The organism is Actinospica robiniae DSM 44927 (assembly GCF_000504285.1).
GTDB lineage: Bacteria > Actinomycetota > Actinomycetes > Streptomycetales > Catenulisporaceae > Actinospica > Actinospica robiniae.
This window is the reverse complement of the sequence record NZ_KI632511.1, coordinates 9,760,376-9,816,665: the sequence shown is the minus strand read 5'-3', so window position 1 is coordinate 9,816,665 and position 56,290 is coordinate 9,760,376. Positions and strand designations below refer to the sequence as shown.

General features: G+C 70.4%; 53 protein-coding genes and 1 pseudogene (2 of these 54 cut by a window edge). 18 read left to right on the top strand and 36 right to left on the bottom strand.

Going from position 1 to position 56,290, the window contains the following annotated elements:
• Positions 1–791, top strand: partial view of a hypothetical protein gene (locus ACTRO_RS42040; protein ID WP_034272141.1) — the 3' portion only. The gene continues 46 nt to the left of window position 1, outside the view; 791 of the gene's 837 nt are visible here — the last part of the coding sequence; the start codon falls outside the window, past its left edge; it ends in the stop codon at positions 789–791.
• Between the two features lie 9 nt (positions 792–800).
• On the opposite strand, the gene ACTRO_RS44680 is transcribed toward ACTRO_RS42040, so the two are convergent.
• Positions 801–1,118: a hypothetical protein gene (locus ACTRO_RS44680; RefSeq protein WP_051452223.1), complete on the bottom strand. Its 318-nt coding sequence runs from the start codon at positions 1,116–1,118 to the stop codon at positions 801–803.
• Positions 1,119–1,274: 156 nt separating this feature from the next.
• Here ACTRO_RS44680 and ACTRO_RS42030 point away from each other — a divergent pair, with 156 nt between their 5' ends.
• The 3 genes from ACTRO_RS42030 to ACTRO_RS42020 all read left to right on the top strand — a co-directional run bounded on the left by ACTRO_RS42030 (position 1,275) and on the right by ACTRO_RS42020 (position 3,959).
• On the top strand, positions 1,275–2,102 hold the full coding sequence (locus ACTRO_RS42030) for a metalloregulator ArsR/SmtB family transcription factor (protein ID WP_034279078.1): 828 nt from the start codon (positions 1,275–1,277) through the stop codon (positions 2,100–2,102).
• A 26-nt stretch (positions 2,103–2,128) separates the two neighbouring features.
• Positions 2,129–2,644, top strand: coding sequence for a hypothetical protein (locus ACTRO_RS42025; protein WP_034272138.1), 516 nt, complete (start codon positions 2,129–2,131; stop codon positions 2,642–2,644).
• Between the two features lie 79 nt (positions 2,645–2,723).
• Positions 2,724–3,959 carry a hypothetical protein gene (locus tag ACTRO_RS42020; RefSeq protein ID WP_051452222.1) on the top strand — a complete coding sequence of 412 codons (1,236 nt, stop codon included), beginning with the start codon at positions 2,724–2,726 and terminating at the stop codon, positions 3,957–3,959.
• Between the two features lie 1,436 nt (positions 3,960–5,395).
• Here the strand turns inward: ACTRO_RS42020 and ACTRO_RS42015 are convergent.
• A pseudogene (locus ACTRO_RS42015) lies at positions 5,396–6,532 on the bottom strand (IS110 family RNA-guided transposase); the annotation flags it as partial.
• Between the two features lie 99 nt (positions 6,533–6,631).
• Here ACTRO_RS42015 and ACTRO_RS42010 point away from each other — a divergent pair.
• Positions 6,632–7,960 carry an IS256 family transposase gene (locus ACTRO_RS42010; protein ID WP_051450066.1) on the top strand — a complete coding sequence of 443 codons (1,329 nt, stop codon included), beginning with the start codon at positions 6,632–6,634 and terminating at the stop codon, positions 7,958–7,960.
• A 495-nt stretch (positions 7,961–8,455) separates the two neighbouring features.
• Here ACTRO_RS42010 and ACTRO_RS42005 read toward each other — a convergent pair whose 3' ends face one another.
• From ACTRO_RS42005 to ACTRO_RS41990, 4 genes are all read right to left on the bottom strand, one after another.
• Entirely contained in the window at positions 8,456–8,983 is a 528-nt protein-coding gene (locus ACTRO_RS42005; protein ID WP_051452221.1) for a GNAT family N-acetyltransferase, read from the bottom strand.
• Complete coding sequence (gene rfbB / locus ACTRO_RS42000; RefSeq protein WP_034272136.1) at positions 8,980–9,978, bottom strand: dTDP-glucose 4,6-dehydratase; 999 nt, start codon at positions 9,976–9,978, stop codon at positions 8,980–8,982. Before rfbB ends, ACTRO_RS42005 begins: the two co-directional genes overlap by 4 nt.
• A 76-nt stretch (positions 9,979–10,054) precedes the next feature.
• Entirely contained in the window at positions 10,055–11,296 is a 1,242-nt protein-coding gene (locus tag ACTRO_RS41995) for an epoxide hydrolase family protein (RefSeq protein ID WP_157436747.1), read from the bottom strand.
• The gene (locus ACTRO_RS41990; RefSeq protein WP_034272133.1) at positions 11,293–11,736 is read right to left on the bottom strand and encodes a MarR family winged helix-turn-helix transcriptional regulator; all 444 of its coding nucleotides are present in this window, start codon (positions 11,734–11,736) and stop codon (positions 11,293–11,295) included. The genes ACTRO_RS41995 and ACTRO_RS41990 overlap by 4 nt, the downstream gene beginning before the upstream one ends.
• Before the next feature lie 158 nt (positions 11,737–11,894).
• Between ACTRO_RS41990 and ACTRO_RS41985 the strand changes: the two genes are divergently transcribed.
• A complete protein-coding gene (locus tag ACTRO_RS41985) occupies positions 11,895–12,980 on the top strand; it encodes a hypothetical protein (RefSeq protein WP_051452220.1) in 1,086 nt (361 codons plus the stop codon).
• Positions 12,981–13,054: 74 nt separating this feature from the next.
• Here the strand turns inward: ACTRO_RS41985 and ACTRO_RS41980 are convergent, their stop codons facing one another.
• The gene (locus tag ACTRO_RS41980; protein WP_034272130.1) at positions 13,055–13,633 is read right to left on the bottom strand and encodes a dihydrofolate reductase family protein; all 579 of its coding nucleotides are present in this window, start codon (positions 13,631–13,633) and stop codon (positions 13,055–13,057) included.
• Positions 13,634–13,796: 163 nt separating this feature from the next.
• On the opposite strand from ACTRO_RS41980, the gene ACTRO_RS41975 reads away from it, so the two are divergent.
• The gene (locus ACTRO_RS41975) at positions 13,797–14,816 is read left to right on the top strand and encodes an RNA polymerase subunit sigma-70 (RefSeq protein WP_034272129.1); all 1,020 of its coding nucleotides are present in this window, start codon (positions 13,797–13,799) and stop codon (positions 14,814–14,816) included.
• Here ACTRO_RS41975 and ACTRO_RS41970 read toward each other — a convergent pair.
• The gene (locus tag ACTRO_RS41970; RefSeq protein ID WP_245594643.1) at positions 14,790–15,527 is read right to left on the bottom strand and encodes an ABC transporter permease; all 738 of its coding nucleotides are present in this window, start codon (positions 15,525–15,527) and stop codon (positions 14,790–14,792) included. The genes ACTRO_RS41975 and ACTRO_RS41970 overlap by 27 nt on opposite strands.
• A 55-nt stretch (positions 15,528–15,582) precedes the next feature.
• Entirely contained in the window at positions 15,583–16,497 is a 915-nt protein-coding gene (locus tag ACTRO_RS41965; protein ID WP_034272122.1) for an ABC transporter ATP-binding protein, read from the bottom strand.
• A gap of 76 nt (positions 16,498–16,573) precedes the next feature.
• On the opposite strand from ACTRO_RS41965, the gene ACTRO_RS41960 reads away from it, so the two are divergent.
• Positions 16,574–17,131 carry a TetR/AcrR family transcriptional regulator gene (locus tag ACTRO_RS41960; RefSeq protein WP_034272120.1) on the top strand — a complete coding sequence of 186 codons (558 nt, stop codon included), beginning with the start codon at positions 16,574–16,576 and terminating at the stop codon, positions 17,129–17,131.
• Positions 17,132–17,155: 24 nt separating this feature from the next.
• Here the strand turns inward: ACTRO_RS41960 and ACTRO_RS41955 are convergent, their stop codons facing one another.
• The 4 genes from ACTRO_RS41955 to ACTRO_RS41940 form a co-directional block, all read right to left on the bottom strand.
• A complete protein-coding gene (locus ACTRO_RS41955; protein WP_034272118.1) occupies positions 17,156–17,857 on the bottom strand; it encodes a class I SAM-dependent methyltransferase in 702 nt (233 codons plus the stop codon).
• Positions 17,858–17,935: 78 nt separating this feature from the next.
• Entirely contained in the window at positions 17,936–18,967 is a 1,032-nt protein-coding gene (locus ACTRO_RS41950; protein WP_034272115.1) for an LLM class flavin-dependent oxidoreductase, read from the bottom strand.
• Positions 18,967–19,920, bottom strand: coding sequence for an ATP-grasp domain-containing protein (locus ACTRO_RS41945; protein ID WP_034272112.1), 954 nt, complete (start codon positions 19,918–19,920; stop codon positions 18,967–18,969). Before ACTRO_RS41945 ends, ACTRO_RS41950 begins: the two co-directional genes overlap by 1 nt.
• Positions 19,917–21,335, bottom strand: a complete 1,419-nt coding sequence (locus ACTRO_RS41940; protein ID WP_211244614.1) for a PLP-dependent cysteine synthase family protein — start codon at positions 21,333–21,335, stop codon at positions 19,917–19,919. Before ACTRO_RS41940 ends, ACTRO_RS41945 begins: the two co-directional genes overlap by 4 nt.
• A gap of 240 nt (positions 21,336–21,575) precedes the next feature.
• On the opposite strand from ACTRO_RS41940, the gene ACTRO_RS41935 reads away from it, so the two are divergent.
• Positions 21,576–22,304: a phytanoyl-CoA dioxygenase family protein gene (locus ACTRO_RS41935; protein ID WP_034279065.1), complete on the top strand. Its 729-nt coding sequence runs from the start codon at positions 21,576–21,578 to the stop codon at positions 22,302–22,304.
• Here the strand turns inward: ACTRO_RS41935 and ACTRO_RS41930 are convergent.
• Positions 22,277–23,890: an MFS transporter gene (locus ACTRO_RS41930; RefSeq protein WP_084316948.1), complete on the bottom strand. Its 1,614-nt coding sequence runs from the start codon at positions 23,888–23,890 to the stop codon at positions 22,277–22,279. The two genes, ACTRO_RS41935 and ACTRO_RS41930, sit on opposite strands and share 28 nt — an antisense overlap.
• 748 nt (positions 23,891–24,638) lie before the next feature.
• On the opposite strand from ACTRO_RS41930, the gene ACTRO_RS48465 reads away from it, so the two are divergent.
• Complete coding sequence (locus ACTRO_RS48465) at positions 24,639–25,370, top strand: hypothetical protein (protein WP_051452216.1); 732 nt, start codon at positions 24,639–24,641, stop codon at positions 25,368–25,370.
• A 79-nt stretch (positions 25,371–25,449) separates the two neighbouring features.
• On the opposite strand, the gene ACTRO_RS41920 is transcribed toward ACTRO_RS48465, so the two are convergent.
• The 4 genes from ACTRO_RS41920 to ACTRO_RS47860 form a co-directional block, all read right to left on the bottom strand.
• On the bottom strand, positions 25,450–27,000 hold the full coding sequence (locus ACTRO_RS41920; RefSeq protein ID WP_034272110.1) for a carboxylesterase/lipase family protein: 1,551 nt from the start codon (positions 26,998–27,000) through the stop codon (positions 25,450–25,452).
• Positions 27,001–27,122: 122 nt separating this feature from the next.
• Positions 27,123–27,446, bottom strand: coding sequence for a YciI family protein (locus ACTRO_RS41915; RefSeq protein ID WP_034272108.1), 324 nt, complete (start codon positions 27,444–27,446; stop codon positions 27,123–27,125).
• Positions 27,447–27,507: 61 nt separating this feature from the next.
• Positions 27,508–28,119: a dihydrofolate reductase family protein gene (locus ACTRO_RS41910; protein WP_034272106.1), complete on the bottom strand. Its 612-nt coding sequence runs from the start codon at positions 28,117–28,119 to the stop codon at positions 27,508–27,510.
• Positions 28,120–28,216: 97 nt separating this feature from the next.
• Positions 28,217–28,993 carry a helix-turn-helix domain-containing protein gene (locus tag ACTRO_RS47860; RefSeq protein WP_051452215.1) on the bottom strand — a complete coding sequence of 259 codons (777 nt, stop codon included), beginning with the start codon at positions 28,991–28,993 and terminating at the stop codon, positions 28,217–28,219.
• Between the two features lie 55 nt (positions 28,994–29,048).
• Here ACTRO_RS47860 and ACTRO_RS41900 point away from each other — a divergent pair, with 55 nt between their 5' ends.
• The gene (locus ACTRO_RS41900) at positions 29,049–29,867 is read left to right on the top strand and encodes an alpha/beta fold hydrolase (protein WP_084316947.1); all 819 of its coding nucleotides are present in this window, start codon (positions 29,049–29,051) and stop codon (positions 29,865–29,867) included.
• On the opposite strand, the gene ACTRO_RS41895 is transcribed toward ACTRO_RS41900, so the two are convergent.
• The 7 genes from ACTRO_RS41895 to ACTRO_RS41865 all read right to left on the bottom strand — a co-directional run bounded on the left by ACTRO_RS41895 (position 29,842) and on the right by ACTRO_RS41865 (position 40,265).
• Positions 29,842–31,875: a beta-galactosidase gene (locus ACTRO_RS41895; RefSeq protein ID WP_034272103.1), complete on the bottom strand. Its 2,034-nt coding sequence runs from the start codon at positions 31,873–31,875 to the stop codon at positions 29,842–29,844. The genes ACTRO_RS41900 and ACTRO_RS41895 overlap by 26 nt on opposite strands.
• Positions 31,872–32,564, bottom strand: coding sequence for a hypothetical protein (locus ACTRO_RS41890; RefSeq protein WP_034272100.1), 693 nt, complete (start codon positions 32,562–32,564; stop codon positions 31,872–31,874). Before ACTRO_RS41890 ends, ACTRO_RS41895 begins: the two co-directional genes overlap by 4 nt.
• Entirely contained in the window at positions 32,561–34,108 is a 1,548-nt protein-coding gene (locus ACTRO_RS41885; RefSeq protein ID WP_084316946.1) for a GH39 family glycosyl hydrolase, read from the bottom strand. Before ACTRO_RS41885 ends, ACTRO_RS41890 begins: the two co-directional genes overlap by 4 nt.
• Positions 34,109–34,226: 118 nt before the next feature.
• On the bottom strand, positions 34,227–35,897 hold the full coding sequence (locus ACTRO_RS41880) for an ABC transporter substrate-binding protein (protein ID WP_034272098.1): 1,671 nt from the start codon (positions 35,895–35,897) through the stop codon (positions 34,227–34,229).
• 71 nt (positions 35,898–35,968) lie between these two features.
• A complete protein-coding gene (locus ACTRO_RS41875; RefSeq protein ID WP_425394901.1) occupies positions 35,969–36,853 on the bottom strand; it encodes a carbohydrate ABC transporter permease in 885 nt (294 codons plus the stop codon).
• A gap of 38 nt (positions 36,854–36,891) precedes the next feature.
• On the bottom strand, positions 36,892–37,854 hold the full coding sequence (locus ACTRO_RS41870) for an ABC transporter permease (protein WP_425394900.1): 963 nt from the start codon (positions 37,852–37,854) through the stop codon (positions 36,892–36,894).
• A 2-nt stretch (positions 37,855–37,856) separates the two neighbouring features.
• The gene (locus ACTRO_RS41865; protein WP_051452214.1) at positions 37,857–40,265 is read right to left on the bottom strand and encodes a beta-xylosidase/alpha-l-arabinosidase; all 2,409 of its coding nucleotides are present in this window, start codon (positions 40,263–40,265) and stop codon (positions 37,857–37,859) included.
• Between the two features lie 309 nt (positions 40,266–40,574).
• Between ACTRO_RS41865 and ACTRO_RS41860 the strand changes: the two genes are divergently transcribed.
• Together ACTRO_RS41860 and ACTRO_RS41855 are read left to right on the top strand one after the other, a co-directional pair.
• Positions 40,575–41,609 carry a LacI family DNA-binding transcriptional regulator gene (locus ACTRO_RS41860; protein WP_034272096.1) on the top strand — a complete coding sequence of 345 codons (1,035 nt, stop codon included), beginning with the start codon at positions 40,575–40,577 and terminating at the stop codon, positions 41,607–41,609.
• Between the two features lie 57 nt (positions 41,610–41,666).
• On the top strand, positions 41,667–42,719 hold the full coding sequence (locus ACTRO_RS41855; RefSeq protein ID WP_034272095.1) for an acetylxylan esterase: 1,053 nt from the start codon (positions 41,667–41,669) through the stop codon (positions 42,717–42,719).
• Here ACTRO_RS41855 and ACTRO_RS41850 read toward each other — a convergent pair.
• Both ACTRO_RS41850 and ACTRO_RS41845 read right to left on the bottom strand, forming a co-directional pair.
• Positions 42,671–42,955 carry a hypothetical protein gene (locus ACTRO_RS41850; protein WP_051452213.1) on the bottom strand — a complete coding sequence of 95 codons (285 nt, stop codon included), beginning with the start codon at positions 42,953–42,955 and terminating at the stop codon, positions 42,671–42,673. The genes ACTRO_RS41855 and ACTRO_RS41850 overlap by 49 nt on opposite strands.
• Before the next feature lie 63 nt (positions 42,956–43,018).
• Positions 43,019–44,485: an arabinofuranosidase catalytic domain-containing protein gene (locus ACTRO_RS41845; RefSeq protein ID WP_034272093.1), complete on the bottom strand. Its 1,467-nt coding sequence runs from the start codon at positions 44,483–44,485 to the stop codon at positions 43,019–43,021.
• Between the two features lie 234 nt (positions 44,486–44,719).
• On the opposite strand from ACTRO_RS41845, the gene pnuC reads away from it, so the two are divergent.
• Positions 44,720–45,373: a nicotinamide riboside transporter PnuC gene (gene pnuC / locus ACTRO_RS41840; protein WP_034272092.1), complete on the top strand. Its 654-nt coding sequence runs from the start codon at positions 44,720–44,722 to the stop codon at positions 45,371–45,373.
• On the top strand, positions 45,370–46,482 hold the full coding sequence (locus tag ACTRO_RS41835) for an AAA family ATPase (RefSeq protein ID WP_034272089.1): 1,113 nt from the start codon (positions 45,370–45,372) through the stop codon (positions 46,480–46,482). Before pnuC ends, ACTRO_RS41835 begins: the two co-directional genes overlap by 4 nt.
• Here the strand turns inward: ACTRO_RS41835 and ACTRO_RS41830 are convergent, their stop codons facing one another.
• The 5 genes from ACTRO_RS41830 to ACTRO_RS41810 are packed head-to-tail and all read right to left on the bottom strand — an operon-like array spanning position 46,483 to position 51,622.
• The gene (locus ACTRO_RS41830; RefSeq protein ID WP_034272086.1) at positions 46,483–47,352 is read right to left on the bottom strand and encodes an NAD-dependent epimerase/dehydratase family protein; all 870 of its coding nucleotides are present in this window, start codon (positions 47,350–47,352) and stop codon (positions 46,483–46,485) included. It lies immediately after the preceding gene.
• A gap of 2 nt (positions 47,353–47,354) precedes the next feature.
• Positions 47,355–48,401: a cytochrome P450 family protein gene (locus tag ACTRO_RS41825; protein WP_034272084.1), complete on the bottom strand. Its 1,047-nt coding sequence runs from the start codon at positions 48,399–48,401 to the stop codon at positions 47,355–47,357.
• The gene (locus ACTRO_RS41820; RefSeq protein ID WP_034272082.1) at positions 48,398–49,864 is read right to left on the bottom strand and encodes a class I adenylate-forming enzyme family protein; all 1,467 of its coding nucleotides are present in this window, start codon (positions 49,862–49,864) and stop codon (positions 48,398–48,400) included. The genes ACTRO_RS41825 and ACTRO_RS41820 overlap by 4 nt, the downstream gene beginning before the upstream one ends.
• 7 nt (positions 49,865–49,871) lie before the next feature.
• Positions 49,872–50,615 (bottom strand): glycosyltransferase family A protein, encoded by a 744-nt coding sequence (locus ACTRO_RS41815; RefSeq protein ID WP_211244610.1) that lies wholly within the window; start codon positions 50,613–50,615, stop codon positions 49,872–49,874.
• On the bottom strand, positions 50,612–51,622 hold the full coding sequence (locus tag ACTRO_RS41810) for a 3-oxoacyl-ACP synthase III family protein (RefSeq protein ID WP_034272080.1): 1,011 nt from the start codon (positions 51,620–51,622) through the stop codon (positions 50,612–50,614). Before ACTRO_RS41810 ends, ACTRO_RS41815 begins: the two co-directional genes overlap by 4 nt.
• A 120-nt stretch (positions 51,623–51,742) precedes the next feature.
• Here ACTRO_RS41810 and ACTRO_RS41805 point away from each other — a divergent pair, with 120 nt between their 5' ends.
• Complete coding sequence (locus ACTRO_RS41805; protein WP_084316944.1) at positions 51,743–52,537, top strand: helical backbone metal receptor; 795 nt, start codon at positions 51,743–51,745, stop codon at positions 52,535–52,537.
• Positions 52,538–52,633: 96 nt separating this feature from the next.
• Complete coding sequence (locus ACTRO_RS41800; protein WP_034272078.1) at positions 52,634–53,227, top strand: hypothetical protein; 594 nt, start codon at positions 52,634–52,636, stop codon at positions 53,225–53,227.
• A gap of 27 nt (positions 53,228–53,254) precedes the next feature.
• On the opposite strand, the gene ACTRO_RS41795 is transcribed toward ACTRO_RS41800, so the two are convergent.
• Positions 53,255–54,061: an alpha/beta fold hydrolase gene (locus tag ACTRO_RS41795; RefSeq protein WP_157436746.1), complete on the bottom strand. Its 807-nt coding sequence runs from the start codon at positions 54,059–54,061 to the stop codon at positions 53,255–53,257.
• Between the two features lie 17 nt (positions 54,062–54,078).
• Positions 54,079–54,726 (bottom strand): dihydrofolate reductase family protein, encoded by a 648-nt coding sequence (locus ACTRO_RS41790; protein ID WP_034272076.1) that lies wholly within the window; start codon positions 54,724–54,726, stop codon positions 54,079–54,081.
• A 251-nt stretch (positions 54,727–54,977) separates the two neighbouring features.
• On the opposite strand from ACTRO_RS41790, the gene ACTRO_RS41785 reads away from it, so the two are divergent.
• Positions 54,978–55,697, top strand: coding sequence for a hypothetical protein (locus ACTRO_RS41785; RefSeq protein WP_034272074.1), 720 nt, complete (start codon positions 54,978–54,980; stop codon positions 55,695–55,697).
• Between the two features lie 39 nt (positions 55,698–55,736).
• On the opposite strand, the gene ACTRO_RS44675 is transcribed toward ACTRO_RS41785, so the two are convergent.
• Together ACTRO_RS44675 and ACTRO_RS41775 are read right to left on the bottom strand one after the other, a co-directional pair.
• Positions 55,737–56,189, bottom strand: coding sequence for an ATP-binding protein (locus ACTRO_RS44675; protein WP_051452212.1), 453 nt, complete (start codon positions 56,187–56,189; stop codon positions 55,737–55,739).
• A gap of 39 nt (positions 56,190–56,228) precedes the next feature.
• Positions 56,229–56,290, bottom strand: the 3' end of a protein-coding gene (locus ACTRO_RS41775) for a DMT family transporter (protein ID WP_034272071.1). Its footprint extends 802 nt past the window's final position; 62 of the gene's 864 nt are visible here — the last part of the coding sequence; its start codon lies beyond the right edge, outside the window; the stop codon is at positions 56,229–56,231.

Sequence of the window (56,290 nt, the reverse complement as noted above, 5' to 3'; positions counted from 1 at the left end):
CCGACGTGATCGCGGGGTACGGCTCGACGCAGGCGGACCACGGCTCGGCGCTGGCCGCGGGCACGAGCACGCCGCTCAGCAGCTCGGGGACCGGGATCGGCGGGGCCATCTCGATGATCGCCCAGGGCACGGTGCAGAAGATCGTGACCGACGTGACCTCGACGACGCAGGGCTTCGCCGACGACACCGCGCAGGGGCTGCGCACCCAGGCCGCGGGCGCGGACCAGCTGGAGTCGGAGATCGCCGGCCACGCCAACACCCTGCTCAGCGGCGGCGAGCTGTCGCTGCCGGGGGGCGGCGTTGCGGGCGGCTTCTCCCTCGGCGCCGGCGGCCTGCTGCCCGCGGGCGGTACCGGCGGCGGCCTGGCCACGTCCTTCGGCGCTCCCCTGACGTCGGGCACGGCGCTGGGCCAGGGTTCGGTCGAGACGGGCGAGGTGGATGAGCTGGGCTTGAGCCGATCCGGCTCGACCGGGACGGGAATCGGGGCGGCGGACGCTGCGGCGGCCGAGCAGGCGGAGTCGGGCCAGTCGGCGACCCAGTCCTTCGGGCAGATGCGCGGCGGCGCCCGGCCGGGCAGCGCCGGCGCGGCGGAGGAACGGGGGCGGCGGCCCGACTATCTCAAGTCCAAGACCGAGGCGGCTCAGGGTCAGGACAAGCGCATGAAAGAGGCGACCGAGAAGCACCTGAAGGAGTGCGGGATGGCGCCGATCCCGTTCGGCTCGAACCGGTTGGTCTGCGCGAAGTGCGGCACCGTCGTCGAGCTCGGCGACGCCGACTCGCTCTCGGCCTGAGCGGCTCTTCTACTCGTAGCTCTCGTAGTACGCGCGGATCTGGTCGGCCGTCAGCTCCGCGCCCGGCGGCAGCGGGTCGGCCGTGGTGCCCGAGTAGTAGTCGCGCACTCCGGGCCGCACCAACACCGCGTTCGGGGCCGCCGCCTGCGCCGTCGTCAGCTGCCGCTGCCGGCGCAGCGCGGTGATCTGCAGGATCAGGCCGGCCAGGCCGACCAGCATCAGCACCATGCCGACGGCGGAGATGTTCACGCCGTCCAGGTGGAAGCGGGTGGCGAAAGTCAGGACCGCCCCGGCCGTGATCACCGAGGTGTTGGCGCCGATGGACATCGCAGGATCTCCTTCCTCGCCGCGGCTCGGCGATTCGATAGCACTGCGGATGCCCGGACGCGCCGGAGAGATGCGCCTCGCCGGCGTGATCGTTGCACTTGACATTATGCAGGCAGATACCTGCATAATGGAGTCGTGAGCGGTCACGACGAGGAACTGGACCTGGTCTTCAAGGCCCTGGCCGACCCGACCCGGCGGCTGATGCTCGACCGTCTGCGGGAGCGCGACGGGCAGACCCTCACCGAGCTGTGCGCGGCGCTGACGATGGCCCGGCAGTCACTCACCCAGCACCTCGACCTGCTCGTGCGGGCCCGGCTGGTCACCGTCGTGCGGCGCGGCCGGGAGCGGCTGCACTACCTCAACCCGGTGCCCATCCACGAGATCGAAGAGCGCTGGATCTCAGGCTTCGACAAGCCGCGCCTGCTCGCCCTCAGCGCCGTCAAGACCCAGGCAGAGGAGTACGCCATGGCCGCCAAAGCCGCCGACCCCACCACCGCCGAAGCCACCGGGACCCGTCCCGACAGCCCGGTTCCGGACTACGTGTACGTCACCTACATCCGCGCCACGGCCGAGCAGGTCTGGCGGGCGCTGACGGACGCCGACCTGACGGCCCGCTTCTGGGGGCACGCCAACGTCTCGGACTGGAAGCCGGGATCGAGGTGGGAGCATCGGCGCGCCGACGGATCGGGCGCAGTCGACGTCGTCGGCCGGGTCCTCGCCGCCGAGCCGCCGCACCGGCTGGTGATCACGTTCGAGGACTCCCCGGACAGCGACCGGGAGGCCTCCGTGGTGACCTTCGAGGTGGAGCCGCACCAGGACATCGTCCGGCTGACCGTGACGCACGAGAAGCTGCCGAACCTGGAGATGCTCGGCGGCATCTCGCGGGGCTGGCCGGCCGTGCTGGCGAACCTCAAGTCGCTGCTGGAGACCGGCGACGTGCTGCCGCAGGCGCCGTGGGAGATGAGCCCGAGCGAGCACGCCTGAGCGGCGTACCGGAACCGGAGGAAAACATGAACAGCGACACGGCGAGCGCCCTGGGCGCCGCTTACCGGGCGTTTCTCGACGCGGCGGAGACGGTGGCCGCTGCGTCCGACGACGAACGGGTGGCCCCCGCGGCCGGCGAATGGGACGCCGCGCAGATCCTGGCGCATGTCAGCATCCTGAGCGCGGACACCGTGCGCACCGTCTGCGCGGTCATCGGCGGGGCGAACGTCACCTACGACAACCGGCTCGCGCAGGACACCTGGACGCTGGACCGCCTCGTCGAGACCGCGGGCGGCGCCACCGGATTGCGCGAGCGCATCCGCCTCCAATGCCAGGCATTGTGCGCGCTCGCCGATGGCGCGGCGCTGAGCGAAGCCGAGCTCGCGGCGCAGGTGCCCACGCTGCTGGTGTCGCAGGGCAAGCTGATGGTCGATCAGGCCATGCCCCTCGGCGGCATCCTCGCCGGCTTCGCCGAGATGGAGCTGCCTGGCCACACCCGCCAACTGCTGGCGCTGACGCGGACGTCCGTGGGTACCGAGTGAATCGCGTGTACAGCGGCGGCAATCCACGGTTCTCGGAGATACCGCCGGACGAGAGCTGATAGGGCGCTACCATCGGCGGGTGCTTCCTCCACGGCGCTCTAAAGCCGCACTCGCGCTCCTGGCCGGTCTGACCCTGGCCGCGGCCTCGCTCTCGGGCTGCGGCTCGAACGCCGCGCAGGCCGGCCCGGCCGCGGACACGAAGCCCGCGGGCCTCGTGACCACGGCCCCGGCGACACCCGCCGCGTCCTCGGCGTCCGCGTCGCCGTCGCCCTCGGCCTCGCCCTCATCCGCCTCGCCGAGCGCCGCGCCGTCGACCGCCGCCGTACTGCCGAGCCCCGGCAATCCCCAGGGCCACGCGACGATCCCGTCGGCCGCCGAGCCGGTGGACACCTCGCACCCGACCCGGGTCGTCGGCGACGGCACCGCGGCGAGCTGTACGTCCGCAGCCGTCGTCAGCGCCGTCGCGAAGGGCGGCCTGATCACCTTCTCCTGCGGGCCGGCCCCGGTCGTGATTACCATGACGGCCACCGCGAAGGTCGTGAACTCCGCCCAGACCGTGGTGCTCGACGGCGGCGGCAAGGTCACCCTCAGCGGCGGCGGCGTGCGCCGGATCCTGTACATGAACACGTGCGACAAGGCGCAGACCTGGACCACCTCGCACTGCCAGAATCAGCAGTACCCGCAGCTGACGCTGCAGAATCTGACCTTCACCGACGGTAACTCGACCGGCCAGGCGGCCTACGGCGGCGGCGGCGGTGCCGTGTTCGCCAGCGGCGGCAGGCTGAAGATCGTCAACGACCGGTTCACCCGCAACCGCTGCGACTCCACCGGCCCCGACCTCGGCGGCGCCGCCGTGCGCGCGCTGGAGCAGTGGAACAACCTGCCGGTCTACGTCGTCAAGAGCACCTTCGGCGGCGCCGCCGGCCTCGGCGGCGTCTGCTCGAACGGCGGCGCGCTGAGCAGCATCGGCGTGTCCTGGGACGTGATCGACTGCGTGATGACGTACAACGAGGCGATCGGCGTGGGCGCCAACCCGGCCCGCAGCGGCACCCCCGGCGGCGGCAGCGGCGGGGCGATCTACAACGACGGCAACACCTACACCCTGACGATCACTGACTCGGTGATCGAGCACAACCAGGCCAACGAGGGCGGCGGCGCGGTGTTCTACGTCAGCAACGACCGCTCTGGCACGATGACAGTCAACGGCTCTACGCTGCACAGCAACGTCAGCAAGGGTTTCTACACGGCCGGATATCCTGGCGTATTCTTCCTCGGCCAGGGCAAGCCGGTCGTCAGCGGATCCAGCCTGGAGTAAGGGTCCGATCGGGATGTATTACTGCGAATTGATGATCGGCTGAGTGCCCGTGGGGCGTGGTGGCTTGTCGGGTCGGGGTGGTCGTCGTGGCTCGGGGCGGTCGCTTCGCGTCGCCTGTTCGTCTGACCACGCGCCCACCCGTTGCGTTGGCGGGGTGGGCTGGGGTTTCAATATCTCGCCTCCGGCGCGGGCCCTTCCCTCGGAGAGAGTGCCGGGGCTGTGTGGGTGCTGGCGTTGGCGGGCGGGCTGGGGTTCGTGATGGTCAGGTGCCGGGGGTGTGCTCTCTCCTCGGTCGGTCCCCGGAGGCAATCAGGAACCTGCCGGGAGGTCAAGCGGCGGTGACTTGGGCTAATGCTCGATTCTGCATGGCGCCGCTTGACCTCCCGGCAGAACCCTGATCGGGCTTCGCCTGCCCGACCGAGGAGAGAACACACCCCCTGAGGGTCCGGTGCGAGCTGCGCTCGAGCCGAGTCCCACCCCGCGGCCCGGCCGCGCCCGATCCGGAAGAATCCTGCACCGCCGTTCTGGGCTGCTCTTGCCTTCTCTACTCCTTCAACGCCGGGGAACGCGCCCGAGTGCCCGGAAATCTCCAGCATCTTCGCTTATCAGGTGAAGGCCGGATTCATGGCTTTTGTCAGTGGTGGCATCTAGCATGGAAGAGTACGAGGGTCGAGGCTTGTGACGGGAGGGTGGTGGACGGGGTGGCTGGGCAGATGGCGTCGGGGGTATGGCCGAAAGCGGTGCAGGATTTCCCCTCGGCGCGCGACCGGGCCCCCCGATCCTGCGCAGTACGTGGGCACCGGGTGGATCGGACCAGGGCGATGCAGAATCCTTCCGCATCGAACGCGGCTGGCGCTGCGGGATTCTCCCGCGAGGTCTGGGATCGAGGCGGAGCGCACCAGGGCGATGTGAGATTTCACATCACGCGCGACCGGAGCACCGACCCTTGGCGCGGATCGGGAATCGGGACGGTCGAATCACGGTGATGCAGAATCCTTCCGCACCGAGCACGGCCAAGCCACCCGGCTCGGCCCGAGCGCAGCTCGCACCACTCCCCCAGGGGGTGGGCTCTCTCCTCGGTCGGGCAGGCGAAGCCCGATCAGGGTTCTGCCGGGAGGTCAAGCGGCGCGATGCAAGATCCAGCATCAACCCAAGTCACCGCCGCTTGACCTCCCGGCAGGTCCCTGATTGCCTCCGGGGACCAACCGAGGAGAGAACACACCCCCGGCACCTGACCATCACGAACCCCAGCCCGTCCCCCACGCCAGCACCCACGCAAACCCGGCACTCTCTCCGAGGGAAGGGCCTGCCAGCGGCGACTTTCGATCTTGAAACCGCAGCTCGCCCCGCCAACGCAACGGGTGGGCGTGCCCCTATGTCTTCCGTCAAGTCTGGGCTGCTCGCTGTAACGGGCATGTGGGTGGGTGTTGCTCGGGTTATGTGGTGGCGGTGTGGGGCGTGTAGAGCGTGGCGTTGCGGAGCATGGCGTGGAGGACGTTGATGCGTCTGCGGGCGAGGCGGATGATTGCTTGGGTGTGGGTTTTGCCTGCGGCGCGGTGTTTGTCGTAGTAGGCGCGGGAGTCGGGGTCGGCCAGGGCGGCGAAGGCGGAGAGGAACATGGCGCGTTTGAGCTGCCGGTTTCCGCGTCTGGGTGCGTGTTCGCCGCGGATGGAGCTGCCGGAGGACTTGGTGACCGGGGCAAGTCCTGCGTAGGAGGCGAGGTGGTCGGCGGTGGGGAAGGTGGCGGCGTCGCCGACGGTGGTCAGGATGGTCGCGGCGGTCCTGATCCCGATGCCGGGCATCGAGGTCAGGAGCGGGGAAAGAGGGTGGGCCTCCAGCAGGGCACTGAGCTGTCCCTCGAGCGTGCGGCGTTGGGCGAGGATCTCGGTCAGCTGGCGGGCGAGGGAGGGGATGACGAGGGCTGCGGCCCGGGTGCCGGGCACCACGACCGTCTGTTCTGCGAGGGCCTCGGCGATCTCCTCGGCCAGGCGCTCGGCCAGGCGCGGGGCCAGGGGTTTCAGGAGTTTGACGATGCGTCGGGTGCCGGCCTCGGCGAGCAGTTCAGGGGAGCCGTACCGGGCGAGTAGCGCGAGGACGGCCTGGTGCTGGATGCGTGGGCCCAGGACGCGTTCGAGGGAGGGGTGGATCTGGGTGAGCAGGCCGCGCAGCCGATTGGAGGTGCGGGTCGACTCGCCCGCGAGGTCCTGGTCGAACCCGACGAGCATGGCCAGTTCCGCCTCGGTCTCATCGAGCACGGTCAGGGTGCGCAGCGCCCTGGGTGCGGTGCGGGCGACGTCGGCGATCACGGCGGCGTCGCGGGCGTCGGTCTTGGCCTCGCCCTCGTAGAGGTCCGCGGCGCGGCGCATGGCCAGGCCGGGCAGGTAGGCGACCTGGCAGCCGACGTCGCGGGCGACGCTCAGCGGCAGCGCGCCGATGTTCGCGGGCTGATCGACGATCACCAGGACGGTGGCGAACTTCGCGATCAGCTTCTCGAACAGGGCGCGCAGTTTCGGTTCGGTGTTCGGCAGGCGCTTGTCGTAGACGGTCTTGCCGGCCGGGGTCAGCCCGTGGGCGGAGCGTGTCTAATGGAGTGTGTAAGCGGGTGACCTGTTGAGCAGCAGGTGGTAGTGCCTGGCTGCTAGAAATGGTGACACGCTGTGAGTGGCAAGAAGATGGACCAGGTGCTGTCGGTGGAGGCCGAGGAGCATCTGGTGGAGGAGCTCGAGCAGGTCGAGGGTGCCCGTCGGGTCGCTGCGATCCTGGCTCCGGAGGCGATCGACTCTCTGCTGGCCGAGGCCGAGAAGGCCGGGGGCGGGGCGCAGGAGCTGCTGGCTGCGATCACCAAGGCGGTGCTCGAGCGGGCGCTGCAGGTGGAGATGGCGGATCACCTCGGCTACGAGAAGGGGGATCCGGCCGGGGTCGGCTCGCCCAACTCGCGCAACGGCTCCTACCCCAAGACCGTGGTCACCGCGTCCGGGCCGGTGCGCCTGCAGGTCCCGCGTGATCGGGCCGGCTCGTTCGAGCCGCGGATCGTGCCCAAGCGCACCAAGAGGCTCGGGCAGGTCGACGAGATGATCCTCTCGCTCTACGCCCGGGGGATGTCCACCCGCGACATCCGCGACCACCTCGCCGAGGTCTACGGCGCCGAGATCTCCCCCGCGCTGGTCTCCAACGTGACCGAGGTGGTGCGCGAGGAGATCGCCGAATGGCAGAACCGCGCGCTCGACGCGGTGTATCCGATCCTTTACATCGACGCGATCGTGGTGAAGGTCCGCGAGTCCGGCAGCGTCGTGAACAAGGCCGCGCACCTGGTGATCGGCGTGGACACCGACGGGTACAAGCAGGTGCTCGGCATCTGGATCGAGCAGAAGGAGGGCTCCCGGTTCTGGCTCAACGTCCTGACCTCCCTGCGCAACAGGGGCCTGAAAGACGCCCTCGTCGTGTGCTGCGACGGGCTGAGCGGGCTGCCCGAGGCGATCGGGCACGTATGGCCCGAGGCGATCGTGCAGACCTGCGTGGTCCACTTGATCCGCACCTCGATGCGGTATGTCGCCTACGCCGACCGCAAGAAGATCGCCGCCGCGCTGCGCCCGATCTACACCGCCGCGAACGCCTCGGCCGCCGAGGCCGCGCTCGAAGCGCTGCGCGGCACGTTCGCCCGCAGCGCACCCGGGGTGATCTCCGCATGGGAGCGGTCCTGGGAGACGTTCATACCGTTTCTCGACTTCCCCCTCGAGCTGCGACGGGTCATCTACACGACCAACGCCATCGAGTCGATGAACTTCCAGCTCCGCAAAATCAGCAAGACCCGCGGGCACTTTCCCGACGACGACGCCGCGATCAAACTGCTCTACCTCGGCATCCGCCGCATCGAGGGCCGCCACATCGACGGCGAGGGCCGCCACGTGCCGGCCGGACAGCTACGCGGCACCGGAACCTACGGCTGGAAGCGGGCCCTGAACGACTTCGCGATCCGCTTCCCCGGCAAACTCCCGGTCTGACCAGCAAAACCGTCACCGACGGCAACCGCCGACGGAGACCCGAAGAAGGAAGAACCGTCCCCAAACTTACACACTCCAATTGACAAGCCCCGTGGGCGTGGTGCTCGCCCTTGCCCACGTCCAGGCCGAGGAAGACCCCGATACCGCTGGTGTCGTACACGCTCGCCGCCTTCTACTTCGCATGGCCCTGGCCTCGACCATCGCACCGCAGCCGGCAACCACGTTACACAGGCCGCCCCGAGAAAACGCCCGGCGTTGCGCCGGGCACGGGATGCGGACCAGGCCCCTTATCAGCGGTCAGGCAGTGCTCCAAAACCCGGCGGCAACACGCCCAAGGCCATAGACACGGCAGGGTGGCAGAGCCATACCGGGCCCGGAGGCCAGGCGCCCCCATTGCGGGGACACGTAAAAGGTAACGGGTGGTCAGACAAACAGGGCGACGCGAAGCGGCCGCCCACACCACGACCCGACAAGCCAGCCGATCAACAACTCCCGTTAGCAGTCCCGGACGTGCAGGTGCTCGTCGTGGACGAGACCGTCGCCGAATTGCTTGTGCGCGGGGAGCAGGTGGTCGAGGCAGAAGCCGCTCTTCTCGGCGACGCGGCAGGACGCGACGTTCTCGACGGCGTGGGTCAGCAGGATGCGCCGCACCGACCGGTGCGTCGAGGCCCAGGCCGCCACAGCGTTGACGGCCTGGGTGGCGACGCCTTGGCCACGGGTCCAACGCGCCACCCGGTAGCCGATGTGGGCTTGGCCGGTGTTTGGTTCGAGGCCGTGCAGCGCGATGTTGCCGGCGTATCGGCCGCTGTCGCGGTGGATGATCGAGAACGTTGCGTGGCTGCCGTCGGACCAGTCTGCGCCCTCGACGCAGTCGCGGATCGCGCTCGCTTCGTCGGTGATCCGGCAGCGCGGGTTCCACAGCCTGACGTCGGGGTCGAGGCCGAGTTCGAGCACTTCACGGTGCTCGGCCACGTCCGGCGGTCGCAGCAGGAAGTCACCGGCCGCCAGGATCCCTCCCGTCACCGGCCGATCTGCGCGTACGCCTCTTCCGCCGCGTGCTTCGCCGTCGTCCACCACTCGCGGTGGTCGCTGTACCAGGCCACGGTCGCCTCGAGGCCCGCTTCGAGGTCGTGGTACCGCGGGCGCCAGCCCAGCTCGCTGCCGATCTTGCCGGGGTCGATCGCGTAGCGCACGTCGTGGCCGGGACGGTCCGAGACGAAGTCGAACCAGTCCTCCGGCTTGCCCATGACCCGCAGCAGCGTGCGCACGATGGTGAGGTTGTCGACCTCGCACTCCGCGCCGATCAGGTACGTGTCGCCGATGGTGCCCTTCTCGATGATCGCCTGCACCGCGCTGTTGTGATCGTCGACGTGGATCCAGTCGCGCACGTTGGTGCCCGCGCCATAGAGCTTCGGCCGGACGCCCTCGAGGATGTTCGTGATCTGCCGCGGAATGAACTTCTCCACGTGCTGGCGCGGACCGTAGTTGTTCGAGCAGTTCGAGATCGTCGCGCGGATCCCGAACGAGCGCGCCCAGGCCCGGACGAGGTGGTCGGCGCTCGCCTTCGTGGCCGAGTAGGGGCTCGACGGCCGGTAGCGGGTCTGCTCGGTGAACCGGGCCGGGTCGCCGAGCGCGAGGTCCCCGAACACCTCGTCGGTGGAGATGTGGTGCAGGCGCACGTCGTACCGGCGCACGGCCTCGAGCACGTTCCAGGTCCCGATCACGTTCGACTGGAGGAACGGCGTCGGGTCGTTCAGGGAGTTGTCGTTGTGGCTCTCCGCGGCGAAGTTGACCACGACGTCGGCCTCGGCGACGAGGCGCTCGGTCACCTCCCGGTCGGCGGTCGAGCCCTCGACGAACTCGATCCGGTCGGCGACGGGGTCGAGGCTGGCGCGGTTGGCCGCGTAGCTCAGCGAGTCCAGGACGGTGACGCTCGTCCCCTCGGGCTGCTCGGCGAGCAGCTGCAGCACGTAGTTGGAGCCGATGAACCCGGCTCCACCGGTGACCAGGACCCGCATAGCTGTACTCCCTCGAGCCTCAAGGTGATCGTGGCGGGACGATTCTCGCACGTCCGCGCGTCCCGTTCCGCCTCTGTCAGCTTCTTCCGCGGAAGGTGCGGCGCAGGTCCTCGACCCACTCCCCCGGGATCTCCCAGGGGATGAAGTGCCCGCCGTGCTCGTGGACGGTGAGGTTGACGTGGTTGTACCAGCCGCCGCGCTCGCTGTCCGCGAAGTGCCGCACCCGTTGGTCGGTGGCTACGCCCGGCGGATTCTCGTAGGCGACGAAGGTGATGCCGGTCGGGGCTTCGATCACGGGGTTCCGGTCGTGCGACGGCGTCCACGGGTAGCGGTTGTTGTTGGCGTAGGTGCGGATCGAGGTCGCGATCGAGTCGGTGGCCCAGTAGATGGTGGCGTGGGTCAACAGCTCGTCTTTGGTGAAGACGGTCTCGATGTCGCCGTGGTTGTCGCTCCAGTTGATCCAGCGCTCGAGCAGCCAGGCGAGCATGCCGACGGGCGAGTCGGCCAGGCCGAAGGCGAGCGTGTCCGGGGCCAGGACGTGCGCGGCCAGGTGGACGGCGAAGCGCCGGTCCAGCTCGAGCACCCGGGCGTGGACGTCCGCCGGCAGGCCCTCGGGGATCGGGTGGCCGCCGCTCAGGTCCCAGCCGCGGTCGCCGGTGAACATGTCCAGCTTCTGGCCGGAGCCGATGTGGATGCCGTAGAGCTCGTCGGCGTACTTGTGGCCGAGCTGCCCGGTGACGAGGGCGCCCACATCGCAGCCGGCGGCGGCGTACCTGGGGTGGCCGAGCACGTCGGTCATCAGTGCGTGCCAGAGGTCCGCGATCTTCCAGAAGTTCAGGTCGGGCCGTTCGGCGAGCGGGGTGGAGAAGCCGAAGCCCGGCAGGCTGGGGACGATCACGTCGAAGGCGTCCGCCGGGTCGCCGCCGTGCGCTCCGGGGTCCGCCAAGGGCTCGGCGACCTTCGCCCAGTGCCAGAACGTCCACGGCCAGCCGTGGCTGAGGATCAGCGGCTTCGGCGCGGGCCCGACGCCGGGCCGGCGCATGTAGTGCACCGGCACGCCGTCGATCTGCACGTGGTAGTGCTCGAATACGTTGATCGCGGCCTCGGCTGCGCGCCAGTCGAACGCGTCGCGCCAGTACTCTGCCAGCTCCCGCAGATACGCGCCGCGCAGTCCGTAGCGGCCGTCACTGTTCTCTGATACCTGCGGCCAGCGCGTGAGGGCAAGGCGCTGACGCAGATCCTCGAGGGTCGCGTCGGGGACGTGGATGCGGGTCCGGGTCGGGGTCGGGGTCGGGGATGGAGTTCGCAGGCCGGTCATGGTCGTCCTTCGCTGAGTCGCGCGAGCGCGGCGAGGTGTTCGAGGACGGGCAGCGCGGCCGCGAGCGCGGCCCGCTCGGCCGGGTCGAGCCGGTCGAGCAGCGGGGTGAGCCGGCCGACCCGGTCCTCGCGCCGCGCCGTCACGATCGCGCGGCCCGCAGGGGTCAGCCGCACCAGGACCGCGCGGCCGTCCCGCGGATCCGGGTGACGTTCGACCAGGCCCTCGGCCTCGAGCTTGGTGACCATCTGCGTGATGGCCGGCTGGGAGACCTGCTCGGTCGCGGTCAGCTCGCCGAGGCGCAGCGCGCCGCGTTCGGCGAGGGTGTGCAGCACGGACAGCGTAGTGAAGCTCAGCTTTCGCACGGCCGGCAGGCGGATGTAGAAGCCGTTGAAGCGTTCGACCGCCGCCGCCACGGCACCGGCGTCCAGATCGTCGGGCACGGGGGGACTCTATCACGAACTTATGTAAGTTTCTTATACACCGTGGCGGGAGGAAAATCTTCCCGGGACCTCTTCCGGATCGCAGCCCCCTTCATCACTATACGAATACGGCCGGGTGGTGCTGCCACCCGGCGGGTGAAGAACCGAGAGGAACCCACGTGTACCCACGTCATATCAGGAAGCTGGCGTTCACCGCGATCGCGGCGATCGCCCTCGCCGGCGCCACCCTGCTGCCGGCGGCCAGCGCTTCGGCCGCGACGAACCCGGCGGCCGCCGCCGCCGCGAAGGCGGGCTGGCAGGCCGCCATCTCGAAGGTGCCGGAGCAGGGCTCCGGCTGCTACCAGGCCTCGTACCCGTCGCTGTCCTGGCACGCGGTCGCGTGCGTGGCCGCGCCGAACGTCCCGCTGGTGCCGAGGCTCGCCCAGGCCTCGAACCCGGCCGCGCACGCCGCGCACGCCACGCCGCTGACCGTCGGCGACGGCACCGACTACTCGGCCGTCGTCTCCGGAAAGATCTCCAAGGCGGTCGGCACCTTCGCGAACGTCAGCTCGAACATCTCCGAGAAGGGGGCCGTCAACGGCTCCGGATCGCAGGTGGCGAACTCGTTCTCGCTCCAGCTCAACAGCCAGTTCTTCTCCGGCAGCTCCGCCTGCGCGAAGGCCTCGGTGCCGGCCAACTGCCTGGCCTGGCAGCAGTTCGTCTACACCTTCAACGGCGGCAGCACCGGCGACCTCTTCATGCAGTACTGGCTGATCGACTATGAGGCCACCTGCCCCTCGGGCTGGTACTCGTACTCAGGGGACTGCTACACTAACAGCTCGGCCACCACGGTCAAGGCGATCACCGCGGCGCAGCTGGCCACGGTCAAGCTCACCGCCACCGCCGCCTCCGGCGGGAACGACGCGGTGTCGGTCTCGGTCGGCTCGGGCACGGCGTCCACGGTCACCGGCAAGGACACCAAGGTCGGCCTCGCCGGCTTCTGGAACACCGCCGAGTGGGGCGTTTACGGAGACGGCGGCGGCAGTGCGGCCAACTTCGGCACCAACAACACCCTGGAAGCGGTGACGGCGCTCACATCCACCAGCTCCGGCGCGCCCAGCTGCGTCGAAGAGGGCTTCACCGGCGAGACCAACAACCTCAAGCTCACCGCCACCCCGGCGCTGGGCAGTCAGTCCTCCCCCACCATGGCCACTGAGCAGACGAACGGCACCAGCTCGACCCCGAGCTGCGCCGTCATCTCGTAAGACAGGCTGCTGAATCGGGCACGGCCCTGGCAGCGGATCATGGCGCTGCCAGGGCCGTACCCGGCCGTTGCGGGTCAGTTCTCCCGGACCGGCCGGTAGGTGAGCGAGGTGAGAGAGTCGCCCACCGTCTGGGACGCGGCGAGGCGCATCGGCTTGCTGCTCCAGGATTCGGGGAACAGTCGCTCACCCGCGCCGACGACGACCGGGAAGACGTAGAGACGCAGCTCATCGACCAAATCGTGTTCGAACAGCGCATGCACGAGCTGGATGCTGCCGTAGACGACGATGTCCCCGTCCACGGCCTTCGCCAGCTTCGCGACCTCCTGTACCGGGTCGCCGCTGAGCACGACGCCGTTGCCCCACGCCGGCTTCTCCACCGTCGCGGACACGACATACTTCGGCAGAGCACTGAGCCGGTCCGCCCACGCGCCGGTGCGCTCGGACCAGCGCGTGGCGAACCACGTGTCGCTGCGCCGGCCGAGCAGCAGCGCCTGCGCGGCGAGCGCCTCCGCGAGCTGGACCTTCTGCCATTCCACGAGATCCTTGCCACCGGACCGGCCGAACCAGCCGCCGAAGCTGTAACCCTCCTCGCCGTCGGGGTCCTGGACCACCCCGTCGAGCGAGACGTTGCTGCTGACCACGATCTTCCCCATCACGTTCTCCCTGTTCCTCTGCTTTCGTGGACGTTCACCGGTACAGGCGCCGGGCGTGCTGAAAACTGGGCGCGCGCAGACCGCCCAGTTCGCCGGTGGGCCGGCGTCTGCACAAGGTGAAGCGGACCGAGGACTGACGGAGCAGGAAGCAGGTGGTGCGATCGTGGTGTCGGCAGAGCTGATCTCGCGTGCGCGGGCCGGAGACGGCGAAGCGTTCAAGGAACTCACGCAGCCGCATGTCAGAGAACTGCAGGTGCACTGCTATCGGATGCTCGGGTCGCTTCAAGACGCCGAGGACGCCCTGCAGGACACGCTGCTCTCCGCCTGGCAGGGACTGCGCGCGTTCGAAGGACGCGCCTCGCTGCGCACCTGGCTCTACCGCATCGCCACCAACCGCTGCCTCGACGCCCGGCGCACGATCAGCCGGCGACCGGCCAAGGCGTGGGACGTGCCGGGCCTGCAGCCGCCCGAGCCGACCCGCCTCGGCGAGGTCGTGTGGCTCGAGCCCTTCCCCGATGCCCTCATCGACGGCCTCTTCGGCGGCCCGGACCTGCCGCCGGGACCGGAGGCCCGGTACGAGCAGAGCGAATCTGTCTCGCTGGCGTTCGTCACGGCCCTCCAGCTTCTGCCGCCGCTCCAGCTCGCCGTGCTGATCCTGCGCGACGTGCTCGGCTTCCACGCCGCAGAGGCGGCCGACATGCTGGACACGACACTCGACTCGGTGAACAGCGCCCTGAAACGCGCGCGGGCCGGCCTGCAGCAGCGGGCGACTTCGAGCCCTGATCACCGGCCGCCGCCGGCCGGCGGGTCGGCGGGCGAGGACGCCCTGGTGGCCAAGTTCGCCCGCGCCTGGGAATCGGCCGACATCGACGCGTTGGTGGAGCTGCTGACCGACGACGTCTTCACCTCGATGCCGCCGATGCCGCTGGAGTACGAGGGTCGCGACGTCGTCGCCGGGTTCTACGCCACCCTTCTCAGCTCCGGGCGCCGCTTCGACCTCGTGCCGACGCGCGCCAACGGCCAGCCGGCGTTCGGCGCCTACGTGCGCACTCCGGGCGGAGTCAGCCACGCGACCGGGCTCTACGTGCTGACGCTGGCCGGCGACCGCATCAGCGCACTGGTCCGTTTTGAGAACAGTGTGCTGCCCTGGTTCGGACTACCTCGATCGCTCCCGAGCCGGTGATCGTCGCGGGCGGACGCCGGCCGCCGCCACCATGAAGGCCAGGGCACTGATTCCGATCAGGACGGCCAGGGTACGGCCGAAGGTCGCCGCGTCGCCCTCCACGGCGGCCTGGAAGCCGCGCAGGGCCCAGTATCCGGGCGTCCACGGCGCCACCTGCGCGACCCAGTGCGGCAGGATCGGCAGCGGCACGAGGCTTCCGCTCAGGCAGGTGACGGCGAGCGCGCCGATGTCGGCCGCCGCCGAGAGCTGGCCCTGGCTGCGCACCCACGCCCCGACGGCGAGGCCGAGCCCGGTCACGCACACGCTCCAGGCCGCGACCACGAGTGCCAGCCGCCACGACCCGGCGGCGAGGTCGAAGCCGTACACGGCGTCGGCGAAGGCGAACAGCGCCGCCTGCTGCAGCGCGAACAGCGCCGTGAGCGGGATCGCCTTGCCGGCCAAGACGGTCAACGGCCCGACCGACCCGGCGCGCAGCCGGTCCCAGGTGTGCCACGTGCGTTCGGACAGCAGGCTCTGGCCGGCGACGTCGAGGGCGAGCAGGGTGAACATCACTGCCGTCCCGGGAGCCTCCTGGTCGATCGGCGGGCCGCCGAACGTTCCGAGCCGCTCGTAGACCGGCCGCAGCACGGTCAGCAGGACCATGGCCATGACCGTGTAGGCCAGGACAGTCCCCGGATCCCGGGCCAGCAGGATCGCGGTGTGCCGAGCCACGACAGAGGCCTGACGCGGCGCGCGACCGCGCGGCGCAAGCGAAACAGCGGGAGTCTCAGTGGACATATTCGGCCTCGGCGCTCTCGCGGGTCAGGTGGCGGTAGAGGTCATCGAGGTCTGGTTCGTGGATCTCGACCCGTTCGACGTCCGCGGCCCGCGACCCGAGCGAGGCGAGGATCTGGGCCAGCGTCTGGGCGGGGCCCGGGGTGATGAAGCTCAGGGCACCGTCCTTGGCCCTGTCCGCCTGCGCCGCGAGCGCGTCGGGCGCGCCGGCCGAGAAGCCGAGCACCAGTCGGCTCGGCAGGCCCGCGAGCAGCTGCGCCCGGCCGCCGCGTGCGATGACGCGCCCGGCCTGCGCGACGGCCACGGTGGCGTCCAGCTCGTCGAGTTCCGGCAGATAGTGGGTGGTGTAGCAGACTGCTGCGCCCTGATCGGCACGGTCACGCACCACGGCGAGCAGCGCTTGGCGGGTGACCGGGTCGGCGCCGACGGTCGGTTCGTCGAGCAGGAGCACCGGCGGCCGGTGCAGGAGCGCGGTCGCAGCCTGGGCACGCCGCTGCTGACCGCCGGAGAGCGTGGCCACGGTCCGGTCGAGCTGCTCGGTGAGCATCAGCGCCTCGCTGATCTCGCCGATCTCCCGCCGCAGCGTCCGCCCCCGTATGCCGGCGAGTCCGCCGTAGAAGCGCAGGTTCTCGCGCAGCGTGGCGGTCGGGTACAGCGCTATCTCCTGCGGGGCGAGCCCCACCAGCGACCGTGCCGCGGCAGGCCGAGCGTGCGGATCGACGCCGCCGAGGAGTACGCGTCCCGCGTCGGGCCGTTCGAGACCGGCGCAGATGCGGGCGAAGGTCGTCTTGCCGGCGCCGTTGTGCCCGAGCAGGCCGCACACCTCGCCGGCCTCGATCCGCAGGTCGAAGCCGGCCAGCGCGGGTCCGGACCGCCAGCGTTTGCGCAGGCCACAGGCCTCGAGCATGGCTACCTCCCAGTAACTATACGTCGTATATATACAATGTATCCTAATGTCGTCGACCGTCCACAGGAGCAAGCCCGTGAGACCCGCCCGGATCAGCCGCACCCAGGTGCTCGACGCCACCCTCGACCTAGCCGCCGAATCCGGCCTGGCCGCCGTGACCATGCGCGCCGTGGCCGCGCGGCTGGAGGTGACGCCGATGGCGCTCTACCGGCACGTCGGCGACAAGCAAGGCCTGCTCGACGGCCTGGTGGAACGGCTGATGGCGGAGATCGCGGTGCCCGAAGCGGATCAGAGCACGGATTGGCGCACGGCGCTGCGCGCGATGGCCGAGAACGTCAGGGCCATCGCGCGCCGCTATCCGGATCTGTTCATGCTGCTGTTCCAGCGTCGCGCCGTCACCGAGGGCGCCCAGGGCCCGCGGCAGGCGGTCTTCCGCGCGCTGCGCTCGGCGGGCGTGCCGGAGCACGAGCTCGACAGCCTGGAGCGGATGCTCTCCACACTGGTCTACGGCTTCGCCGCCTCCGAGGCGGGCGGCCGGTTCGCCGGGCTGAACATCGAGGCGGAGTTCGCCTACGGCGCCGCGCGCATCGAGCAGCTCATCGAGGCGGCGGCCCGGGGAGACTCAGAGGCCTGACCGGACGCGGACGCCGTCGCTCCGCTACACGGCCTCGAGGACGAAGAACAGGAAGCAGAGGAAGGCGGCCCCTTCCGGCCGATGGCCGAGATCCTCGGGGAACAGCTCCCAGGCGCCCGGCGCGGGCGGCGGCTCGCTGATGACAGAGATCCGGAAACCGGCCGCGGTGAAGGCGTCCGTCATCGCCTGCAGCGGGCGGTGCCAGAAGCTCATCTGAGCCGTGTGCCCGCCGATCGTCCACTCCTCGGAGCGCCTGCTGATCGCGAAATAGTCGAACTCCGAGTTGAACAGCTTCTGCACGACCGGATGGTCGACTGCCACGATCAGCCGGCCACCGGGCTTGAGCACTCGCCGAAGTTCCGCGAGCGGCTCCGTCCAATCCTCCAGGTAGTGCAGCACCAGACACGCGACGACGTCGTCGAACGAGCCTTCCGGGAAGGGCAGCGGGCCGGCCACGTCGGCCAGCTGCAGATCCGCATCCTCCCCGAGCCGCTTCCGAGCCAATTCGAGCATCTTGGCGCTCGAGTCGATCCCGGTCACGATGGCGCCGCGCTCCTGCAGCGCCGCGTGCAGTGGACCCGCCCCGCACCCGGCGTCCAGGATCCGCCGCCCCGCCACGTCCCCGGCCAGATTCAGCATCGCCGGCCGGGCGTAGTAGGCGTTGACGAGGTTGGACTCGGTCTCGGCGGCGTACGCCTCGGCAAAGCTGTCGTAGTCGTTCACCATGCGGCACAGCCTGGCACGTCTGGCCGCTCCAGGGGTGGGCTCGGCGACGCGGCCTGACGCGACGTCCCCCTCTCGGGTCTAGCTCCCCGCCGCCCGCCAAGGCGCTATGACCTGCCTCCCGAACCGCTCCATCTCCTCGTGCTGCGGCGAGAACTGGAGCAGCAAGAGGTCCACGCCCGCGCTCTCGTAGGCGCGGATGCGCTCGATGATCTGCTCGGGCGTGCCCACGAGCCCGGCACGCAGGCCCCGGTTCGAAACGCTGTATTCCTCGAGCGAGACGTGGGATTCGAGCTGCGAGCCCTCGACGAAGTCGCGATAAGAGGCGTACGCCTCGGTCGAGGAGCGCACGTCCAGGATCCGCTCCAGCTCGGCCTGCGCCTCGTCCTCGCTGTCACGGCAGATCACGTATCCGGCCATGCCGAATTGCAGCGGCGGCTTGCCCGCCTCGTGCCGCAGCTCGCGCATGCCGTCGATCTTCTGCGCGATGACTTCGGGCGCGTCGCCGTGCATGACGTACGAGTCGCCGAGGGCGGTGATGACCTCCTTCGCACGGGGGGACTCTCCGCCCATGTACACCGTGGGCACGCGCGCGGGCTTCGGCTCGACTTCGGTACCCGCGAGCCGGTAGAGCGGGCCGTCGTGAGTCACCGACGGCTCGCTGAGCAGGCGGTCGAGCAGGCCGAGCCATTCCTCGGTGCGGGCGTACCGGGCGTCGTGGACGTCGAAGGGGGCGCCGAACTGGTCGGCTTCGTCCTTCCACCAGGACGAGACGACGTTGAGCGAGACGCGGCCGGGCGCGATGGTCTCGAGCGTGGACAGGGCCTTCGCGGTCGCGGCGGGGTGGTGGTAGTTCGGGCGCACGGCCAGCATCAGTTCGAGGGTGTCGGTCACCGCGGCGACGGCCGGGGCGAGGGTCCAGCAGTCGAGCGACGGGGCTCGGTGGCCCTTGATGTCGTTGAGGTTCAGCTCAGCGATCAGGGTCAGGTCGAAGCCGTGCCGCTCGCTGTGCACCGCGAGGTCGCGGATGTAGGGCCAGGCGATGCTCATGCCCTCGTCGGGCACGTTGCGCAGCCAGCCGCCGAAGACCGGCATCCAGTATCCGAAGCGCATCAGCGTCCTTCCCGGACGTGCGCGCTGGCCAGGGCGGCCTCGACGTCCAGCAGTGAGGTGAGGTACCGGGCGATCTGCCGAGGCGCCGAGCGTGGAGCTGCGGCGTCGACCTCGGGATTGTAGTTCGTGTTGGTATTCACGTCGTACGTCAGGATCCTGCCGTCGTCGGCCTCGATGAACTCGAAGCCTGCGATCTCGATGCCGTACTCCGCCGCGAACGCGAGGTAGCGTTCGATGATCGGGTGCTCGAATCCCTTGCGCAGCGCGAAGATGCTCTCCGTCGGGACCGCGCACGCGTCGGCCGGGCAGAGTTCGAATCCGCCGCGGGCGGTGTCCGCGGTCAGGGCGTAGAGGAACTCGCCGCCGACGATCTCCACCCGGGTGATGAAGGGCTCTGCGGCGCGGATGTACTCCTGCACCAGGCTCACCCCGTCGACCGGCGGCTCCCACGCGGGCCCGTCGAGGTGCTCGGCGAGTTCACGCACGGAGTCGAATCTCCGCACGCCCAGTCCCTTGCCGCCCTGGTTGGGCTTGACGATGAACGGCGCACCGATCCTGCCCGCGGCGTCGAGGATTCCGCGTGCCCGCTCGCCCGGGCCGGCGCCGACGACGGCGATGGTCCGCGGGACGGCGATCCCGGCCCGGCGCAGCGCGGTCAGCTGCTCGGCCTTGCTCATCTCCAACTCGAGCACGCGGCGGCCGTTGACCACGCGCCGTCCGTGCGCCTCGAGCCAACACAGGACGGCCCGCGTGTGGTCCTTGGCCCAGGGGTGACCCCGGGTATAAGAGGACGCACTCATGCGGGACCAGAACACGCCCTGCGGCGGCTCGGCGTCCAGATCGAGGCTTCCCTCTCCCAGCAGCCATTCCTCGTGCGCGACGCCCTCGGCGTCGAAGGCTGCTGCGAACGGCGGATACCAGTCAGGGTTCTCATGCAGGACGTGGAGCTTCACCGCACCTCCTCGATGCCGGGCACGGCCGCGGCCACGGCCAGATGGGAACGGGCCAGGTCGGAGCGCGCGACGACGGCTGCGATGCGCCCGTCGTGCAGCACCGGGATCCACCGCTGGTCCGGATCGAGACGCGCGTCGGCTTCCGCGATGGCCTCGCCGGACCCGGCGGTGCTCGGGAGGGGCCGCAGGTACGGCCCGAGCGGCTCGTCGTCCGGCAGTGCGCGCAACTCCGCGAGCGGCAGCACTCCGGCCACGTCGGGCACCGCCCACGTCTCGTCGCCGCCGGTGCGGTTCAGCACCACGAGAGCGAGGCCGTCTTCGAGCCCTGAGCCACGGGAGGCGACGACGGCCAGCGCCTCGATGGCCGTCGCGGGCAACGCAATCGCGAGCGGCGCGCCGGCGGCCGCGGCCAGGTCGCCGAGGACGGGTGTGTCCGGGGCGCCGTCCTGGAAGCCCATGGCGAGCAGCCACTCGTCGTTGAAGTACCGCGAGAGGTACCCGCGCCCGGAGTCCGGCGCGATCACGACCACGAGATCGCTCGGCGCGGCGTCGCGGGCGACCCGCAGGGCGGCGGCCACGGCCGTGCCGGACGAGCCGCCGACGAGCAGCCCTTCCTCGCGGGCGAGCCGGTGCACCGTCGTGATCGACTCGCGGTCACCGATCCGCTCGACCCGGTCGACCAGCGCTTCGTCGTAGGAGAGCGGCCAGACGTCGCGCGCGGTCTCCGGGTGCAGGTAGTGCCCGACGGCCTCGACCGCGTACGGGCTCCCGTCGCCCCCGCCGTAGACCGAGCTGTGCGGGTCGGCGCCGATCACCCGGACAGAGCCGGCACTGGCCTGCTTCAGGTACCTCGCCGTCCCGGTGATCGTCCCGCCGGTGCCGATGCCCGCGACGAAGTGGGTGACCCGGCCCTGCGTCTGCTCCCAGATCTCCGGGCCGGTCGCCTCGACGTGCGCCTGCGGGTTCGCCGGGTTGTCGTACTGGTCGGCCAGCCAGCCGCCGGGAGTGCGCATGCTGATGGTCTGGGCGAGGTTGCGCACGTGCTCCGGGTGTTCGGCCGGCAGCGCCGCGGGGGTCAGCACGACGCGGGCGCCGTACGCGCGCAGCACGGCGATCTTGTCCGGACTCGTCTTGTCCGGCAGCACCGCAATGCACTGATAGCCGCGCCGAGCCGCCACGATGGCCAGCCCGATGCCGGTGTTCCCGGACGTGCTCTCCACGATCGTGCCGCCGGGACGCAGCCCGCCGGACTTCTCGGCCGCGAGCACCATCGCCAGCGCGGCACGGTCCTTCACGCTCATCCCGGGGTTGAGGAACTCGGCCTTCAGATACACGGGGGCGGGCAGTCCGGCTCCGACCCGGCCGAGCCGGATCAACGGGGTGCCGCCGATGACATCGAGGACAGATTCGTGCACGTGTTGTTCCACCTCTGCGAAAGACATCGGATGGCGTCGCGGACGCGGTCAGAGCGCCGCGCGACACGAGCAGGACCACACCCGGCAGAGGTCGATGTGGCCACGTGTGACCAGCGTCATCGGGAGGGCGCGCTCGACGGTCACATCTCCATTGCTATCACCGATTCCCGGCGCCGGACAATCCGCGCGCGGGAACAAATGCTTCGCGCGCGTCGCCGTCGGCGGCCTATGGTCGATCGCGTGCTGAGTGACGAGCAGGTCCGCGAATTCGCCGAGCGAGGGTTCCTCCTGATCCCCCGAGTGGTGCCGCCCGACGTGCTCGCCTCGGCCGGCCGGCGGATCAATCAGATCATCGCCGCGGACCCGCCCCCGCCGGAGACGCGCGGCAACCACTTCTACTTCCTCGAGACCAAGGCCGAGGCGGCGTTGGCGGCGACGCTCGCCGACAGTCCGGCCTTCGCTCTCGCCGAGCAGCTGACCGGCGCGGGCACCCTCGTGCCGCCGTGGCAGGTGCAGGTCGCGCTGAACATCCCGCCTTTCTCGCACCGCCCCGGCGCTCCGCACATCGACACCTCGCACGCCGAACCGATCGACGGCCCGATCCGCGGCACCTTCACTCTGCTGGCCGGGATACTGATGACCGATCAGCTCGGCGAGGACTCCGGAAACCTGTGGGTGTGGCCGGGCACGCACCTGACCCATGCCGCGTACTTCCGCGAGCACGGCCCCCAGCGCTTCTGCGCCTACCCCCCGATCGAGCTGCCCGAGCCCGAGCAGGTCATCGGGCGCGCCGGTGACCTGCTGCTCGCCCATTACCTACTCGGGCACAACATCGGCGGCAACTTCCGCTCCGAACTGACCCGGCGCGCCCTGTACTTCCGGCTCAGTGTCCGGGGGCACGAGACGCACCCGGCGCAGTTCCTCCAGGACGCCGGGTACGACTACGCGCCGGGGACGTTCGCCGGCTGACTCGGAGCCGGCTGGGGCTCGGGCTCCGGCTCCGGGTTGGGCTCCTGTTTGCCAGCCCGGATCAGCAGGAAGCAGATGACGCCGCCGACCGCGAAAATCCCGGCGCAGATCCAGAACACCACCTGGTAGCTGTGCACGGCGGCCTGCGCCTGCAGCTCGGGCGCGGGCACGTGGTCCGCGGCGTGCGCGGTGACGTAGCTGGCAAGCGCCGTGGCCGCGATCGAGTTCAGCAGCGCCGTGCCGATCGATCCGCCCACCTGCTGGGCCGTGTTGGCCGTGGCCGAGGCCACGCCGGCGTCCCGCGGGTGCACGCCGTAGGTCGCGGTGTTCAGCGCCGGGGCGAACACCATGCCCAGCCCGGCGCCGACCAGGATCAGCGGGCCGAGGATGTCCCCGGCGTAGCTGCTGCTCAGGCTGATGCCGGTGAGCCACGCCATGCCGACCGCCGAGATCACCATCCCCGGCCCGATCAGGAACTTCGGGCCGATGCGCGGGAGCATCACGGTGGTCGAGATGGTCGCCGTGATGATGAGCGCGATCACCAGCGGCATGAACGCCAGCCCGGTCAGAACGGGCGAGTAGTTCAACGAGGTCTGCAGGAAGAAGGTCAGGAACAGGAACACGCCGAAGATCCCGGCTCCGGTGAGGAACATCCCCAGGAAGGAGCCGCCGCGGTCCCGGTCGAGCACGACTCGCGGCGGGAGCAGCGGGTCCGGGGTCCTGGCCAGGCGGGCGCAGAAGGCCAGCAGCAGTACCCCGCCGATCACGATGAAGCCCCAGGTGGACGGCGCGCCCCAGGGGTGGCGATCGGCGTTCGAGAAGCCGTAGACCAGGCAGAACAGGCCGACCGACGCCAGCACGGTGCCGGGCAGGTCGAGGCCCGGGCGCTCGTGCGGCCGCTCGTGGCCGAGGTAGCGCAGCGCGCCGATGAGCGCGACGGCGGCGAACAGGACGTTGATGAACAGCGTCCAGCGCCAGCTCAGGTACTCGGTCAGTACGCCGCCGAGCAGCAGCCCGATGGCCGCACCCGAACCGGCGACGGCGCCGAAGACGGAGAACGCCTTGCCGCGCTCCCGCATGTCCGGGAACGTCGTGGACAGCAGGGAGAGCGCGGCCGGCGCGAGCGTGGCGCCGGCGACGCCCTGGATCGCCCGCGCGATCACCAGCACGGCGAAGTTGGGTGAGATCCCGCCCAGGAACGAGGCGACGGCGAACACGCACAGGCCGGCGACGAACATCCGTTTGCGGCCGACCTGGTCCGCCAGCCGCCCGCCGAAGAGAAGCAGCGCGCCGAACGCGAGCGAGTAGGCGGTGACGATCCACTGCCGGTCGCCGTTGGAGAAGCCCAGTGCCTTCTGCGCGTCGGGCAGCGCGATGTTCACGATCGAGATGTCGAGCACGATCATCAGCTGCGCGATGCTGACGACCGCGAGGACCATCCAGCGGCCCGAATCCTGCTCGGCGGCTCCGGTGCCGGGGTTGGTGCCACCGGTGGGCCCACGGCCCGGGGCGGCGCCCTGATGCGCGCCGGAGGCGCCCGGCCCGGGCGTTTCGGAGACGTGCTTCCCTGAAGAGGATCGTTCCATGATTCCCCTCAAATGTGGATATATCGTCCCTGCGCGTGCTCACCACGCTAAGCCCGGTCCGGGGGATGCACAAAGGGGCGGAGGCGGCGCGGCGGCGGGGGCTCCGCCTATCGGACCGGGCGGCCCGTCGCGGCCGCTCGTCACACAGTGAAGTCGAGTGAATTCATAGGGCGAGATATCGGGCCCGCGCGATGCCCGGGTTATCGACGAGAAAGCCGCCGATTACATTCCGTAGATTCGGCGGAACTGAGCGCACAATTCATGGGCAATAAGCCTCGATTGCAGCTAACGCGCAGTTCAGAGCCTTCGGCACGGGCAATTTCCCGGCATTTACGGCGCTATTTCTTGAGCGAGGAGTAATGGCGTCGTTACGGTCGGTTGAATTTCCGCCGGAATTTGGACATACCGGGCATCTCGGGTAATGTTCCTGTCGTGGCCCGGTCCACGCCGTGAAAACAAGTTCCGGCACCGGGCACCCGCCGAGTCCGATACCCGGGCGGCGCCGCGGTCGACGAAGCTCCCGCAGCGCGAACCCGATCGGAGCCGGGGACCCATCAGTACCAGGCACTCAACCGTGCCGGTCCCCCGGGGTGAATCGGCCCCCCGCACCACCGCACCGCCCGAGAACGCACCCCCCGTGCGTCAAGGGCCCGCGTGCGCCGCGTGCAGGGGCTGTAGGGCGAACTCCCCTTCCGCCCGAACCCGTCAGCTAACCCGGTAGGCGGCCGAAGGAGAGGCTCTAGAACTCGTGCTGAAGAACCGCATGTCCACCTCCGCGTTCCGCACCTTCATCTCCAGCCCGCGCCGCTACCCCGCCGCCGCGCTCGCCCTGGCCGCCGTCGGCGTCGGCGTCGCCCCGCTGACCGCCTCCGCCGCCACCGCCCCGGCCAAGCCCGCCACCGCCCACGTCGCCCCCGCGAGCGTGAAGGCCACCGCGAGCACCGCCAAGGCCACCGCCGCCAGCACCACCAAGACCACCACCAAGACCACCACCACCCCCGCGAAGGCCACGGCCAAGGCCGCGACCCCGACCAGCCTGTTCGCCGGCTCCACCACCGCGACCCTCGAGCCCACCGGCACCGTCGGAAGCCAGTCGCACATCACCCTGGACTCCGACCAGTGGTCCAACGCCACCTCCATCGTCAAGGCCGCTGAGGACATGCACCTGTCCCCGTACGCCGCGACCATCGCCGTTGCCACCTCGATGCAGGAATCCAAGCTCCAGAACCTCAACGTCGCGGTCGACCACGACTCCCTGGGTCTGTTCCAGCAGCGTCCGTCCTGCGGCTGGGGCACCCCGAGCCAGCTCAACGACCCGACCTACGCGGCCAAGGCGTTCCTGAAGAACCTGCCGTCGGGCTACCAGAGCATGTCCCTGCACCGCGCCGCCCAGGACGTCCAGGACTCCTTCAACGGCTCCCTGTACTCGCAGTGGGAGGACCAGGCCGCCCACATCGTCTCCACCATCGTCAACCACTGATAAAACCCAGCACCACACACAGCACACGACGAACCCCTCCCGGACACACCGGGAGGGGTTTCGCCATGCCCGCAGCAGGCTACGAGGGTTCCGCCGGCCAGAGCGCGGTGACGTCGTCGAGCGGCGGCTCGGTGACCATCGCGCCGACGCCGTGCGCGGGTGCTGTCATGGCCCGGGAGTTGCCCGCCGCGTCCGGCTCGTACGTCGGCCAGCCGGGATCACCGGTGGCGGCGAAGGTCGCCCACGCGCGTGTCAGGGCATCGCGCACGCTGCGATGCTCGGCGGTGTCGGCGTCGACGAAGGCGAGCTTGTCGAACAGGTAGATCAAGTCGGCGCCGTGGAACGCGCCGACTTCGGGACCGCACGGCGCGTCGAGCAGGATGGAGTGATACGCCCGGCCGCCCGCCTCAGCCTGGGCGCGGGCCAGGCGCACCACCGGCAGGCGGAAGACGGCGTCGCTGAGGAAGGCGCAGCGCAGGGCCGAGAGATCATCGGGCTCTGCGACGCGTCGGCGGTAGGCTTCGACGAGCTCGGCGGGTTCGGTGATGCCGGCCTGCCGCATCTCGGTGTGCAGCGACGCCTCATCGGCCGGCCGGAAGGATTCGCCGGCGAGTAGCTGGAAGACCCGCACCTCGTCGTGCGTGGAACAGACCAGCAGCGGGATGTGGGCGGCGGCGCCCGCGGCGACGGCTTGGTGAGGATCGCGGGGCAGCACCTGCCCGTCCAGCACGACTCCCCAGGCCCGGCCGCCGGGCAGGTTGCGGCTGCCGATGTCGCCGCTGCTGATGGCGGCCTGCGCGTCAAGGATCTGCGACGCCGGTACGTCGGCCAGCCCGTCGGCGTCGTCGAGGCGCAGGATGGCGAGCAGGTCCTCGGCCATCGAGACGGCCGTCTCCCGGTCGAAGATCCGCGAGGTGCTGCCGCTGAGCAGGATGGCCCGGTGGAACAGCCCGGCGGCGGCCGGCACCGCGAGCAGCGCGCCGATGCAGAAGGCACCGGCCGACTGGCCCGCGGCGGTCACCGTGTTCGGATCTCCGCCGAAAGCACTGATGTTCTCGCGCACCCACCGCAGCACGGCGACCTGGTCCTGCAGCGCGAAGTTCGTGCAGCCGGCCCAGGCGTCTCCGAAGTCCGCGAGGTGCAGGAAGCCGAAGGCGCCGAGCCGGTAGTTCGCGGTGACGACGACGGCTCCGGTCTGGCGGGCGAGCACGGCTCCGTCGCTGTACGGCGGCGCGGCCGAGCCCGCTTCGAAGCCGCCGCCGTAGAACCAGACGATCACCGGCCGCGGCGCGTCGCCGTCCGGACCACTGGGACTCCACACATTGAGATAGAGGCAGTCCTCTGACGTCACGGTGATGTCGCCGGTCGGGAACGCGGCGGCCGCAGCGGCCGCTGACGCCGCGTCCCGCATCAGCGTCATGAGCGCCGATGTGCCCTGGGCGGGCGCCGGGCCGAACCCGTCGGCCTCGCGCACGCCCGTCCACCGCGCGGGCGGCTGCGGCGGACGGAAACGCAGCTCACCTACCGGCGGTACCGCGAACGGAAGCCCGGCGAACAGCCGTCCGCCGTCGGCCAAGGCCCGGCCGCGGACGGCCCCTTGAGCGGTCTCGGCCAGCAGTGCGTCAGCCATTGATCCACGATCACATGCCCGTCCCGGCTCCGCGGACGACGCGCCCGCGCCCGCAGCCCTCGAACCACACCGACGGCCTATGCGCACAAGATCCGCCGCTGTGGCTCTCGGCCCGGCCGCGGTCAGAGGAAAGGCCGCACCTCGATCTTCCGATCGCAGACCTTCGACGCCTCCGTGGCGAGTTCGAGTGCCGTATCTCGATCGGGCACCTCCCACACCCAGATGCCGGCGAGGTATTCCTTCGACTCGACGAAGGGCCCGTCGATGAGCACGGTCTGCTCGCCTCGGTTGTCGACGACCGTCGCCGCGTCGGTGTCCGCGAGCCCGCCCGCGAACACCCAGTAGCCATCGGCCATCAGCCGCTCGTTGAACGCGCGGATGGCGGGCCGCCGGTCTGTGCTGCCGGGATTGGTCTTGTCGTCGATCACGGAAACCAGATACTGCATCTGTGGCTCATCTCCTGTCGTGTCGGGAAGGGGGCGCGGCCGCTGGCAGGCATAAACGGCTTCAGGCCGCCTTCGCGTACCGCGGACGTCCGGCCGGCCGGTAGACCTGGATCATCACGCCTTTGGAGTCGACCCGCGACTCGATCAGCTTGAATGCGAGATCCGGGCCGCTCTCCGGGAACAGCCGCGAGCCCTGGCCGAGGACCACCGGGACCACGATGAGGGTCATCTCGTCGACCAGTTCGTTCTCCAGCAGCCAGCGGATCAGGGCGCCGCTGCCGTGCACTTGCAGCTCGCTTCCCGGCTTGGCCTTCAGTTCACGGACGGCCGCCGCGAGGTCGCCGCGCAGGACGGTCGTGTCCTTCCACCCTGCCTCGGTGAGCGTCGCCGAGGCCACGTACTTCGGGGCCTCGTTCAAGGCCACGCCGATGGGGTGTTCGCGCATCGCGTCGATCGATCCCCACGAGCCCGCGAACAGCTCGTAAGTGAACCGGCCGAACAGGAACCCCCCAGCGCGCCGGAAGGTCTGCGCGAGGAACTCCCTGGTCTCGTCGTCACCCGCCCCGAGCGCCCAACCCCCGCGCTCGAAGCCGTTCCTGCGGTCATCCGACGTAGCGCCGTTTCCCTGCATCACTCCGTCGAGGGTGATCTGGGTCATCGTCGTAAGCTTCATGGTCCGGCCGTTCCTTCGCCTCGCGCCGCCCCTTGCCGGCGGCCTCACCCTTGCTACGAACGACCCGACCCCGATCCGACACCCATCTCGAAGAGATTCATGCCCCATCCAGTTCGAAGCGGATGCGCGAGCCGAACACCGTCGTCGCGGTCGTGCCCAGGTTCTGCCGGAAGCTGTCACTCAGGTGCGAAGGCGAGGCGAAGCCCGCGTCTGCGGCGCAGCGGGTGAGGTCGTGGCCGGCGCTGATGCCGCGGACGACGTGCAGGACGCGCGACCATTGCTGGTAGCGGCGGAACGTGGTGCCGGTGTGGTGGGCGAACATGTGCAGGAAGTGCGACCTCGAGACACCCAGCCGCTGCGCGCTGGCCTCGGCGCGGAACGCCTGCGCGGGGCGGGTGCGGATCTCCTCGACGAGTCCTTCGATGCGCGGGTCGGCGGCTCCCCTGTCGCCGGCCGGCGGGCCTGTTATTTTTTGGAACGCGCCTTGGTCCACGTCGTCGCCGCGCGCGCCGGCCTTCTTGATCAGCCAGTTCTCCGCGCGGTGCTCGAGGCCGACGGCGCCGACGTGGCGCTGCATCGCGGCGGCCATGCGGTCGGCCGGCGCGTCGGCCGAGTCGGCGAACAGCAGCAGGATCCGGCACCCGGCGGGAGCGACGACGCGGTGCGCCACGCGGGCCGGCGCGTAGACGCTGCGGGCGGTGATCTTCCCGTGCTCGGGCGTCTCCAGGGTGACGGGCGCGTCCAGGCCGACCGTCAGCACGCCCACCGCGGTGCCGTGGATGCCCACGCCGAGATCCGGGCCGATGTAGCCGACCTGGCCGGGCCGGATCCACGCCAGCGCATCGCACGTTTCCGGAAGCGCGCCGATCCCCATGCTGCCAGGCTAACTGACGAGGGGTCAGCGGGTTTTGCGGGATGGGAGAACGGCCATGGATCAACTCACGCGCGCCGAACACGAAGGCGCGGCCTTGCACGTCCTTGAGGACGGTGAGCCAGGAGCGCCGACGCTGCTGCTGATCCACGGCCTCGGCGCATGCACGGCGTGGTGGGATCCCGTGGTCCCGACGCTGGCGCGTTCCCACCACGTCATCCGGGTGGACTTGCTCGGCCACGGCGCGTCGACGAGTCCGGATACGGGATACGAGATCTCCGCGCAGGCCCGTCGGATCGGCGCGGTGCTCGACCGGTTGGGCGTGGGCCGGGTGGCGGTCGCCGTCGGGCACTCCACCGGCGGGAACGTCGCCACCGCGCTGGCCGAGGAGCGGCCGGAACTCGTCGCGGCGCTCGCGCTGATCGACACCGGGCCGAACATGGCCGCCGACACCTCCGACAACGCGCTCAGCCGGCTGCTGTTCAGGCCCTTCCCCGGCGCGCTGCTGTGGCGGCTGTTCACCTCGGCCATCGTGCGCAAGAGCCTGAGCAGCGCCTTCACCCGGCCGGTGAAGCCGCCCAAGGCGTTGGCCGAGGGCGCGCGCGGGATGACCCACCACGCCCTCGCCTCGACCGCCGACGCTTCGATGGAATACCTCTTCGACCGCCCGATCCCGGAGCGGCTCCGCCGGCTCGGCCTCCCGGTACTGGTGATCTTCGGGTCCGCGGACAAGCGGTGGAGCCCGTCCTCGGCCGACGCCTACCGCAACGTGCCCGACGCCCGCGTCGAGGTGCTACCGGGCGTCGGGCACACGCCGATGTACGAGGATCCCCGGCGCACCTGCGAACTGCTCACGGAGTTCGCCGCAGCACCTTGACTCCGCACGGCTCGAACCGGATCCGCTCACCCTTCTCGACGTGCGTGCCGGTGAGCAGGTCGGTGCCGCTGTGCTGCGCCTCGACCTCGAGTGCCTCGGCCCGATGGTTGAGCAGGAAGAGCAGGCGCGTGCCGTCGGGGGTCACCCGTTCGGCGGATTCGAGGTCGGGGACGTCGGCGTAGCGCGTCTCGATGTCGTGCCGCTTGAGCACTTCGCGGATGACCCACGACAGGCCCGGCTTGTCGAGCATCGCGCCGATGTACCAGCCCTCGCCCTCGCCGAACGTGTTGCGGGTGACGGCGGGGGTGCCGGCGTAGAAATCCTGCTCGTAGACTCCCACCACCTCAGCGCCTTGCGGGATGACGAGCTCGAACACCAGCCGGGAGTCCGAGACGACCGAATCGTCGGAAGTCCCGAGGCGCACCGGGTTGACGACGTCCGCTTCGCGGGCGTCCCACTCGTCCACGCGCACGCCCAGCAGCGGCGCGAGCGGCCCGGGGACGTCCGCGAGGAACGCGTTGTCGTCCTCGTCGACTCGGCCGGAGAGCAACGTGGTCACCACGGATCCACCGCGTGCGGCGACGGCTTCGAGCCGCTGCGCGAGGTCGCCCTTCACCATGTGCAGGAGCGGCGCGACGACGACGTCGTAGCCGTCGAGGTCTGCGGTGACCGGGACGACGTCCACGTCGACGCCCAGCTCCCACAGCGCCGAGTAGACGGTGATCATCGTCTGCCCGTAGCGCAGCAGACGTGACGGGCCGTCGGACATCTCCAGCGCCCACCAGCTGTCCCAGTCGAAGATCAGCGCCGTGCGCGCCGGGGTCCTCGCCCCGAGCGAAGCGCCGCCGAGCCGCGCGAACTGCTCACCCAGCCGGGCGGTCTCGGTGAAGACCCTGGTGTCCGAACGCCCGCCGTGGCCGATGACGGCGCCGTGGTACTTCTCGCTCGCGCCCTTCGACGCGCGCATCTGGAAGTACAGCACCGCGTCCGCGCCGTGGGCCACCGACTGCCAGCTCCACAGGCCGAGCACGCCGGGGCGCTTGAGCGGGTTGACGTCCCGGCACGCGGTCGTGCTCGGGGTCTGCTCCATCACCCAGAACGGCTGACCGCCCTTCAGGCCGCGCATGAGGTCGTGCGTCAGGGCCATGCGGGCCTGGGACGTGTCGTCCGGCGGGTAGTTGTCCCAGGACGCGAAGTCCAGGTGCTCGGCCCAGCGGTGGTAGTCGATCGGCTGGTACATGCCCATGAAGTTGGTGGTGATGGGCAGGTCGGGGCTCGACTCGCGGATCGCCTCCTTCTCCGCGATGAAGTTCGCCAGCATCGCCTCCGACATGAACCGCCGGTAGTCGAGGGTGATGCCCTGGAACGCGGTGTGGTCCGGGCCGCGCCAGTGCTCGGTGAGCGCGGACGGCGGCTCGATCTCGTCCCAGTCGGTGAAACGGTGTGACCAGAATGTGGTGTACCAGGCCTCGTTGAGCCGTTCCAGGCTCGCATAGCGCTTCTTCAGCCAGTCCCGGAACGCGGCGCCGCACAGCTCGCAGTAGCAGGCGCCGCCGTACTCGTTGCCGATGTGCCAGGCGATGACGGCCTCGCTGCCGGCGTAGCGGCGGGCCACCCGCCGGGCGAGTTCCGCCGAGAGCCGCTGGAAGACCGGGGAGCTCGGGCAGGCGTTGTGCCGCTGGCCGTAGCGGTGCCGGCGGCCTTCGAAGTCGGTGCGGTTGACCTCGGGGTGCAGCTTCGCGAGCCACGGCGGGAGCGCGCCGGTGCCGGTGGCCAGGCAGATCTGCCGGCCTTCGGCGCCCGCCCGCGCCACGATCCGGTCGAGCAGGTCGAAGTCGTAGCGGTCGAGGGCGGGCTGGTTCAGGGCCCAGTCGAACACGCCGAGGGTGACGGTGTCGATCCCGGCGAGGTCGAAGAGCTCGTAGTCGCGCGCCCAGACCTCCTGCGGCCACTGCTCGGGGTTGTAGTCGCCGCCGTAAGCGATCTTCGTGTTGTTCGGCAGGGTCACGCGGTGAACTCCTCTTGAACCCGGGTGGTCATCGGCTGGGAGGAGCGCAGCAGGGCTCCGACGAACAAGACCCCGAACAGGGCCAGGACGGCCTCGGAGGCGAAGTCGACCACGCCGACGGCCACGATCAGCAGGCACAGGTTGCCGAGCGCGACCGAGCGGGTCGCGCCGAGGAAGTACGCGGCCAGGCGCGCGACGTCGCGGGCGCGGAAGGAGAAGAGCGAGGTGATCACCAGGGCGTTGGCCATCCAGAGCGTCGCCACGACGGCGAGCACGACGATGATCGCGCTCCACCAGCCGGGCACGCCGGAGGCCTTGACGTGGGCGAGGTCCACCGCGATCACGGACAGGGCGGCCAGGTAGGGCAGCCACAGCCGCAGCACTCCCCCGACGTTCAGCGCGTACCCGCGGCGGAACTCGGCCGCGGGACGCAGGTCGGTGATGTCCCCGCGGTGCCGGCGCAGCGCGAACAGGGCCGCGGACAGGGCCGGGCCGACCGGGATCAGGCAGGCCACGGCCAGCGGCGCGTCGGCGGCGTCCCGGCTGAGCAGGACCAGCGGGATCAGGCCCGGCAGCACGGCGAGGATCATCAGCGCGTCGATCGTCATCAGCCGGTAGACCAGCGATGTGACCCGGGCGAGCGGGCCTTCGCCGAAATCGCGGCCGGACTGGATATTGAGAATACTCATGAGGTCTCCTCCGTCTCGCTCTCGGGTCGGGCGTAGCCGAACAGCCGCCGGTCGTCGAGCCACGGCGGGGTCTCGTCGTGCACGGGGCTGATCTCCACCAGCGTCACCTCGTGCTGATCGAGGGTCAGGTCGAGCTGTACGCGGCCGGCCTCGACCGGCAGGGCGCTGTGGCGGCGGGTGGGTTCGGCGCTCTCGCGCAGGGCGTCGAGCCGGCGGCTGCTCGGCGCGGCGGGGCGGCCCATCTCGCGCCAGGCGGCCCAGGCGTTGCCGGCTTCTTCGCTGACGCTGGAGCGCAGCGCGAACGCCGCGTCCGCCTCCGCGCCGACGGGGATCGACAGCCGCAGCCGATGGCCGGCGGGCACCGGCTCCCGGCCGGTCTCGTCGACGGGAGCCCAGGCCAGCACCGTGATCCGGCCGTCCTGGTCGCGGGTGACGAGGTGGTCGGTGCCGCGGGCGAGGATGTCCGAGCCCATCCGGGCCATGAACGCGTAGAGGTGGTAGGTCGGCTTCTTGATCTGGCGGTGCGTCAGCAGGCCGAAGCCGCCGTGGAACAGCGACGTCGGGACGCCGACCTCTTCGAACATGTCGCTGAAGGTCCAGTAGGAGAAGGACGCGACGTGCTCGCCGCCCTCGGCCAGGACCGGCGCGAGGTACGCGGCGTGGAAGGCGGTGTCGTGGATCGGGTTGTCCGGCCGGTAGGACGAGTTGAACTCGGTGATGTGCACCGGCAGGCCCTCGAGCGCGGTGGAGCGCAGCAGGTCGCGCGGGGTCGCGAACTGCTCAAGCAGGCTCCGGGCGGGGGCGAGGGTCTGGTACACGCCGAAGGGCACGTGCTGGGCCGGGCCGGTGGTGTACGCGTGCTTGCTCACGAAGTCGACCGGGATCCCGCGCAGCGAGACGAAGTCGGCGAAGGGCTTGAGCCACTCGTCCGCCCCGGGAGAGATGGCCGGGCCGCCGACCTGGAGTTCGGCGTCGACTTCCTTGACCGCGAACGCGGTGGCCTCGTACAGCCGGTGGTAGGCCTCTTCGTTCGCGTCCTGCCAGAACACGGTCAGGTTCGGCTCGTTCCACACCTCGATCGGCCACTGGCGCACGAGGTCGAGGCCGTAGCGGTCGATCAGGTGCCGCAGCGTGGCGCGGACCAGGTCGTTCCACTCCGCCAGCGACTTCGGCGGGGTGACGTTGCCCTGCCACCAGAACACCGTCTGATCGCCCGAGGCCAGCGCCTTGGGCATGAAGCCGAGCTCGAGGAACGGCTGGATGCCGAGTTCGAGGTAAGCGTCGATGACCTGGTCGACGTAGCCGAAGTTGTACCGCGTACGGGTCGAGCCCTGGTACTCGTACGGCTGGTGCACCGCGACGCCCTCGGCGAACAGGCCGTGGCCCCGGATGTGCCGGAAGCCGATCTCGCGCTGGATCAGCGCCAGCGAGTCCTGGTAGTCGCGCCGCAGCGCGAGTTCGAAACGGCCGGTGCCGACGCAGTGGCGCCAGGCGTCGGAGAGCCGTCCGACGGCTCGGTCCGGGACGTTGATGGGGGTCGGCACCGCTGTTCCTCCGCTGATCCGGGTGTTTCTTCGAGCACTGCGTGCTCTCGTGCGTGTCGGTCCCGCCGAGGCGGGTCCGGCCCGGTCCGCGTGGCAGCGGACCGGGCCGGGTGCTCGTCTAGCCGTGGGCCTTCTTGTAGGTCTGGTAGGCCTGGTTGACGGCGTCGATGTACTTGTCGGAGTTGAGCCCCTGGAGCTCGGAGACGTACTTGTCCCAGTCGCTCAGCGGCCGCTGGCCGAGGATGAACTTCAACGTGTTCTGGTTGACGTAGTCCATCAGCGTGGACGCCCACAGCGTGGTCTGCTGCTGCTGCTGGTCGCTGAACGGCGCGGGCGGGTCGAGCGGCAGGACCTTGCGCTGGTTCATGACCTTCTGGAAGGCCTGCTCGGCCGGCGGGAACTGGGTGTTGAGCAGGTTGCTGCTGCCGGCGTAGGCGAAGACTCCGTTGAAGAACCCGTAGTCGACGTTGAGCTGCTTGGTGCCGCTCGGGTTCAGGCCGCCCCAGTCGACGTCGGGGGCGAGCTTGAAGCTGCCGTCGTCGATGCTGCCGGTGTAGGTCTCGCCCTTGACGCCCCACTTGGCGTAGAGCTTTCCAGCGTCGGAGTAGAACAGCCAGTCGATGAACTGCATCATCGCGACGAAGTTCGGGCTCTTGCGCGCCGAGGACGAGATCATGATGCCGTTCTCGAGCCGGGTGCCGACGTTGACCGCACCCGTCGGACCGGTCGGCACCGGGATCTTCACGACGGTCGCGCCGGCGACCTTGGCCAGGTCCTTCTGGTAGGTGTTGACCACCTCCTGCGCGTTGGCGCTGATGACGAAGGACTGGCTGTTGGCGAACTTCTGCTCCGCCTGCGCGTCGGTCTGGGTGAAGCTGGCCGGGTCGAGCAGCTTCTGGCTGACCCAGCTGTTGAGCAGCGTGACCATGGCCTTGTACTCGTCGGTCGCGCCGGTGTAGACGAACTTGCCCTGGGCGGCGTTCCAGGTCTGGTGCTGGTAGCTCCAGCCGGCGTGGGTGCCGTAGGCGTTGCCGAGGGTCTGGAGCAGGGCGTTCGCGCCGGGGCCGGGGGTGGGGGTGGACCAGCGGTCGGAGAACGGGTACAGGTTCGGGTACGCCGTCTTGAGCGCCTGGAGCATCGTGGTGAACTCGTCCAGGGTGGTGGGGATCTCGATGTTGTGCTTCTGGAGGATGTCCGTGCGCACGGCGATCGAGTAGTCGATCCAGACGTTCTCGTGCAGGCCCGGCAGCGCGTAGTACTTGCCGTCGGCGCCGCGCCAGGTGTCGAGGTCGCTCTCCAGGTTCCACTCCTTGACCTGCGCGGTGTAGTTCGGCATCAGGTCGGTGTAGTCGCTCACCGGCAGAATCGCGCCGCTGGAGATGAACGCCTGCTCGGCCGGGTGGTAGGTCTTCGGGATGATCGCCGGCGCGTCGCCCGCGCCGACCATGACGCCGACCTTGGTGTTGTAGTCGCTCTGCGGAACGCTCGTCGCGGAGATGCTGATGTTCGTCATCTTCTGCAGGTCGGTGAAGAACTCCCACTTGGGGTTGTATGGGTAGTTCGGGTTGTTCAACATCATCATGCCGAAGTCGAGCGGCTGCGTGGCCTTGAACTGCGTGCCGACGGCGTAGTCGTCCATGGCGCCGACCTTGTTGGCGGACAGGTCGCCGGCGCCGCCGGTAGTGCTGTTGGATCCGCCCGGCTTCTGGGTTGAGCAGCCGGCCAGCGCCGCGGCGGCGATACCGCCGCCGAGCACGCCGAGGAAGCCGCGTCGGGAGAAACTGTTCACTTCGAACTCCTTTGTCCTTGGTGCGAGGGGGTGCGAATTGCCGGTGGTGCGGGTAATGCGGGTGGTGGGGATCAGCCCTTGACCGCGCCGAGCATCACGCCGGATACGAAGTACCGTTGGATGAACGGGTAGATCGACAGGATCGGGATGACCGTGAGCACGATGGTCACCGCCTGGATGTTGGCCGCGACCTGCAGCGCGGTATCGCCCGAGGCGCCGTTGTTGGTACCGCTGGTGGCGCCGGCGATCAGGTTGCGCAGGTACACCGTGACCGGGAACATGCTGTTGTCATCCATGTAAAGAAACGCGGAGAACCACGAGTTCCAGAAGGTCACCGCGTAGAAGAGCACCATCGTGGCCAGCACCGCCTTGGACAGCGGCAGCACGATGCGCCAGAGGATCCCGTAGGTGTTCAGGCCGTCGACCATGGCGGCCTCCTCGAGCTCGCCCGGGAGCGACTCGAAGAACGCCTTCATCACCAGCAGGTTGAACACGCTGATGGCGTTGGGCAGCACGATCGCCCAGAGCGAGTTGCGCAGCCCGAGGTCGTTGACCAGGACGTAGTTCGGGATCAGGCCGCCGTTGAAGAACATGGTGAACACGGCGACACCGATCAGGAAGCCGCGGCCCTTGATGTTCTTCTTGGACAGCACGTAGGCGTAGCAGGTGGTCAGCACCATCGCGATGAGGGTGGCGACGACGGTGTAGAGCACGGTGTTGCGGTAGTTCTCCCAGAAGACCGAATCAGACATCACCGTCTTGTAGGTGGTGACGTTGAAGCCCTTGGGGATCAGGTTCACCCGGCCGGCCGCGATCGCGTCCTGCGCGCTGAAGGACTGGGCCAGCAGGTTGAGGAACGGATAGAGCGTCAGCGCGACGACGCCGAGCAGGATGACGGCGTTGACCACCTGGAAGGCGCGTTCGCCCCGGGTGGCGCGGATCTTGTTGCGCCGCACCAGGTCGCCGACCGGCTTGGGGCTGGTCTCGGTCACGGCTACCACAGGCTCGTCCCCACCACTCGACGGGAGATGAAGTTGGCGGAGACCACCAGGAACAGGCCGATCAGCGATTCGAACAGGCCGATCGCGGCGGCGTAGCTGAAGCTGCCGGACTGCACGCCGACCCGGTAGAGGTAGGTCGAGATGACGTCGGCGGTGGGGTAGGTCAGCGGGTTGTAGATCAGCAGGATCTTCTCGAAGCCCACCGCCATGAACGTGCCGATGTTGAGCACCAGCAGCGTCACCATGGTCGGGCGGATGCCGGGCAGGGTGATGTGCCAGGTCTGCCGCCACCGGCCGGCCCCGTCGATCCTCGCCTGCTCGTAGAGCTGGGCGTCGATCGTGGTCAGCGCGGCGAGGTAGAGGATCGTGCCCCACCCCGCGGTCTGCCAGACCTCTGAGGAGACGTAGATCTGGCGGAACCAGCCGGGCTGCTGGATGAAGTCGATCGGCGTGTGGCCGAGGTGCCCGAGCAGCTGGTTGATCGGGCCGGTGCTCGAGGTCATCTGCAGGATGATGCCCGCGACCACGACCACCGACAGGAAGTGCGGCAGGTACGAGATCGACTGCACGATCCGCTTGAACCGGCTGGAGCGCACCTCGTTGAGCAGCAGCGCCAGGATGATCGGCGCCGGGAAGGTGAAGAGCAGCGAGAGCAGCCCGAGGACCAGCGTGTTGGTGAACACGTGCCAGAACGTCGGGTCGGTCCAGAACTCCTGGAAGTAGTAGAACCCGACCCAGTACTCGCCGAACAGGCTGCCGCCGGGCTCGTACCAGCGGAACGCGATGACGTTGCCGATCATCGGGATGTAGCGGAACACGGCGAAGAACACCAGCGGCACCACGGCCAGCGAGTACAGCCGCCATTCCCGGCGCAGCGCCTCGCGCCAGGTGCGCTTGCGCGGCCGGATCCGGACGGGCTTGGCGCCCGCCGCGGGGGTGGTGCCGGAGCTTGCCAGACTCACCCTCCTGCCTCCTTCGTGCTGGGCGCGAGCGCTCCGGTGCGCTCGACGCGGGCCTGGGATACCAGGTGCCTGCGATAGCCGACCTCGCGTTCGGCGCCGGCCAGGCGCAGGGCGAGCGCGGCGGCGGCGCGGCCGCTGGAATGTCCGAAGCGCAGCTCCACCTCGCCCGGCTCGACGATCCGGGTGCCGCCCAGGCCGGTGAAGGAGGCGAGGTCGGCTGGGACGTCGAAGCGGACCTCTGCCTGCTCGCCGGGCTCGAGCGGCACGCGGGCGAAGCCGACCAGGCGTTCGATCGGCCGGGTGGTCTGCGCCAGGGGATCGTGCAGGTAGAGCTGGACCACCTCGGTGCCGGGCCGGGATCCGGTGTTGCGCACGCGGATCCGGACGGCGGCGTGTCCGTCGACGGCCCACTCGGCGCTCTGCGCCGGGTCGAGCGCGGCGCCGTCGGGGCCGAGCACCGCCGCGTCGGACCAGTCGAAACTGGTGTAGCTCAAGCCGTGGCCGAACGGGTAGGCCGGGGTCGGGTCGACCGAGGAGACCTCGGAACGGCGGCCGAGCGGCGGGGCGAGGTAGGTCGCGGGAAGGCCGCCGGCGTCGCGGGGCACGCTGACCGGCAGGCGGCCGGAGGGCTCGACGGCGCCGGTGAGCACCTCGGCCACGGCCTGGCCGCCGCGCTGTCCGGCGAAGAAGGCGTAGACGATGCCGGCGACGGCGTCGACCTCGGCGCCGAGGGCGTAGGGCCGGCCGGCCAGCAGCACCAGGATCACCGGCGTGCCGGTGGCCAGGATCGCCTGCACCAGCTGCGCCTGCACGCCGGGCAGGTTCAGGTCGGCGGCGTCGCAGCCCTCGCCGGAGGTGCCGCGGCCGAACAGGCCGGCCCGGTCACCCACCGCCAGCACGCACACGTCGTTCGCGGCGGCCGCGGCGACGGCGGCGGCGAACCCTGAGGTGTCCGCGCCGTCGACGGTGCATCCGGGTTCGTAAGCGAGGTCCGGCACGATCTCGGCGAGCGACTCGCGCAGCGACGAGATCTCCAGGCCGAGCCCGTGGCCTGCGTGAGCGCTCACATGAGCGGGGAAGGAGTAGCAGCCGAGCATCGCCATCGGGTCGTCGGCGACCGGGCCGACCAGTGCGACGCGCAGTCCGGGGCGCAGCGGGAGGATCCCGTCGTCGTTGCGCAGCACGGTGACCGATTCGCGGGCCAGGCGCAGCGCGATCTGCTGGTCCTGCTCGGAGTTGAGGTCGACGTCCTGCGCGCCCTCGGGCATCGGCCGCCAGTCCGGGTCGAGCAGGCCGAGTTCGGCCTTCTGCGCCAGGACCCGGCGCAGCGCCCGGTCGATCAGCGCCTCGTCGATCTCCCCGGCCCGCACGGCCTCGACGAACTGCGGTCCGAAAGCGTCGACGGTGGGCAGCTCGACGTCGATGCCCGCGCGCAGCGCCAGTTCGGCCGCGCGGGCGCCGTCGGCGGCGACCTTGTGCAGGGACTCGAGGAATCTGACGGAGAAGTAGTCGGCGACGACCGTGCCCTCGAAACCCCACTCCCCCCGGAGCAGGCCGGTGAGCAGCTGCTCGTCCGCGGCGACCGGCACGCCGTCGATCTCCGCGTAGGAGTTCATCACCGAGCGGGCCCCGCCGAGCTGCAGCGCGGTCTCGAACGGGGGCAGGATGACGTCGGCCAGCTCCCGCGGGCCCATGGCGACCGGCGCGAGGTTGCGCCCGCCGCGGGAGGCGGAGTAGCCGGCGAAGTGCTTGAGGGTCGCGACGATGCCGGACTCCTCCAGACCCCTGACGTAGGCCGCGCCGACCTGGCCGACCAGGTACGGGTCCTCGCCGATGGTCTCCTCGGTGCGGCCCCAGCGGTAGTCGCGGGTCACGTCCAGCACCGGCGAGAGCCCCTGGTGCACGCCGACCGCGCGCATGCAGGCGCCGATCCGTCCGGCCATCTCCCGGACGAGTTCGGGGTCGAACGCCGCGCCCCAGGCCAGCGGCGCGGGGTAGGCGGTCGCGCCCCAGGTGGCGAAGCCGGTCAGGCACTCCTCGTGCACCTGGGCCGGGATGCCGAAGCGGCTGGCGGCGGCGATCTGGGCCTGCGAGACGGCCAGCGAGCGGGCGCCGGCCGCGGCGTCGATCGGGGCGGTGCCGAACGGACGGGTGAGCTGGCCCAGCCCGTGCCGGATCACCTCGTCCCAGGGGCCGAGGTCCTTCGTGTTGTCGTCCTGGAGCGGCGCCACCCCGCCGCCCGAGGCGTCCGCCCCGACCCAGACCCCGACGAGCTGGGCGATCTTCTCGTCCAGGGTCATCTGCGGGATCAGCGCGTCGGCGCGTTCCTCGGGCGAGAGCGCGGGATCGCGCCAGCGCGCGTCGCCGCCGGACCTGTCCGCCTCCACGGACATCTGACTGGTCATGCCGTCCTTTCGCTCTGCCCTCGACGTCGACGACACCCGGAAGCGGCGGAACCCAGGGCTCCGCTGTCGACGGTTGTTCGAAAGTTTCCGAAAAACTTGGGGATGTGTTGCGGTAACCTAAGCCGCCCGGACGGCGGTGTCAAGACTCCCCACCACCGATCGTTTCGTTGCCTACAAAGGCAATGCTCGGCGGCGCACCCCAGCTCAGACCTGCTCCTTGCTCGCGGAGGCTTTCATTCAGACCGCGCGCTCGGGTCGTTGTGACTGCTACACTCCCCGAAAGTTTTGCGGAATACAGGTGAGATTTCGATGACCGTGCAGGATCAAGCCGAGGTAGTCCCCGCTTCACCGACCATCGCGACGATCGCCGACGAGGTAGGCGTTTCGGTCACCACCGTCTCCAAGGTGCTCAACGGCCGCGCCGACGTGGCGCCGGACACCCGGGCCCGGGTCGAGGCCAGCCTCGAGCGCCACAGCTACCGCCGCCGCACCCGTCGCGCCGCCGAGTCCACCGGCCGGATCGACCTGGTCTTCCACGAGTACGACTCGGCCTGGTCGATGGAGATCATCCAGGGGGTCGAGGCGGTGACCGCGCCGGCCGGCCTCGACATGGTGCTCTCCCAGCTGGGCGGGCGGCACCATCCGCCGCAGCAGTGGCTCGACGCCCTGCTGGCCCGCCGCCCCCTCGGCGTGCTGTTCGTGCTCTGCAGCCCGACCCAGGCGCAGCAGCACCAGCTGCGGCGTCAGGGTATTTCGTTCGTGGTGGTGGACACCGACAGCGCGACCACGGCGTCGGTGCCCACGGTCGGGTCGAACAACTGGAACGGCGGCCTGCTCGCCACCCGCCACCTGCTCGAGCTCGGCCACCGGCGGATCGCGATCATCTCAGGGCCGGAAGACGTGCTGTGCGCGCGGACCCGGCTCTCCGGATTCCGGTTCGCGCACGAGGAGGGCGACATCCCGGTCGATCCCACGTTCGTGCGCCACGGCAGCTTCTACGTCGGCGCTGGCTACGAGCAGGGCATGGCGCTGCTCGACCGCCCCGACCGGCCCACCGCGATCTTCGCCAGCTCCGACATGCAGGCGCTCGGCGTGCTGCGCGCGGCCCGCCGGCTCGGCCTGGACGTGCCCGGCGACGTGTCCATCATCGGCTACGACAACCTGCCGGTCACCGCGTGGACCGATCCGGCGCTGACCACGGTCAACCAGCCGCTGCGCGACATGGCCGGCACCGCGGCCCGGATGGTGCTCGACCTCGCCCGCGGCGACGATCTCTCGCTCAGCCGGGTCGACCTGGTCACCACCCTCGTCGTACGGGAGAGCACCGCGCCGCCCCGGCACTGAGCTGCGTCCCCCGCGTCTTCGCTCCGCTCCCCTGGCCCGAAGGAAATGAGCCCTCGTATGGCACTGTTCGACCTCCCGCTCGACCAGCTCGAACGCTACGCGCCGGACGTGCGCGAGCCCGCGGACTTCGACGAGTTCTGGCGCGCCTCGCTGGCCACCGCCGAAGGCGGCCCGCTGATCCTGGACGTGCGCCGCGAGGAGCCGACCGGGCTGAGCATGTTCGAGACCTGGGACGTGACGTTCGCAGGGTTCGGCGGCGATCCGGTGCGCGCCTGGTACACGCGGCCGGCCGGCGTGGACGCGCAGCTGCCCGCGGTGGTCGAGTACCTGGGCTACGGACGTGGCAGAGGTCTGCCGCACGAGCGGCTGGTCTGGCCCTCGGCCGGATACGCCCACCTGCTCATGGACAGCCGCGGCCAGGGCGACCAGTACGGCTGCGGCGGCGACACCCCCGACCCGCACGCCGACGCCCTCGGCGGTCCCGGCGTCGTCACCCGCGGCGTCCTCGACCCCGAGCGGTACTACTACCGGCGCCTGATCACCGACGCCGTGCGCGCCGTCGCCGCCGTCCGGGAGCTTCCGGGCGTGGATCCGGAGCAGGTGGTGGCCGCGGGCAACAGTCAGGGCGGCGGACTCGCGCTCGCCGTGGCCGGCCTCGTGCCGGACCTGGCCGCGGTGCTCGCCAGCGCGCCGTTCCTGTGCCAGATCCAGCGCGCGATCGACATCACCGACGCCTCGCCCTACGGCGAGATCGTCTCCTACCTCTCCGTCCACCGCGGCGCGGAGGAGGCGGCTCGCAACACCCTGTCGTACGTCGACGCGGTCAACTTCACCCGCCGCGCCGTGGCACCGGCGCATTTCGGCGTGGGCCTGCGCGACACCGTCTGCCCGCCCAGCGGCGTGTTCGCGGCCTACAACCTGTACGGCACCAGGCGTGCCGACATGGATGGCGCGCTACCGGAGCGCGCCATCCATGTCTATCCGTTCAACCACCACGAGGGTGGCGACGCGGTGCACACACGCCGTCAGCTGCTCTGGCTGCGCGACCGCGTCGGGGTGGATCAGACCCTTTCGACCAGACTCGCCGCCAGCCTCCCGACGAACAGGTAGGCCAGCGCGGCGAGGCCGTAGTTCAGTACGACGTTCCACTTCGCGCTGCTCGTGTCGAACAGATCCTTGAACCACGCGGCCAGGTGGCCCGACCACTGGCCTATCGTGGACACGATGCTGTTATGACCGTTCGCCCCGATCAGGACGAAGATGATGTGGAGCACGATGATCGCGGCGATGATCGCGGCGGCGAGCAGGATGACGGCGGCGGCACCCTGGTGCTTCTTGAACTCCATAGCCATACCACCGGGTGCCCGCTTGACCTGCGATCATGCGGGTGCCGGCGAAAATCGTCCGGGTCAGTTCCCGTACCCGGCGGTAACGATTTCCGCCTGCACCGCCGCTTCCGTCGACGCGGACGCGTATCCGCTCGTCATGACGCCTTCGTAGAAGGTGCCGGCCGAGCTCTTGCTGTTGTCGCCGCCGATGCCGAGGATGATCGCGCCCTGCTTGTGCATCGGGTTGTAGCCCGAGACGTTCGGCCGCGTGCCGCTGTAGTCGGTGGCCAGGCCGCCGGACTGCGCGTTGCCGCCGAGGATGGCCCACTTGTTGGCGCCGCCCTCGATCATCGCCGTGGTGTAGCGGTAGCTCGTCGTCGGGTCGTTCGCGTTGTAGCCCGCGTTGACTCCGGAGTACAGGCCGTTCTCCATGTCGGCCATGATCCACGGGCCGTTCCCGGTGCCGTAACCCCACACCTTGATGTTGCCGAAGTAGATCGCTTCCATGGTGCCGTTGCCGTCGTCATGGGCATCGGTCTCGGCGTTGCCGTAGTCGAAGCAGCAGCCGCCGTTGTAGTGCGTGCCGTCGAGCACCGCGTACTCGCTCTCGGCGTTGTCGCCGGTCGCGATCCCGCTGGTGGAGTCGTCACGGTAGCCGTCGCCGGCCGCGATGTACACGCCGTAGGCCTTGTGACCGTTCAGCGTGGTGGGCGCGGCGGTCGCGTTCGCCAGGCCGTCGGGGCCACCTGCCGCGCCGCCGGCCGGGGCGTCAGTCAGGTTGTTACCGTGGCCGGACTGGTCGTAGATCTCCGTGATCACGCAGGTCGTTCCGGAGCAGAACGAGTCCTGCGCCGCCGCGTTCGCATAGCCGCCGGCCGAGGTCACGCCGATGTTCAGCGTCGAGTTATCCGAGGAACGCCGCACCTGGTACAGGTTGCCGTTGTACGCCGCGTACAGCGCCCGGGTGGTGGAGTGCGCTGCCACGCAGGGCGTGCCGCCGGACGCGTAGATGTCGCACGGACCCTGACCGGCGCCCTGCGTGGGCGACGAACTGGGCGAGGCGCTGGGCGACGCGCTCGTGGGGCTGGGGCTGGGGCTCGGGCTCGTCGAGCCGGTGGAGGTGCCCACCGTGCCCGTGCACGCGACGCCGTTCATGCTGAAGGCCGTCGGGGCGGGGTTGCTGGAGTTGTTCCACGCGCCGTTGAAGCCGAACGTGGCGTCGGCTCCGGTCGCCAGGCTCCCGTTGTACGAGGCGCTGGTCACGGTCACCGCGGAGCCGGACTGCGTGTAGCTGCCGTTCCAGAGCTGAGTGACCGTCTGCCCGGCGGTGAAGGACCACGTCAGCGTCCAACTGCTGACCGCGGCGCCGAGATTCGTGACCTCGACGTTCGCGCCGAAGCCGCCCGGCCACTGGGAGCTGATCGCGTACGACACGGTGCAGCCCGCGGTGGCGGCCTGCGCTCCGACGGCGACCACCGTCCCGCCGGCGCCGGCCAACGCGGTGACCACTGCGGCGGCCACCAGGCCCCGCCTTCGCTGGGTGAGCATCTTAGCCTCCTGTGTTAGCGTTAACATAAGCGGCCGCGCGACCGTGCCTGCTAGCGCGCAGTGTGCCCATTGGAACAACGGGGCGCAACGGAGCCGGACCGCTCCGCCTCGACGCGGCAGGCCCGGCCGTCGGGTCCCCTGAAAGGCTTTCAGTCGATCTGCGTTGACCGGCTCCGGCCTGCCGCGCTATCGTGCCCGCAGTTATCGTCAAACTGACGCTAAGTCAGGGGGGGCATGATGCACTGGCTGGACTCGTGGGTGGCACCGCTCAACACCGTCCTGTTCCACTTCGGACAGGACGCGGTGACCTGGGCCGAACTCCTGGGCTTCGCCACCGGCGCGGTCGGGGTGTGGCTGACCGTGCGGTTCAACATCTGGAACTTCCCGATCGGCATCGCCAACAACGTCTTCTTCCTCGTGCTGTTCTGGACCGCGCGGCTCTACGCGGACGCGTCGCTGCAGATCGTCTACCTCGGGCTCGGCTTCCTGGGCTGGTGGGAGTGGCTGCACGGGGGCGAACGGCGCAGCCGGCGGGTGATGGGCCACGCCTCGCCCAAGCTGGTCGGCCTGCTGGCGTTCCTGATCGTGCCTGCGACCTGGGGCCTGACCGCGATCCTGAGCGCCGCGCACGACATCGCGCCCTTCTGGGACGCGCTGACCACCGCGCTCTCGCTGGCCGCCCAATGGCTGCTGAACATCAAGAAGCTGCAGAACTGGTACTTCTGGATCGCCGCCGACGTGATCTACGTCCCGCTCTACTTCGTCAAGGTGCTGTACCTCACCGGCATCGTGTACATCCTCTTCCTCTCCCTGTGCGGCTTCGGTCTGCGCGCGTGGATGCGGGAGAGCGCCGTGCGTGAGCCGCACGCCGAGGTCGTGGCCGCGTGAGCGAGTTCGAGCACGGGCTGGTCATAGGCAAGTTCTATCCGCCGCACGCCGGCCACCACTTCCTCATCGACGCTGCCGCTTCCGCCTGCCGGCGTGTCAGCGTCGTGGTGATGGCAGCCGACGTGGAGTCCATCCCCTTGGCCGCGCGAGCCGCCTGGCTGCGGGAGGAGTACGCCGAGAGCCACGTGGACGTCGTCGGGATCATGGACAACCTCCGCGTCGACTACGGCGACGACGACGCGTGGGAGGGCCACGTGAGCCTCATGCGCGAAGCCCTGACGGCTTCCGCGCACGCGGGCGTCCCGGTGACGGCCGTCTTCACCTCGGAGCCATACGGCGCGGAGATGGCGCGCCGATTCGACGCCGCGGACGTGCGCCTCGACCAGTCGCGCGGGACCGTCCCGATCTCGGCGACGAAGGTGCGTGCCGATCCGATCGCGCACTGGGAGTCGATCGCACCGCCCGTGCGCGCGTGGCTCGCCCGCCGCGTCGTCGTGCTCGGCGCGGAGTCCACCGGGACCACCACGCTCTCACTCGACCTCGCTGAAGCCCTGCGTGCACGTGGCGGCGCACACGCGTCGACGGGCTGTGTGCCGGAGTACGGCAGGACCCTGACGGTCGTCAAGCTGGCGGTGGCCCGGGCGCTGGCGGCGCGCGAGCGCGGGCCGGAGCCGAGCATCTTCGACCTCGAATGGCTCGACTCTGATTTCACCGACGTGGTCGTACGCCAGACCGCCGACGAAGACCGTGCGGCACGTCGCGGCGGACCCGTGCTCGTCTGCGACACCGACGCGCTCGCTACCACCGTCTGGCAGGAGCGCTACATGGGCGCGACCACGCCCGACGTCGAGCGAGCCGCAGCCGCCATGCCCAAGCGCGCGCTGTACATCCTCACCAGCGACGAGGGCGTCCCTTTCGAAGACGACGGCCTGCGCGACGGCGAGCACATCCGCGCCTGGATGACGGGCCGGTTCCGCGAGATCCTTGCCGCGCAGGACATCCCGTGGATCGAGGTGACCGGCGCTCGGGATGCACGGCTGCACCAAGCGATCGCAGCAGTCGATGACATGCTCGCGCGCGGCTGGGGTCTGGCCGATCCGCTCGGCTGATCAGATCGGGCGGTAGTCGGCGAGGGTACGCGTCGGCGCGAAGCCCTGGCCCCGCGCTTTACTCGTGTCGAGAACGACGGTGTGGGCAAGCTGATCGACCGCATAAGGCGTGAGCACGGCGCTGGGCAGAGCTCTGACTATCGGCAGTGGCACATGGAGGATGCGCCCGGCGCCACGGCCGTGAGCTATCAGGACGCTGAGGACCGCGGCGTCTCGCCGATAGGGCTCGGGATCGACGATGTTGTAGGCGCCGGTTGGCCAAGCCGCCGCGGCAAGGCACGCGTCCGCCAGGGTTTCGACGGCGGTCAGGCTGAGCGTGACGTCCTTGCCGGGAAGTGGCATCAGGCCCCTGCGCTGGTGCGCGAGCAGCCGCGGGACCAGGTGCGGATCCCCGAGCCCGTAAACCGCGCGGGGCCGCAGGACCACGGCTCCCGCGGCCAGCGCGGCGCGGTCGGCCTGTGCCTTCGTGGCGCCGTACGCGTTGAGGTGGCCGCCTTCGGTCGGATGATCCTCGGTGATACGTTCCCTGCTTCGCCTCGTGTCGTAGACGCTCGCACTGCTGACGAAGACGACCTTGCACCCGGCCCTCGCGGCCGCCTCAAGCAGACGCTGCGTGCCGCGCACGTTGACTGCCGCCTGGTTGCGCTCCTCGGCGCTGCCAGGCTTGTGATCGCCGACTGCAGCGGCGCAGTGGATCACCAGCTCCGCGCTGTGCAGGTCCGGCACATCGGCGGACGCGTCCCACGGGATGTGCCGGCCCACCGGGCCCTTCGTGCGCGAGAAGCAGAGCGCTTCATCGCCTCGATCCCGTGCGGCCCGCGCGACGTAGCCGCCGCAGAAGCCGCTCGCTCCAGTGACGGCTACGCGCATGCTCACACCCGGCTTCCCGCCATCACCAGCTTCGCGTAGCCGGGCAATGCGGTCCCGCGTGCCGCGACCGCTTTCCGAACCTCGGGGCGATGAGGAACGAGCGCCGTGAGGAAGTCCGTGAGCTGGGCGCGGGCCAGGTTGGCGCCAGGGCAGGCGTGCGGACCGGCGCCGAAGACGGCTTGGGCCGCAGTCCGCTCGTTCCTCGCCGTATCGCGGTGGGCCTCGGCGGCGTGGCGGGCGACCAGGATGAGCCGGTCTCCTGCGCGGATCCGGAAACGCCTGTCCCCCAGCCGGATCGTCGCGCCGGCCGCGGCAACGCGCGGCAGGATCGGCGTAGGCGCCGTAACGCGTAGAAGCTCGCTGGTGAGCTCCGGCGAGATCTGATCCCAAAGCTCTGCTCTCGCACACCACGCCGCAGCTCGCGGCAGCGCGGCAAGGGTGGTGTTGACGGCTGCGACCGCCAGCATCGCGTCTAAGGGGTCGGGTAGCAGTGCGCTGAGTGCATCGGCAGCGCGTAGCGCTCGGAGTGCGACCCGTCGGTGCCCCCACAGGCGGGGCAAGTGTTCACCTGCTGCGTTCGAGGCAGCCTCGACGGTTGCTTCAGCGAGCACGAGCGGCTCGGTCGCACAGCCCGTCAGCGCACACGCCGTGGCCCCCGCGATCTCCTTCGCCAGCGGGACGAGGTCGACCGGACCAGGCAACTGCGTGAGCCCGCGTTCGATGACGCCCTGCCAGATCGGACGAACACGGCTCACTCCTTCGGCGCCCAGGTCCGCGGCCAGCGATCGGCGTGCTTCGCGATGCTCGTCTCCGGCCTGGTCGAAAAGCACTCCCCCGCCGCCCAACTGCAGTGCCGCACCGCCCGTCGTGCCCTCGGCCTCGCGGTCGAGCGGGACGTTCGTCAGAATCTCCCGGTAGACCTCGGCGTCGTGCACGAGCAGGGTACGTCCGACCCAGACGGCGCCCAGCGGCCTGGTGGCGCTGATCAGCCCGAACAGCAACGGATGGCTGCGCAGGTAGACGCGGCGGTCCAGCGACCGTGCGCTCATCGCTTGGCCAGCCGCTTCGCGCACCGCTGCGCCGCCTTCTCCCGGTCCGGTTTGCGCGACCGGCCCTTGAGCGGCACGGTGGCGAACACCACCTCGTCCGGGCGGGCGCTGCCCATGCGCGCGAACGGCACCTCGAGTTCCTCGAGCAGCTTCTTCCGGTCCGCTCCGATCCGCGCCTGGATCATCGCGACCAGGCGTTCGTCGCCGTCGCCGTCCGGTATGCCGACCAGCAACGCCGACTCCACGTCGGGCAGGTGCAGGGAGGGCTCGTACAGTCCGGGGTAGATGTTCTCGGCATTTCGCAGCACCATGTCTTTGCAGCGCCCTTCCAGCACGATCTGGCCGTCCGCGGTGATCATAGCCCGGTCTCCCGTGCGCACCCAGGGGTCGGGCTCTTCGCCGAGGTAGCGGTCCCGCACACCCGCGCCGGTCAGCAGCAGCTCGCCGGTCTCCGAAACTTTCGCTTGCACGCCGGGAAGCGGACTGCCGACGAGGTCGCCGGCCGCCGTGAACGCCGCCTTCTCGTCGTATTCGACCGCGGACACCGGGAAGCATTCCGTCATCGCGTAGACGCCCCAGGCCTCGGTGGCGCCGGCGTCCCGGATCCGGCCGAGCAAGCGCGCGCTCACCGGTGCCGAACCGAGCCAGACGCGTCCGGTGAAGTGCCGCACCTCGCGCGCTTCGGGCGGCGTCAGGTACGTCTCGTCCGGCTTGAGCCTGGCGATCTGGCGGCCGAGGCCTCCCGGGCTCAGTGCCGGAAGAGCGACGGTGGCGCCGCCGGCGAGCGCCGGAAGCTGGACGAAGAACGTGCCGCCGAGCACGATCGAGCCCTCATTCGGGCCCACCAGGTCCGCGACCGCGCGCATGCCGGCGGCGAGGCTCGCCCGGCTGTGTACCACCGCTCTTGGCGCGGCGGTCGTGCCGGAGGTGAAGATGATGACCGCGTCGCTCTGCTCGTCCACATCGAAGGGCGGAGCCGGCGCGCAGCCGGACGTCTCGAGCGCGGGCGCGCAGCCCATCCGTCGCGGCCCCACCGTGACCACGGCCGGGCCGAGCTCGTCGAGCCGCGGCATCGCTATGCGGGCGCGACGGGCCACCGGCGCAGCCCAACCCGCCACCGCTTGGACGAGGGCGTCAGCGATGATCAACGAAGGCGCGGCCAGCTGAGTGCCGGCCCGCATCACGTCCGGACCGGCAGCCGGATTGAGGGCCGCCACACGCAAGCCGAGGCGGTGCGCCGCGAGCATGACGGCGAGCGTATGCAGGCCCGGGCGTGCCGCGACTCCGAGGGTGTCACCAGGGCGCAGGCCGTGCCGCGAGTACAACGCGGCCGCATACCCATCGGCGAGGTCTGCGATGTCCCCGCGTCGCGCGATGACCCGAGGCTCGTCGCCTCGGCTGTGGCCGAGCAGCGCCGGACGCTCGGGGTCGCGGCGCAGCGTGCGGTAGAGGGTATCGAGCATCACGGCCTCACCGAGGGTCGACGGAGCGGGTGCCGGCGCCGCGTTCCAGATACCACCGGGCCGTTCCGACCACGCCATAGGCGCGTATGCGGCGGGTGGAGTTGCGGGAGATCATGTCCCTCCGGTGCACGATCGCGGTGGTGTGGCGGCGGACCATGTTGATGAACATCCGGTCGGTCGGCGAGGGCAGCCGGGGCATACCGCCGACGTGCAGATACAGCTGTGCGGTGATGGCCATGTTGTTGCCCGCGTGCATCCGATACGGCACCAGGTAGCCGTGCCTGCGGCGGTGCGCGGGCCGGATCCGGCCGAAGCCGGCACCCAGCACCACGAGCAGGCGGAACACCGCCCGGCCGACCGGGCCGTGCTCGTCCGGGCGGGCCAGGACGCGGCCGCACACCAGCCCGCCGGACTCCACCAGCCCGGCGCGCGCGGCGGCGGTCCAGTCCGGACGCGGAAGGCAGTCTGCGTCGGTGCGGGCCAGCAGCGTCGCGCCGTGTTCGATGGCGTAGCGGAAGCCGGTGTCCACGGCGCTGCCGACGCCCTTCTCCGGTTCGGTGATGAGCTCGACCGGGAACGGTGCCTCCCGGGCGAAGGCGTGGACGAGTTCAGCGGTCTGGTCGGTCGAGCCGTTGTCCACCACGAGAAGCGTGAAATCAGTGTCCTGCTGACGGGCCAACGCGTGGAGCGCACCCGAGATCCGGGCCTGCTCCTGGTAAGCCGGGATCACCACCCACAACGCCGTGCTCACGGCACCTCCCACACGATCGTCATCAGGCTGACCCCGCCGCCGAGTCCGATCATCAGGACTTTGTCCCCGGAGCGCAACTCGCCGTGTATGCGGGCCAGCTGCACGCCCAGGGTGGCGCTGGCGAGATTGCCGAGCTCCGGGACGGTCAGGACGAGCCGGTCCGCGGGCGCGCCGGTGAGCTCGAGGAAGCGTTCGAGGTAGGGCAGCGAGACCTGGTGCACGAGGATCCGGGCGTAGGCTTCCCAACCGAGTCCGGTGCGTTCGCCGACCCGGGCCAGGATGCCGGCGCCGATCTTCTCGAAGACCGTGCGCAGTTCGGCGCCGCTGCCGCGGAAGTACGTGTGCTCGTCGCCGCGCGGGTGGCGCGATCCGCCGCCGGGGATGCCGCCGAGCGTCCAGTGCTCCGACGCGGTCTCGGTGTCGATGTCGAGTATTCCGCCGCGTGGCACGGACTCGACCACGACGGCGGCGCCCGCGTCGCCGAAGGTGTATCCGGCGAAGCCGTCGCGCAGCTCCTCGGAGCCGCCGGGGTCGAGCCGCATCGCGCGACTCGGCGTCTCGCCCGTCACCACCAGGGCTCGCCGCGACCGGCCGGCCAGGATCATGGCGCGGGCCGTGTCGATGCCGTTGAGGAAGCTGTTGCAGGCGTTCGACAAGTCGAACGTGTGCGCCCTCGATCCGAGCTCGGCCTGCACGACGTGCGCGGTGGCGGGTTCGCACAGATCGCGGGTGGCGGAGGCGAACAGCAGCAGGTCGATGTCGAGCGGGTCGAGTTCGGCGTGCTCCAACGCCCGGCGTGCCGCGCCGAGGGCGAGTGTGGAGGCGTATTCGCCTTCGGCGACGAAGCGGCGGGTGCGGATGCCGGTGGCCTTCTCGAACATGCCGTCCGCCAAACGCAGACCGCTGCCGACGCTCACCGCGTCCTGGAGTTGTTGCGTCGTCAGTTCGCGCGCGGGCAGACAGGAGCCGCTCGCGGTGATCCCGACGCGGGGAGGCTGGAGAACCATGACCATGATTGTCATACTGCCGCTGTCGTCCTGTCGCCGGGTGAGTAGCGGTACTCACCAGGGGCAAGTGGCCGGGCTCAAATCGTGCAGTCCGGGACTCCGACGCGCTAAGAGTGGGGCATGCGGACACACGTGGAGGCTGACGATCTCGGCGAGGACGTACGGCTGGGACGGCCGATACAGCGGGTCGTCTCAATCGTGCCGTCGCTGACCGAGGCGGTGGCCGCGACTGCGCCCGGACTGATCGTCGGGGCCACCGCGTGGTGCACGCACCCGCCCGATCTCGACGTGGAGCGGATCGGCGGGACGAAGAACCCGGATACGGCCCGGATCGCGGCGATGCAGCCCGACCTCGTGATCGCGAACGAGGAGGAGAACCGGGCCGCCGATCTCGACGCGCTGCGGACGGCCGGAGTACCGGTGTGGGTGACCAGGGTGCGCACGCTCGACGAGGCCTTCGCTTCGCTCCATCGGCTACTGACCTCGGCGTGCGGCTTGGAGCGGCCTGAGTGGCTCGACCAAGCGCAGGCGGCGTGGACGCCGGTGGAGGGAGGCCTCGAACAACGCCGCGCGATCGTCCCGATCTGGCGGCGGCCGTGGATGGTCCTCGGCAGCGACACCTTCGCCGGCGATGTCCTCGCTCGGCTCGGCGTGGCGAACGTCTACGCGGACCACGCCGAGCGGTACCCGGCGATCCCGCTGCCGGAACTCCAGGCGGCGCGGGCGGATCTGGTGGTGCTGCCGGACGAGCCGTACGCCTTCTCCGCCGAGGACGGGCCGGAGGCGTTTCCCGGCGTGCGGGCCGCACTGGTGAGTGGACGTCAGCTGACCTGGTACGGGCCGAGTCTGGTGCAGGCGCGGGAGGTGCTGGCGAGGCAGCTGGCTGGCGAAGCTCGGCGCAGCACCGCGAGATAGGTGGAATGACGCCCGGTCCCGTGTGAGCCGCCGGAGATCGGGTAGCCGGTCTCTGATCGTACACCTGTCACACCAAGGAGAGGGTGGTGGAGCGCGATGCGCCTGTGGGCCACCGTCACGATCGCGCTCGCGGCGGGCTTCGCGCTGGGTCGGTTCTCGGCCTGGTGGCGGACGCGCGGAGCCGACCGTATGTTCGAACGCGACTTCGCGCAGCTCGCCGCGTCGATGGACGTCGACGTGGAGGAGCTGGCCGGGCCGGGCCCGGCCGCACTGACCGACGCGGGCCGACCCCGCACGCACGCCGTGGACCCGGCCGAGCTCAATCCGCTGCCCTTGAGCGAGCGCGACCGCGCCTACTACCTGGGCAGCTGGGGCAACGTCATCGGCGAGTTCTCCCGCTCGCCCGCCAGCGCCCTGCTGCTGGCCCAGCACCTGACCGCGAACCTGCTCGTGAACCGGGGTCTGGTGCCGGCCGACACGGCCCGCCCGACCCGGCTGCCGGAGTCCTGGGACTTCCCCTCGGCCCGCGGCTACGCCCGGGCCCGGCACATCGGCGAGCGCGCCGAGACGCAGGCGGCGCACGGCCGCGGCCTGCGCACGCTGGACCTGGCCGACGCGCTGCGCATGTTCGAGGCCTTCTACATGGAGATGCTGGAACTCGAGACGGAGGACCCGGCGGCCGAGTGCTGAGCCGCCGGGCGCGTCAGGGCCGGAGCTTCACCCGAAGAACGTGGTGAGCAGCGGCGCGAGCACCGCCGGGCGCTGCAGCACCGAGTGGTCCTCGTCCGGGACGACCTCGAGCGCCGCGCCGGGGACGAGCGCGGCCACCGCCTTCGTGCCGGCCGCGAGGCCCGGGGTGGTCTGCTCCCCGTAGATCGCCAACACCGGGAGGTCGATGCCGGTCAGCCGATCCGAGCTGAGCAGGTCCCAGGGCGAGGAAAGCAGCGCGTCGTAGGGCAGGCTCGGCGCCTTGTCCACCAGGAAGGACCAGGCCGGACCGGACTTCATACCGGCCACGCCCTGCTCCGGCACACCCACCAGGTCCCGCAGGAACAGCTGCGCGGCCCCGTCCCGGTCGCCGGCGGCCACCAGGGCCTTGAGCCGGCCGAAGAGCTCTGGGGCCGGCCGCGGCAGGTCGGGGTCGGCGCTGTAGGGCGGCTCGTAGACCGCGAGCCGGTCGATCGGCAGCCCGTGGTGAGCGCCCTCGAGCGCGAGGATGGCGCCCGAGGAGTGCCCGAACACGCTGGCCCGCCCGCCCGCGTAGCCGAGCACCGTGGCCAGATCGCCGACCTCGTCGGCGATGGCGTAGTCCTGACTCTCGTCGCCGCTCGCGCCCCGGCCGCGCCGGTCGTAGGTGAACACGGAGAAGCGCGAGGCCAACTGCTCGGCGAGCCCCGCGACCGTGCTGCGGTCGTTGAAGGCGCCGCCGATCAGCACGACCGCGTCGCCCTCGCCGACGACGTCGATGACGATCTCGGTGCCGTCGACGGCGGTGACGGTCTCGGTCACGGTCTGCTCGGACACGGCGGCGATTCCTCTCCTCAGGGACGGTTGAAGATCACGTGCGTGACGCCGCTCGGCGTGCTGACCGACTCGATCTCCGGGAAGCGCTCTTCGAGCCCTTCCATCCCGTCCCACAGCCGCTCGCCGCGGCCGAGCAGGATCGGCACGATCACCACGTGCAGATGGTCGATCAGATCCGCTTCCAGGAACGCCCGCACCACGCTCGGGCCGCCGCCGATGCGCACGTCCAGGCCGCCGGCCGCCTCGCGGGCCTGGCGCAGCGCCTCGGCCGGCTCGGCGTCGATGAAGTGGAAGGTCGTGCCGCCCTGCATCTGCAGGGTAGGGCGCGGATGGTGGGTGAGCACGAAGACCGGCGTGTGGAACGGCGGGTCCTCGCCCCACCAGCCCTCCCACTCCAGGTCGGGCCACGGCCCCTGTTGCGGACCGAACTTGCGCCGGCCCATGATCTCGGCGCCGATGCCCGGGCCCCAGGCCTTGGCCAGTGCGTCGTCCACGCCGACCCGACCGCCGGGCTTGCCCTGCATCGACCGGAAGGCCTCGGTGCCGAAGAACCACTCGTTCAGCCGGGTGCCGGCGTGGCCGAAGGGCGCCTCGAGGCTCTGGCCCTCGCCGGCGCCGAAGCCGTCGAGCGAGATGGAGAAGTTATGAACCCTGACGCGGGACACGCGGCGACCTTTCGGGATGGCAAGAGCACTGAGACACCACCGTAGGTGGGGCGCCGGTCCCGCGCAAACACCACGCCGCCCCCGGTCCGGCGCGCGCCGCGCCCGGCGGAGTCCGGCCCGCTCCGGGCCGATCATCACAGAATCCAGACCATTACTCCGAAAGCATCAATTCCGTCAGGAACGGACAACCCGGGTGGATCCTCGCCGGTCTAAGGGTGAGGATGTCGCCAGCAAGAGAACGGGGACCGGGGATGGACGACCAGGCACGCGAGCGCACGATCGCGCAGGCCGAGGCGGACGCGCAGACGATGGCCGGCGAGCTCGAACGCCTCGTCGAGGCGCTGCGGGTGGCGCGGGAGGAGGCCGGGATCGCGACCACCGAGACGCCGCTTGCCCCGGCCGCCGCGCCGTCACCCTGGCCGCTGACCCCGTCGCCCGAGCTTGTGTGGGCCGCGAGCCCGCCGCCGTGGCCGCCGACGCCGACGCCGACGCCGCCCAGCCGGCCGCGCCGGCCGTTCAGCTCGGCCCTCGGGCTCGCGGCAGTGGCCGTCGTCGGCATGGTCGGCGCCGCCATCGTCACCGTCGCGCGAGACTCGTCCGCGAGCTCCGGCGGCGGCAACGGCATGGCGCCGATCCCATACACCCAGACGGCTTCCACGGCATCAGTGTCCGCACATAGCGAGTCGGCTCTGCCGCTCGGTTCGGCCGCACCGGCCCTGGTCGCGACCCCGACGGCCACCGCCTCCTCGTCCTGGACGGGGGGCGGGCACTGGCACCACTCGCACGGGCAGCACGCCGCGCCCGGCTACTACCCCTCGACCGTGGAGGACCAGGAGCTGCTCGCCAGGGCGCTCAAGCAGGCCGAGGAGGCGGAGGCGCAGGAGTTGCAGTCGCTCGCGCAGAGCACGTCCTCGCCGACGCCGAACATCCCCCGGCTGCCGCCCTACATCGCGCAGCACCGGAGGCGGTAGGGCGCGCTCAAGAATCGCGGCCCCCGGCAGCGCGATTCCTCAGCCCGGCAAAGGCACCGGCTCGCGCAACGTCAGTATGCCGATGTCCTCCTCGACCTCCCAGCTCGGTTCGCCCATGAGCGCGCGCAGCAGGGTCCAGCTCAGGCCGTCCGGCTCGGGTTCGGCGACCGGGTTCGGTCCGCTCACGGTGACCCGCAGCTCCCCGCCCACCTCCGCGAAGACCAGCGCCAGGCCGCCGACCGACTCGTTCGCGCCGCCGCCCGCGAGGAAGAGCGAGCAGGCCTCGTCCACCGCGAGCCGCAGATCGTTCGCCTCGCCGGGGGGCAGGTCGAGCAGGCCGGCCACGTGCGCGGCGGTCGCCCGGGCGAGCATGAGGAAGTCCTTGTCGGCCGAGAAGCACAGCGTGGCCAGCAGCCGCGGCGCCGGTCGGAACACGGCCGCGCGCTCGGTCCGGCCCAGCCCGTCCTCGCCGTCCGTCCGCTCTTCTCGCACGTCTAGCGGGTAACCGGTCGGTGTCCGGTCAAACGGCGATCACTGGACCGGGTGCTGCGGCTGCACCCCGGAGATGGCCCGGGCCAGCACGATCACGCCCG

Coding starts and splice junctions, on each gene's coding strand:
- ACTRO_RS44680 (WP_051452223.1), bottom strand. CDS start 1,118: ATGTCCATCGGCGCCAACACCTCGGTGATCACGGCCGGGGCGGTCCTG.
- ACTRO_RS42025 (WP_034272138.1), top strand. CDS start 2,129: ATGAACAGCGACACGGCGAGCGCCCTGGGCGCCGCTTACCGGGCGTTT.
- ACTRO_RS42010 (WP_051450066.1), top strand. CDS start 6,632: ATGGACCAGGTGCTGTCGGTGGAGGCCGAGGAGCATCTGGTGGAGGAG.
- rfbB (WP_034272136.1), bottom strand. CDS start 9,978: ATGCGGGTCCTGGTCACCGGTGGAGCCGGGTTCATCGGCTCCAACTAC.
- ACTRO_RS41995 (WP_157436747.1), bottom strand. CDS start 11,296: ATGACCGGCCTGCGAACTCCATCCCCGACCCCGACCCCGACCCGGACC.
- ACTRO_RS41980 (WP_034272130.1), bottom strand. CDS start 13,633: ATGGGGAAGATCGTGGTCAGCAGCAACGTCTCGCTCGACGGGGTGGTC.
- ACTRO_RS41965 (WP_034272122.1), bottom strand. CDS start 16,497: ATGCTCGAGGCCTGTGGCCTGCGCAAACGCTGGCGGTCCGGACCCGCG.
- ACTRO_RS41955 (WP_034272118.1), bottom strand. CDS start 17,857: ATGGTGAACGACTACGACAGCTTTGCCGAGGCGTACGCCGCCGAGACC.
- ACTRO_RS41950 (WP_034272115.1), bottom strand. CDS start 18,967: ATGCGCTTCGGATACTGGATGCCGGTCTTCGGCGGCTGGCTGCGCAAC.
- ACTRO_RS41930 (WP_084316948.1), bottom strand. CDS start 23,890: ATGGAACGATCCTCTTCAGGGAAGCACGTCTCCGAAACGCCCGGGCCG.
- ACTRO_RS41920 (WP_034272110.1), bottom strand. CDS start 27,000: ATGGCTGACGCACTGCTGGCCGAGACCGCTCAAGGGGCCGTCCGCGGC.
- ACTRO_RS41915 (WP_034272108.1), bottom strand. CDS start 27,446: ATGCAGTATCTGGTTTCCGTGATCGACGACAAGACCAATCCCGGCAGC.
- ACTRO_RS41910 (WP_034272106.1), bottom strand. CDS start 28,119: ATGAAGCTTACGACGATGACCCAGATCACCCTCGACGGAGTGATGCAG.
- ACTRO_RS47860 (WP_051452215.1), bottom strand. CDS start 28,993: ATGGGGATCGGCGCGCTTCCGGAAACGTGCGATGCGCTGGCGTGGATC.
- ACTRO_RS41900 (WP_084316947.1), top strand. CDS start 29,049: ATGGATCAACTCACGCGCGCCGAACACGAAGGCGCGGCCTTGCACGTC.
- ACTRO_RS41890 (WP_034272100.1), bottom strand. CDS start 32,564: ATGAGTATTCTCAATATCCAGTCCGGCCGCGATTTCGGCGAAGGCCCG.
- ACTRO_RS41865 (WP_051452214.1), bottom strand. CDS start 40,265: ATGACCAGTCAGATGTCCGTGGAGGCGGACAGGTCCGGCGGCGACGCG.
- ACTRO_RS41860 (WP_034272096.1), top strand. CDS start 40,575: ATGACCGTGCAGGATCAAGCCGAGGTAGTCCCCGCTTCACCGACCATC.
- ACTRO_RS41855 (WP_034272095.1), top strand. CDS start 41,667: ATGGCACTGTTCGACCTCCCGCTCGACCAGCTCGAACGCTACGCGCCG.
- ACTRO_RS41850 (WP_051452213.1), bottom strand. CDS start 42,955: ATGGAGTTCAAGAAGCACCAGGGTGCCGCCGCCGTCATCCTGCTCGCC.
- ACTRO_RS41845 (WP_034272093.1), bottom strand. CDS start 44,485: ATGCTCACCCAGCGAAGGCGGGGCCTGGTGGCCGCCGCAGTGGTCACC.
- pnuC (WP_034272092.1), top strand. CDS start 44,720: ATGATGCACTGGCTGGACTCGTGGGTGGCACCGCTCAACACCGTCCTG.
- ACTRO_RS41830 (WP_034272086.1), bottom strand. CDS start 47,352: ATGCGCGTAGCCGTCACTGGAGCGAGCGGCTTCTGCGGCGGCTACGTC.
- ACTRO_RS41825 (WP_034272084.1), bottom strand. CDS start 48,401: ATGAGCGCACGGTCGCTGGACCGCCGCGTCTACCTGCGCAGCCATCCG.
- ACTRO_RS41820 (WP_034272082.1), bottom strand. CDS start 49,864: ATGCTCGATACCCTCTACCGCACGCTGCGCCGCGACCCCGAGCGTCCG.
- ACTRO_RS41810 (WP_034272080.1), bottom strand. CDS start 51,622: ATGGTTCTCCAGCCTCCCCGCGTCGGGATCACCGCGAGCGGCTCCTGT.
- ACTRO_RS41805 (WP_084316944.1), top strand. CDS start 51,743: ATGCGGACACACGTGGAGGCTGACGATCTCGGCGAGGACGTACGGCTG.
- ACTRO_RS41800 (WP_034272078.1), top strand. CDS start 52,634: ATGCGCCTGTGGGCCACCGTCACGATCGCGCTCGCGGCGGGCTTCGCG.
- ACTRO_RS41785 (WP_034272074.1), top strand. CDS start 54,978: ATGGACGACCAGGCACGCGAGCGCACGATCGCGCAGGCCGAGGCGGAC.